Source organism: Proteus sp. fly-1008, from assembly GCF_040140305.1.
In the GTDB taxonomy this organism is placed as follows: Bacteria; Pseudomonadota; Gammaproteobacteria; order Enterobacterales; family Enterobacteriaceae; genus Proteus; species Proteus vulgaris_B.
Genome location: NZ_JBEEWH010000005.1, coordinates 57,672 through 115,342, shown reverse-complemented (window position 1 = coordinate 115,342; position 57,671 = coordinate 57,672). Strand labels below are relative to the sequence as shown.

Here is a 57,671-nt window from a genome sequence, read left to right as displayed (position 1 = left end):
CCAAAACTAACCTTGATATTTTAGACGGTGATATTAAAGCGTTAGTGATTTCACCTCGAGTAGGTTATGAGTTTATCTTTGAACCGTTAATTTCTGGTCAAGGCAATACCAAACTGCAAGTGTGGACAGGTGCAATGTACCAAGATATTACTCAACGTTTTAGAGGTGATGTTAGCAAGTTAAATTTACCACCCAACTTTGAACAAATGGTCGGAATATTTGGTGGGGATATTAAATTCGATGTTGAACAGCATCTTGCTCATAAATGGAACCAAACAGTAGGTGCACGTTTAGAAGTCACACGTAACTTTAATGTCATTACAGAACTCGGTTTTAATAACCGTAATAGCTTTTTTGTCTCTGGTGAGTTCCGTTTTTAATGGTTAAATACCCTTTTATTTTTGGGCTGGCATTTGCCAGCCTCTTTACTTCACACACAGCACAAGCACAACTCTTTCCTGATAGACAACAAATAGACCAATGGTTAGTAGGATTAGGCGGAGAAAATAGCTTCGATCGCAGTAAAACTATCGACTGGGGTATTTTACCCGGGCCTTTCTATACGCCTGAATTAGAATTAGGTGTCGGTATCGCCCTTGTGGGGCTTTATCAAGCAGACAGCCGCCCTGATAGCAAAATATCGTCACTCTCATTAAGTGGCTTTGGCTCCTCGACAGGGGCTTTTGGTATGACCTTTAGTAACTACACTTATTTGGCTAATGATACATGGCGCTTTTATCTCACTGGAACATTAAATAATGTACCAACTAATTATTGGGGTGAAGGTTATCACGAAGGGCGTGTAAAAGATCATTTCGGCGAATTTCGCTCTCAAGAATTGCGTCTAACGCCCACGTTACTGCGTCAAATCACTAAAAACACCTATATTGGTTTAGGCTGGGATTATTCAAATCTACAAGCCGCCGCGCCCGATAATCCGTTTAAAACGTATATGAATCAACGCGATTTACCTTTGCGCTCAACCAGCTCTGGATTAAGTGTCCGTTTTACTTATGATAGTCGTGATTTTTTGCCTAATGCGAGCCAAGGTCAGGCATTTGATATCAGCTATACCCATTATTCACCGGATACTGGCAGTAATAACCGCTTTAATGCGACACAGATACAATATAATTACTATTATCCTTTGAGTGATACCGCAGTATTGGCATTTGATAACTATGCACGTTTTACATCAGGTGATGTGCCTTGGAGCCAATTATCTAAACTGAGTAATGGGCACCAAATGCGAGGCTATTATGAGGGGCGATATCAAGATAATCATGTTTTTTCAACCCAAGTTGAGTACCGTAAAAAACTCGATTGGCGACATGGCATTGCACTTTGGGTTGGCGGTGGTACGTTAAGTGATCAAGCGCGTGACTTAGGTCAAGGCCATTGGTTACCGAGTGTTGGCATCGGTTATCGATTTGAGTTCAAACCTCGCATGAATGTACGCCTTGATTTTGGTATCGGTAAAGAAAGCACAGGATTCTATTTTCAAGTAGGTGAAGCATTTTGATGTTTAAGCGGTTTCTTTTTATCAACACCATTGTCTTCTTCTTATTTATTGCAGGTTGTACTCAAGTCACACCTGTTAAATCTCTGCATGCCAATCTTGATAGTGTTACCAATGAAAAGGCAATACAGATTTGGCAAATACCCGCACCACTAACAGCACCTAATGGCTTGAGACCTTGTTGTGCTTTTGGTTATAACTTAAAAGTCAAAGCGTTTGAAATACCCGTGCCTTTTTATCGTATTGATAATGTAGTTGAAGCTTCGACATTAGGTAATCATCGTTATAACGATAGCTTTTGGCTTGGTACAGCAGCCGTATTAGGTTTTGGGAGTGAGAAATCAGGTTTAATTTACTCTCATAAAGGGGGATTCCTCGATATCGCCCATATTCGTGATACGGCAGATTATACTTACTACCTCTTTAGCCATATCTATCCAAAGTTAGGCCAAGAGTGGACGCTAACACTAAGCAATGAACTAGCACAACGTAAAATACACTTTAATGCTTTTACCCCACCTAAAGATGAAACAGAACGCTATACCTTAAGTGCTTATCTTGCCGCGCGATTAGGTTATCGTCTTGCGGTATGGCATGAAATTGCACAATGGTATGGTTTTCGTTCTGTGCCAGGATTCTCCGAGGGTATCTCTGCATTTTCACCTGAAGATCTCTACTCAAACTTAATTGGTGCACGACTTTCACTCACTTTGATCCTTAATGGTCACGCCACCAGCCTTGAGCACTATAATCAATCAATGCAGGGCATCATTCCTTCCGCGCTCTATCAATTAGAAGCTCAACCTCGTCAATTAACACAACAATGGTTTGATGTGATTGATGGACAATGGTGGGATAGTCAACAACGTGTTCCTGACAAATTTTTAGTTTTAATGCGTGATTATCATATCTCAGATATGCGGTATCCGGTGTTACCTTTTGAGGAAACCGCATCTCCACACTACCTCACATTACCTAGTACTTATTCTGGTTATGTTTTAGAACAATTAGCAGAATTTCAGCTTTGGCCAACAACGCAAATGGCAAATTTACCATATCCAAAAACCTATTGGCATGAGGCGGATTTTACTGATTTAGCAGAAAAAGCGCGTGAAATTGATAATAAAACTAGACCAAAAACAACAAAAATTGACTAAATAACAAACAAAACTGACACATTAAAAACCCTTATTTTTACTAAATTTGGGTTAAGTCACCGCTTTTTACATAAGACAAATTTAAGTTTTTATCAAAAAAGCATTTTTTGTTAAAGGAAAAAAGCGATTATAAAACGTGGCCTTCCAGTAAACCTTATACATTTATTTAACAAATCACTCGTAGTTATCCTAATGTGAGGTGATATTTTGTAGCTATAAAAAAAGTAATTTGCTAGTATTCGTTCGATTTTTATCCAGTTAAACGAGGAGAAGCAATGCCCTCTCAATTGATGAGGACAAGTGCCGTCTTCGCTTTCTTGATTTCACTACTATTTACTGGTGTAAGTTTTGCTTCAACCAGTACCAGCAGTTCCCAGATACTGCAGGCGTATTCTTTCAAAAGCACGTCAACACCGTTGCCAGATTTGAAAAGATACCCTTCGGGAACACAGCGTAAGAAAGCGTTTTTAAATGTCATAGTTCCTATTATTGACAATGTTAATAATAAGATAATGAGAGATCGTGAGTGGTTAACTGCTCAACGTAAAGCCCAGCACTGGGGCAGCGCAGATTTAAAAAAACTGCGTGAAATCTGTCAATACTATGGCGTCACATGTACCAGCCCTAAAAAAGTAAATTGGGATTCGTTACTGACTCGCGTTGATATTATTCCGACACACTTTGTCGCAACGCAAGCCGCTACAGAATCTGGCTGGGGAACATCAAAGTTGGCACAACAAAATAACAATCTGTTCGGTATGCGATGTGGGAGTCAGTCTTGCAATAACGTTCCAGGGAAAACCAAAGGCTATGCAGCCTACCCTGATATTGAAGGCTCAGTGATTGCTTATATGCGTAATCTCAATACGCACCGCGCCTATAATTCATTGCGCTCCTCAAGAGCACAGCAAAGAATGACGCAGCAACAACTCGACTCTCGCCAGTTAATCACTGACTTGAAAGGTTACTCAGAATTGGGTTCAAGTTATAACGATTATCTGACCGAAATGTTCGACTCAAATAAAAAACTGATCACTCAAGTTCAGTTGCAGTCGAAACAAGATAGTTAAGCCTTAACAGGCTTTCATCTGGCAAAAAGCCACTTTTCTTTCTAGAGAAAAGTGGCTTTTATTTATCACAAGATAATCTTTTGATTGAAAGCCAGCTTAGAATTCATAATATATGGGGTAATACATTTGGTATGACTTTTAAATCACACCCTTAGAGCCATTTATGAATTTTTTTTCATTCGAGTTTCTCGGAGCCTTTGTTAGCTTTTTTATTCTATATTGGCTCTTCCAAAAGCACGTTAAGATCCAAAATATCCTACTGATTACAGTCAGTTATGCTTTTCTTTTTTATGCGGATTATCGTCCTGCGATAATCTTATTAAGCTATACACTGTTTATTTATTTACTGGCGAATATATTAACTAAGTACACATCTTCTAAAGTCATTTATTGGCTATTAGGGTTATTGGTGGGTGTCTACTTTACAGCCTTTAAATACTACTCCTTCTTCCAAGAAACACTCACCCAAGCATTCCAGCAATGGGGACTCAGCATTGAGTTACCGCTGATTGAGTTACTTGCGCCATTAGGGCTTTCATTCTATATATTCCATTCGGTCAGTTATGTGGTTTCCGTTTGTCGAAAAGAGATCCCCAAAGCCCCGTTTTTGGATGTTGTGCTTTATCTGTGCTTTTTCCCAAGCATCGTAGCTGGCCCGATTAATCGTGCTAAAGAATTTCTTCCGCAAATTCAGGCGCCAACCCGTAAAATCATTGATTACAAAGGAGCAATAATGCTGATTGTTTTAGCAATCGCAAAACTCTTTTGGTTAAGTGGTTGGTTTTCAACAAACTATGTTGATCCGGTATTTAATGCGCCTGATTTAGCGCAAAGCGGACAAGTGCTGACGGCAGTTTATGCCTACGCATGGCATATCTATTTTAATTTCTCGGGTTACACCAATCTTGTCACTGGTATCGCGTTATTACTAGGCTTTGTCGTGCCTCGTAACTTTAATGCCCCTTATTTAGCGATAAACTTAGCCGATTTCTGGCGTCGCTGGCACATCAGTTTATCTACCTTTATTCGTGATTACGTCTATATTCCTTTAGGGGGTAATCGTAAAGGCGTGATTAGACAAAACTTTAATGCCTTTGCCGCTATGGTGATTTCTGGATTATGGCACGGCGCTGCCATGACCTTTATTATTTGGGGTGCTATTCATGGGATTGGTGTGGTGCTATTAAATATTAAACACCGTCTCTTTCCTTTGAAGAAAAATGCCCCACCGAGTGCGTTATCGTCATTAAATATGTTGTTGTCATGGATAATCACTTTCCACTTTGTTTGCTTTGCGTGGATATTTTTCCGCAGTCAAACTGTAGGTGATGCGTTTGTCTTAATACGGCAACTCTTTAGTACGGGCGCTTGGGCATCATTACAAGCTGAGGGTTTAACGCTCTTTATGTTCTGGGGACTGTTCTTGCTTTATCCTTGCTTTGTGACCTTAAAGGAGATAGTGGCTCGTCTTGAGAAAAAAGTGCCGTGGTATGTTTACCCTCTACCACTTGCGTTGATCCTCACTATTATTTTTATGTTGTCTCCAGATGGGGTGCCAGGATTTATTTATGCCAGCTTTTGATTTCTGCTCAAACCTAAAAAAGACAGCAAAAGTTGCCTTAATGGTGCTGTTGAGTACCCTTTTACTGATTTGGCTAAACCAAACATCACTAGAGCGCTTTTGGCAACAACAATATCATCGCCCTGCTCCTTGGTCGGGGCTTTCTCATTATTATACTTGGAAAGTGGGGGGACAACTGCGTGATGGCGTATTTGTTGCAATAGAAAGCTACGGCGATTATCTACAGGTTCACCATCCTGATAATCAAGCAAAACCTATTGTACAAACCTCCACACCAGAACAACTTCCTGAAGGTTTTGCTGTGGGCTTGCACTTCTTTAATGGGTATACGCGACCTGCATCTCAACTAACGCAACGCTTTCCGCAATTATTGGAGCGTAAGCAAATAATGGGAGGATTACCTTACCATTCTGTTACTGACGTCTCTGATGCGGCATTAGAAGCCTTAAAACCTATCGTTCAAAAAACAGAAATTATCTTATCACCAAAAGATAAAGTCCTATTTGCGGGTGACTCAATGATGCAAGGCGTCGCGCCACTACTTAAACGCCAACTGCAAACGGATTACAACATCAGCAGTATTGATTTAAGTAAACAAAGTACAGGACTTGCTTATCCGCGCTTTTTTAATTGGCCACAAACTATTGCAACACGTTTAGCCAGTGACGATACCATTAAATTACTGGTGGTCTTTTTAGGCCCTAACGATCCTTGGGATATGCCACCTGATGGTGGTGGGCGTTATTTAAAATTTGCTAGTGAAGCATGGGAATCAACTTATCGAGCACGCATTGCAGGCATTATAGAAAATGCCAGACAGAATAATGTTACGGTTATTTGGGTTGGGCCACCCAATATGCGTAAACAAAAGTTATCTGAAGGCATGGCATATCTTGATAAACTTTACCGTGAAGAAGCTGAGAAAATGGGTGAAATTTACCTTTCCGTCAATGATATGTTTAAATATGAGAAAGATATTTATTCTGATTATATGGGTGATGGTAGTAGCCGTGTTAAGTTAAGAGCCGGTGATGGTATTCATTTTAGCTTAAAAGGTCAGCAAATTATTGCTCAACAGGTATTCTCACGTATTCATCTTCAAGAAGAAACAAAAGAAGATAATGCAGTCGATGATGTAAAAGATAAAAACACGGTTATTGTAAATGAAACAATTAACGCACATCCTTGAGTGTAAGACTTTAGTCAGTAGCTCAATCATACTGGCTTTAGTTTCTCTCTTAGTTGCTTGTAATCAAGACACTGAAAAAACAGTGAAGTTACCCACCCCCACAGTATTACCTGCTGATGGTTCAAGACAACTCTACAACTATCACGACCCTCACTTTTCAAGCTTTGTTAAAAGGTTACAACAAGGCCATCAAACAGTGCACATTGTTCAGTTAGGGGATTCTCATACTGCGGCTGATTTTTTCAGTGGTAAGTTGCGTGAACGTTTTCAAGCCGATTACGGTAATGGTGGTATTGGTTTTATTCCTCCGACTAATATCGCAGGACAACGTATTGCAAACGTACAATACCAAAGCGATAAAAAAGCATGGACACTGCTTTCAAGCAGAAAAGATAGCGATCCTGATTTCCCATTGGGCGGGTTTATTAGTGAACCACAAGCTAAATGGGCTAAATTACAGTTATCTGAAAACCCAATAACTCAGCAACGTTATCAATTACAAGCGCTCTATAAAACGCCAACTACAGCACAAGTAAATGTACAGTCATCGACAAGCAAAGTCCTTTCATTATCGCAAACGCAAGGTAAATGGCAGTTTTCAAATCCAATTACTATGACTTTTCCAGTCAGTATTACAGTTAGCAAAAGCCAGCCAGTTAAATTAGGGGGTTGGTTGATCACCAATCAACAACCTGGCGTCATGCTCTCCTCGTTAGGCATTAATGGTGCCACAATCAATATGATGGATAGATGGGGCGCACAATGGACAGAAACATTAGGCCAGCTAAATCCTGATATGGTAATTTTAGCTTATGGTACCAATGAAGCCTTTAATGATACTTTTGATTTAAATGCCTATCGCCAACAACTGACGGATAAAATTCGTCAAATTCGCCAACAAGCGCCTAATAGCGCTATCTTATTAATTGGACCGTCTGATTCAGTTAAAAATAAAGAAGCACCAGATTGTCGTTCACAACAACCTCAATGGCTAAGTGATATCGTCAGAACTCAAAAAGAAGTGGCTCAGCAAGAGAAGACGCTCTTTTGGGATTGGCGTGATTATATGGGTGGCGAATGTTCGATAAAAGCATGGGCGCTGTACGATTTAGCCAGACCTGACGGTGTTCATCTTTCTCGGGAAGGCTATGAAAGCAGTGCCAATACACTTTATAGCCAATTAAATACCTTAATAAACAAGAGCTAATTCACGCAGTTCAACACACAAAAAGGAGCTTATCGCTCCTTTTTGTTTTTCTTGTTTTATTCATCAAGTTAGTAATTATCTGAGTTTAATAAAACATCAACATATTTGATAACATCAACGCTGGCTTGTTCCATTTGCTCTATATAGTGTGCAACCATTTCTTGATTATCTTCTATATTGGCCTTTAATGCTAAACGTCCACATTCATGCACTAACTTATGCGGCTGTTCTAAACGCCGAAAAGCCTCTGTACCTGCAAATTTCCGCCCATCACCTTGATAATACCATTTGCCTAAACGGCACTCTGTATGCTGATTAACACAGTGTTCATCATCATTATTCAATAAATGGATATAAATCGCTTCTTTCCATAAAACATGATCAAGTTTAACCGTATTAAAAAACTGTTGCATCGAAAGAAAGGTAAAAATATGTTTAAGCTCGCTAGCTTGTTCTGACAGTGACGTTAAATTTTGATGCCCTTCTTCAACCAGTGTTTTAACTTGTTGAACCTGCTGTTGGTTTTTTTCTGTGGTTGCTTTAACAGGAATAAAACGAGCACCTAAATTATTATTAATGCTGGCAATAGAAGAAGCTTGTTTCTGGATTTCTAATGATAATTTTTTCATCTCTTGGGCTAAGACTGAGAATCCCGCCCCTTCACGCCCGATGTGTCCAGCTTCAATTGCTGAATTAATTGATAAAATATTCGCCTGACTGGAAAGCCTATCAATATTGCTAGCACTATCTTTAATTTTCTTCAGCCAACTTGAAAAATCGTCTATCTCTTTTCGGCTATATGTAAAATGCGCATCCACTTCATTTAGAAATTGAGTCAATGATTGTGAGTTATCTAACATTTGGCTAAAGAGATGTTCCATTTCATCAAGCAAACTGAGCTTATTTTGTAGCTTATTACTTGATGCTAAAATTGAATCTCGAATAAGTGTGATTGTGTGAATATTGCAATCAGTGTGTTTAATAAAAAGCGAATTATAGTCAACCATAATATGACAACCCTAGTGTGCCCACCGAAATAAAGAAACCTATAGGTTAATGAGAAATTTGGTATTTTCTGTCACATTTAATAGTTATTTATTGTAATGAAAAAAAGCGCGTCAAAAGACGCGCTAACAATGTGAAAATAAAGATTAGATATTAGAGAAAAGCGAAGAAGATCATGCCTATAACTGCACCTGTTGTACCCAGAATAGTCTCCATTAAAGACCATGTTTTTAAGGTTTGTGCTTCTGTCGCACCAGTAAATTTACCAAACAACCAGAAACCTGAGTCATTAACATGGCTAAGAATAATAGAGCCACCCGCGATACACACTGATAATGCCGCCATTTGTGCGCCACTGTAGCCCAACTCATTGATAACTGGTAAAACTAAACCTACTGCAGTTAAACACGCTACCGTTGCAGAGCCTTGAATAACACGCACAGCACCAGCAAGAATAAAACACGCCACCGCAATTGGCATACCTGCACCAATTAAAGCATTCCCTAATGCCGGACCAACACCTGAATCCACCAGCACTTGTTTAAAAACACCACCGGCACCCGTTACCAACAAAATAATCCCCGCAGGTTGGATTGCAGCAGAACAGATTTCCATTACTTTTTCTTTGCTCATACCACGACGAATAGCAAGACCGTAAATAGCCACTAAACAAGCCACAAGAATTGCGATAAATGGATGACCAACAAATTCAAGAATATTATATAACTGAGAACCTTCCTCAACGAAACGTGCGCCAATGGTTTTGCATCCCACTAACACTAAAGGCAATAACACAAGAGCAAGGCTAAAACCAAAAGAAGGCATTTTGTTTTGGCCCAGACTTGGTTCAGTTAAATCTTTTGGTAATTCTAAGGTAACGTAACGGCTAATAAAGTTACCGAAGATAGGGCCAGCTAGTAACATGCCCGGAATAGCCGCACATAAACCAATTAAAATCATCCAACCAAAATCAGCGTTCATTTGGTCAGCTAATAGCATCGGTGTTGGTCCCGGTAATAAGAAGGCGGCAGCACCTGCAACACCCGCAAACAGAGGGATAGCCATTTTCACCACATTGCCACCAGTACGACGAGCAACCGCAAATACAACACCAATTAATAAGACAACGGCAACATCAAAAAACAGAGGTAATGCACAAATTAAGCCTGCAATACCCAATGCGTAGTTAGCTCGTTTTTCACCAAAATATTTTAATAATCGGACTGCGATTTGGTCTAATGCCCCAGTTTCATGTAGCACTTTACCGAACATTGCACCCAGTGCGACCACGATAGAGAGGAAACCTAATGTTCCACCCATTCCGTTTTGCATAGTTTGTGTGATTTTTTCAAGTGGCATTCCAGAGAAAATACCTGCACCGATAGCAACAATCATCAATGCAATAAATGCATGCAAACGCGCATACATAACGAAAAAGAGTAATAATAGAACCGAGCCAACCGCAGTTAGCACAAGCGTTAATGTACTCATACTGTTTCCCCTTCAAAAGCCCCTTGTGTCACTGAATTTATTTTATTAATTGCACTTTCAATTACATCATCAAGTGGCATTGAAATATCAATTTCATACACATCATTTTCAGCGTTGGTTGGCTCTTCTAAGGTTTCAAATTGAGTCACTAACATTTGAGGTTTAAAGAAGTGCCCTTTACGTGCTTTTAAGCGGCTTTCAATCAGCTCATAGTCACCTTTTAAATATAAAAAGTGCAGGCATTGATTGCCGTCTCTTAACATATCACGATATTTTTTTTTCAATGCAGAACAGACAATTAGCGATACGCTATTCGTTCTTTGCATCGCAAAAGCAGCATCATTTAGTGCTTGTAACCAAGGTTTACGATCTTCATCATTTAAAGCGTGGCCTGATGCCATTTTAGTAATATTTGAGCGAGGGTGTAGAAAATCACCGTCTAAAAATGCAGCACCTGTACGTTGTGCCACACCACTTGCGACCGCAGATTTACCACTGCCTGATACCCCCATTAAGATGAAAACATGGTGTAGGGATTGGGTATCGTTCATAGAATGCTCCTTTAAGGCAGATATTAAGTCTTTTTTGTAATGTTACCCGTAACTGTTACGGGTAACATATCCGAAGTGGTAAGGTAAATACAACAACGAAGATCAACTAAGAAGTGAAAATGTGAGGCGACTCTCAAATGAAAGTAAGATGATCTACAAACTGACAACAAAATATTGGAGGAGTGACTCGATATTTATTTAAGGCTCAATAAAAAACCCTAATGTTCATTATTTCATAACACTAGGGTTATTAAATGATAAATCTAAACATTATCAATATATTAAATTCTTATATGCTTTCACCTGTAATAATGCGAAAACCAACATCAATAACTTGTCCTCGAGCAATTTTGCCTTTCATGCGTTTAAGCAATAAATCTGCTGCTTGTTGCCCCATTTCATCACGCGGAGTAAAGATACTCGCCAGACGAGGAGTCATTACTTGCCCCACGTCATGTCCGTGAAAACCTGAGATAGCAATATCATCAGGCACTGAAATACCTAAACGCTGGCACTCAAAAACAGCACCAATGGCGATATCATCATTGGTACAATAAAGCCCATCTAAATCGGGGTATTGCTTACGTGCAGCATGTAATAATTCAGCGCCTAACGAATACGACGAACTTTTTGGTGTCATTACACTACCTGTAGGTAAGCCTGCATTTTGCATCGCTTTCTCGTACCCGTTTAAACGCATTAGAGTACGTTCATCCTGCCTTGCACCAAGATAAATAACACGTTTACAGCCACGCTTGATCATTTCACTGACCATCTGTTGTGATGCATCAATATTGTCTAATCCCACAGCAGAGTCAAAACAAGGTGAAACGCTATCCATAATTTCCACCACTGGAATACCTGCTGTTTCTAGCATTTTTATTGTTTTTGGTGTGTGTGTTCTTTCTGCAAGAATAAGCCCATCAATATTATAAGAGAGCAATGAAAGTAGGCGTTCTTCTTCTTTTTCAGCACGATATCCATAGTGCGCTAACATAGTTTGATAGCCGTATTTATCTGTTACTGATTCAATACCACGAATAACTTCAGCAAAAACTTGGTTAGTTAAAGAAGGTAGCAATACCCCAATCGCATGGCTGGTAGAATTAGATAAGATATCAGGAGCACGGTTAGGAATATAATTAAGACTATCTAACTCGCGCGCAATTTTTTCTCGTAAAGCTTCGGAGACCTGTTCTGGGTTACGCAAAAAACGACTAACCGTCATTTTGGTGACACCAACACGTGAAGCTACATCCTGTAATGAGGGGCGTTTTTTCTTCATTTTATATCGCAACTATCCAAAAACATTCGTATTAATACGCGCTTTATTTTTCCAAGAACGCTGATTATAGCCTTACGTTATACACTATTTCGAATAAAGTTTTTCAGATGTGTGCACAGATTTGATTTTGACTGACTATCCCTTGACTTAAGCCAAAGGAAATATAGTATTCTTCGCTATATAATAAATGAAACAACGATACCGATATAAAACAATAAATAGTGTGAACTTATGGCGATCCACAGACGACAATTTCTAACTTACCTCACAACAATTGCGACATTATCTGCACTTCCACATTCGGTAAGAGCTGCGATAACCTCGCGTATTGCGGCACAATTCGGTCATATTCCGGCATCAACGGCAATCCATCGCGTGATCAGTGCTGGGCCTCCGACCGATCAATTATTGCTCGCATTAGCCCCTGAAAAACTATTAGGCTTCTCATCCCTTAATTTAGAGAAAAGCCCTTTATTTGCAGAGGACTTACGTAAATTACCCCGTTTAGGGCGTTTGTCAGGACGAGGAAGCACCTTATCTTTAGAAGCTTTACTAACGCTAGAACCCGATATCATTATTGATAGTGGAAATGTAGATGAAACCTATCGCTCATTAGCAAAACGAGTTTCTGATCAAACTGGTATACCTTATGTGTTAATTGATGGCACATTAAAAGATAGTCCTGCCCAATTGCGTCAAACGGGGGCTTTATTAGGGGTTACAGAAAGAGCAGAAACATTAGCGCAAATTGCAGAACGATACCTTAGTGATGCAGCCCTATTTGTTTCTGAACAAAAAGTGCGCCCGCGTTTTTATCTTGCTCGTGGCGCAAAAGGATTACAAACGGGTGCAAGACACTCAATTCATACAGAAGCCATTGAGGCATTAGGTTTTGAAAACGTGGTAGATGTGCCCGATTTCACCGGGTTGACGGATGTATCACCTGAACAGCTGTTAATGTGGGATCCTGAAATTATCATCACACAAGATGAAAATGCCTATCAGCAAATAATGCAAGACTCTGTATGGAAAAGCCTCCAAGCCGTTAAAAACAAAAAAGTATTACTGTTTAAAGGCTTACCATTTGGTTGGTTAGATGGCCCTCCGGGTATTAATCGTTTAATGGGAATGCGTCGCCTACAAAGCCATTTCGATCCTCGAATCGAAAAACAAGTAGCTTACGATCTGCAAAACTATTTTGCTCATTTTTACCATACACAATTAAGTACTGAACAATGTCAGCAATTGCTGGGGTATACATGAGTCAATCGGCACGCATCACGCTTCTTTTTGCGTTATTTTCCATTGTCACGTTAATTGCGATCACTAGTGGTAAGTATTCACTTACTACCAATGAGCTGTGGACTCTAGTGAGTAATAAATTAACTGGTAATGTGGAATACAGCCGAACTGAAACGGTCTTTTGGCAAATACGATTTCCTCGCGTTCTGGCTGCAATCTTAATTGGTGGAGGATTGGCGATTGCAGGTGCGGCTTATCAAGGCATGTTTCGTAACCCTTTAGTATCACCTGATATTCTTGGTGTTTCGTCTGGCGCTGGTGTCGGTGCAGTTTTAGGTATTTTTCTTGGACAATCCATGTTGTCGATTCAACTTTTCGCTTTTGCGGGCGGTTTAGCAACAGTTGCTCTAGTCTACTTTATTTCAAGACTTGCGAAACAACATGATCCCGTACTTTCGCTTGTATTAGTCGGTATTGCTATCAGTGCACTATGTGGCTCCGCAATCTCATTGATGAAAATTCTCGCCGATCCTTATACACAATTGCCTTCAATTACCTTTTGGCTCTTAGGTGGTCTTTCGACTATTACCGCTTCTGATTTACTTTCTGTCGCACCTTTAATGTTAGTGGGCTTTATTCCGTTAATTTTACTGCGTTGGCGTATGAATATACTCAGTCTCTCCGATGAAGAAGCCAGAACATTGGGTTTAAATGTCGAAGTTACACGACTTGTCTTTATTTTGTCTGCGACATTAATAACCGCAAGTGCGGTTTCTATTGCGGGCATTATTGGCTGGTTAGGTTTAATTGTGCCTCACATTGCCAGATTGTTAGTGGGTGCTAACTTTACCCAGCAACTCCCTGTTTCCTTGCTTGTTGGTGCTATTATGTTATTAATTACTGACACATTAGCCCGCACGATTGCCAATATTGAACTCCCATTAGGTATTTTAACCTCCGCCATTGGTGCGCCATTCTTCTTAATGTTATTGCTCAGAACGAGGAAAGGCACATGATCATTGCTAACGCCAATAGACTCTCCATTGGTTACAAAGGTAAACCCTTAATTAAAGATCTCTCCTTTCATATCAAACAAGGGCAAATAATTTGCTTATTAGGCGCCAATGGTTGCGGCAAAACGACATTGATGCGCACGTTATTAGGCCTAATACCTTGTATTGATGGTGAGATTAATATTGTGGGTAAAACACTAAGTGAGTGGTCACCAACAGAACTTGCCAAAATTGTGGCGTATGTTCCTCAAGCAACACATATTCCCTTTTCTTTCAATGTTATTGATATGGTTGTCATGGGTCGAGGCGCGCATCTCTCCTTTTTTTCGATGCCAAGCTCACAAGATAAAACAATGGCAATGGAAACCTTAGAAATGCTTTCGCTTTCTCATCTTACTTACCGAACTTTTGATACCTTAAGTGGCGGTGAAAAACAGATGGTACTCATTGCACGCGCTTTGGTACAACAACCCAAATTGTTGATTATGGATGAACCCGCAGCAAGCCTTGATTTTGGTAATCAAATCAAACTGCTTACCCAAGTTAACGCATTAAAAGCATTAGGGATCAGTGTTTTTATGTCTACACATCACCCCCAACATGCTGCTTCTTTGGCTGATGATGTCATTTTGCTGACACCTCATGTACCCGTTTTGCAAGATAGACCTGATATTTTGCTGACACCCGACAATTTAGCGCACCTTTATGGTGTACAACCAACAGATATTCAGGCGCATTTTCACGCATACTCTGATAATAAAAATGACCATAGGCAAGAATATGAACACAATTGAAACCACAGATTTTGCTGAACTTTATAAAAACCATATGGTACAGGCAGAAAGAACCAAAAAAGAGCCGGAACATTGGGATAAACGTGCTGAAAAAATGGCAGAAACCTGTGCCAACCCTAACGATCCCTATTTAATAAAATTTCGTGAAATGATGGATTTTACCGATGCTGAAACCCTATTAGATGTAGGTTGTGGCCCTGGCTCTATCAGTATTCATGTTGCAGATAAATTCAAAAAAACGATTGGTATTGATTACAGTACAGGGATGTTAGCGGTCGCTAAACGCAGAGCTGAACAAGCGGGCATCAACCACGCAGAATTTATAACGTGTTCATGGGAAGATAGCTGGGATACGCTTCCTCGTTGTGATATTGCCGTTGCTTCACGTTCAACATTAGTCATGGATTTAAAAACAGCGCTGTTAAAACTAAATCGCCAAGCTAAATTACGTGTTTATACCACTCACACAGTTTCGCCAACCTTTGTTGATCAACGCATTATTCGCTTACTGGGTCGAAATGTTCCTACTCTTCCAACGTACATTTATGCTGTGAATATGCTAAACCAAATGGGCATTCACCCTAAAGTGGATTACATCCGTAGCCGTAATTGCCAAAGCAATTTCAATAGTCTTGAACAATTTATTGAAGGTATTAACTTCTCCGTAGGGCCTTTAAGCGAAGACGAAATTACACGCCTAACAACTTACTATCATGAAAGTATTGAAAAAGGTATTTCCCTAATTTCACCAACTCGTGATTGGGCAATGGTTTCTTGGGATGTTGTTCCTGAAAGTGAGCTAACCCTATGATTTATTATCCTGATACCTTTCTTGATAATTTGTTGATGGAAGATATTCAATATGGTGATCTCACCAGCCGAGCACTGAATATTAGTAATCAACTGGGCACAATGACGTTTACACGCCGTGAAGCAGGTTGCGTCAGTGGGATCACTCTAGGTTGTCGCTTATTGGAAAAATTAGGATTAGTAGTAACCGCACATCAACAAGATGGTGATTTTGCTAATGCCGATGATTGTTTAATCACAGCTGAAGGTCGTGCTGATGCACTACATCAAGGCTGGAAAGTGGTACAAAATGTCCTTGAGTGGAGCTGTGGCGTGAGTGATTATATGGCAAGAATGCTAGATATTTATCACCGCTATCAACCTAAAGGGCAAATTGCGTGTACACGTAAAAATATCCCTAATACTAAATTACTGGCGACCCAAGCCGTACTAGCGGGCGGTGGTGTCATTCATCGTCAAGGTTGCTCTGAAACTATTTTGCTCTTTACTAACCATCGTCGATTTTTATCAGAGCCAAATAATTGGGCGCAACATGTTAAGCAGTTACGCCAAGCTGCACCTGAAAAATGCATTGTTGTAGAAGTTGATAATATTGAACAAGCAAGAGAGGCGTTAAAAGCACAGCCTGATATTTTACAGCTCGATAAGTTCTCTATTGAAGATATCGCACTGCTACAACAAGAAGTGCCACATATTGCACCACATTGTCATCTTTCTGTTGCTGGCGGTATTAACCTCAATACTATCGAAAAATATGCACAAACGGGCATTACCTTGATGGTAACGTCTTCACCTTATTATGCTCCACCTACGGATATTAAAGTTCGTCTTTACAAAAAAGATTAAATAAAAATAATAACTTATAAGTAAGTGAATATTTACATATTTAATTAATAATAAATAAACACAACATCAATTCAATGTAACAGAAGTGATAACAAGGAAATAGTTGTAGTGGCATAGAAGAACATCTTTGCTGAACTTCTTTTATATGAGTTTGTTGCTTTATTTTATAAAAAAACCGAGTGCTAACAAATGTAGCACTCTTTTTATTCATTTATTTTTACGCATATCGTTATATAAAAAATTACATATAGATTATAAACTGAGATTGAAATGATGAAATTAAAACCTCTATGCTACTGTTTATCTCTTGCTCTCTTACCCAGTATTGCACTTGCTGACACCACTTATGGACAACCCACTCCCGACTTATTAACCGTATGGAGTAGCCCAATTGCAGCAAATCCAGATATATTGACGCAAGAACAAATGCTTGAACAAAATAAGGTCAATGCGGCGCAAGCAATTTCAACATTACCCGGTGTTGTAATGCAAAAATCGGGTAACCGTAATGAATACACCTTTAAAGTGCGTGGGTTTGATAGCCGCCAAGTGCCTGTATTCTTTGATGGTATTCCAACTTATGTTCCTTACGATGGCAACTTAGACTTGGCACGTTTTACCACAAACGATCTGGCAAGCATTGAAGTCAACAAAGGCTATACCTCATTATTGCAAGGCCCTAACTTAATGGGAGGGGCAATTAATATCACCACTGCGACGCCGAAAAAACCCTTAGAAGGAAGCATTGCTTATTCTCAAGGTTTTGCTCGTGGTGCTGATTATGCACACAATATGAGTGCACGCTTAGGTGTACGTAATGATTTAGGATTTATTCAAATCAGTGGTAGCCAATTAAAACAACGTTTTACTCCAATTCCCGGTGCTGATGAAAATAATGCGGCGGCAGGCACTCATGGACGTCGTGATAATTCAGCAACAAATGATAAACGTGGCATGATCAAAGTGGGTTGGACACCACGCGCTTCTGACGAATATACCCTAACTTATGTAAAACAAGACGGTGAAAAAAATAGCCCGCCATCCACATTAGGCAAAGGTAAATTTAAATATTGGGCATGGCCAGATTACAACAAAGAAAGCTATTACTATAGCGGCACTACTCAAATTACTGATGGTATGAAATTACAAAGTCGTGCTTATCACGATAAATTTGAAAATACCCTTTATATGTACCCTAAAAAAGGCGATACACCTGATTACAGTCACTATGACGACTACAGTACCGGTGCCGCATTACAATTAGCTATCGATACTCGTGATAATGATCTACTCTCTTTCGCTGCTCACTGGAAAGATGACGTTCACCGTTCTCAGAAAGAGAAAAATGGTGATTGGATGCGTTATAAAGATAGAACGTGGTCTTTAGCAACAGAATATCAATGGGCTGCCACGAATGATCTCGATTTAGTGGGTGCAATTAGCTATGACTGGCGCGATAGCGTTGAGACTGATAAAGGCGCTGATGATAACAAGCAAACGGCCTTTAACTGGGAAATGATGGCGAAATACTCGTTAGCCAATAATGACAATGTTCGTTTCTCTGTGTCTGATCGCAGCCGTTTCCCTACACAAAAAGAGCGTTATACCACTGAAAAACCTAAAGATGGCTCTAAAGGGATCATCAATCCAGATTTAGATCCTGAACGTGCATTATCTTTCGACTTAACCTATGAAGGGCACATTACAGATAAATGGGGTTACCAAACCAGTATTTACTATAACCGAGTCAGTGATGCGATTATGGCACATACTGTTTACCGTGGTGGCAACGCATTCTTTCAAAACCAAAATAGTGGACGTGTTGACTATATTGGGCTTGATTTAGGTACTAAAGGTAATGTGACAGATTGGTTAGAGCTAGGCTTAAATTACAGCTATATCCATAGCGATCCTAAACAAATAGCACACGTTGAAGGTTTACCAAAACATAAAGCCTATATGTGGATAACATTTATTCCTGCTGAACAGGTTCGCTTTACCATTATGGAAGAAGCACAAAGCTGGACCTATAACCGCATTGATGAAAATGACAAACTGACAGGTTATGCCAAAACTGACCTTCGTTTAGATTATGATTTTGGATATGGTGTTTCTGCTAATGCTTCTGTAAATAATCTTTTTGATAAGTCTTATGAATATACTCAAGGTTATATGGAAGATGGCCGTAATTATTGGTTAGGTATGGAATATAAATTCTAATTTGCATTATTCTTTGTAAAGTGAAAAGCGGATAGTTATTTTCTATCCGCTCTTTTTATCCCTAAAAAATCGCATTATCCATAATTTTACTCTATCTATATTTAAAAACGTAAAAAACCTTTAGCCATTTCTAATAATGTATTCATTGTGCTACTCACTATTTTAACAAAATTATCATAATTACTATTTGCTGAACTATATTTTTTAGATAACTCATCAAGATTAGTATTAATATTTTTCTCGAAAGCATCTAATGTCTTTTTCAAAAGATCAAATTCAGTTTGTAAAATATCATGAGGAAATGAATCCATTTTCATTAAATAATCAATTAATTTATCCAGAGATGAAACATCAATACTGGCACTAAAACCAAATGAGATATCTGGCGGTATAGAGTTATCTTTTTTTTCTGATTTAACACCTTTTATTTCATTTAATAATTTGTCTAAGGCATTAACCGCACTATCAACGTTATAATTATTTTCATAATATATTTCTTCATCTTTAACATCTCGATGAAAATGCCCTTGTGCATCTTTTGTAAAAGACATGGATAAATTAAAGAAATTCCTTGCGGCTTTATCTCTGAGATCCAGTAAATTATTCAATAAATCATTAATATCGATATTAATATAACCGTCTTTACTCCCAGCTTTAACTGCATCACTCAGTAAAGCAAGAATTTCTCTTAGTTCTTTCACAAACTCCATATACTTTGCAAATATATCTTTTAAAACATCAAGATAATCATTTTTACCTGCAACTATAGATTGTTTTACATCATTAAAAAGATCAAACAATGAATCGGTCGAGTACTCTTTTTTAAGAGCATTATCGTGTAAGCTCCGAGATAATGTATTCAAATCATTCAATGCTTTTTTTTCTATCATTTTTGATTGAACATACATATTATCATTGATATATGATCTCTGTTTCTCTGTAAACTTATTTTCTTCATAATAAGAATTGTTAATATTTTTACTTTCTTTTTTTATATCCTCTAAAGAATAATAAATATTATTTAAAAAATTTTCCACTTCTTCATCATGCGGAATCGGATTAGAATATAAATTTAAGGATGTTTTATGATCAACATGATAATTGTTGACATCAATAGCGGTAGCCATAACCTAACCTCTTATATTATTAATAATAAAAGAAGCAACTTAGAATTAATATATTCCAAAGTTGCATGTTAAGTAGCAGCATTATTAAGTCTTTTTATAAAGTCAAAAATGAGTCTTAATTATTATTTTTATCAATCTAAAGTTAATATCGTAAAAATCCTTTTGCCATTTCAAGTAGAGTATTCATGGTACTACTGATTATTTTGATAAAATTATCATAATTACTATTTGCTGAACTAAACTTTTTAGAGAGCTCATCCATATTCACATTAATTCTTTTCTCTACAGAATCTAATGACTTTTTAAATAAATCAAATTCAGTTTGCAATTTATCATGATATATATTGCTATTTTTTATTTTATTATCATTTTCCTCAATAATTTTTCCCATCTCTTCATCAATATCAATCAACGGTATTATAAATCCTTTATAATCTTTAGATTTTATTATTTCTGCTCTTCGATTTACTTCAAGTGCTCGATCTTTTACCAATGACTCTCTTTTCTCTTTTAATTTTGTCTCTGATAAAACCCCCAGTGAAGCAAGATAAGGTTCAAAAAGATCCATCAATTTATCAATATCAGAAAAATCAATTGAACACAGACACTCTATGTCAATATCACAATTATCAGGCAGTAATAGCGCCCTTTGATTCATCTCTTTATTTAATGGATATTCTTTTTTGTCTTTTTCCAACTCTTCAGTTTTAATAGGAGGAGACGTCTCCCTTTCAACTAATGTATTTTTATCTAATTTCACAGGAAAATGTGATAGTGTAATATTAATACCTTTTATTCCTTTTAAAATCTTCTCCACTGATTTAATTGAAGTTTCTACTTGATTTTTATTTTTGTAAAAAATTTCATTATTATTAAATTGACGGTGATATTTTCCATCACCTAAATAAGAAAATAGCATTCTATTATAGAAAAAAGAATCTTTCTCCCTCATGCTTTTATATTTTTTTACAACAGAATTTAATCCCTCATAGAATTTCACATAATTAATCGCAATGTATCCATCTTTTTTTCCTGCTTTTGTATATTGACTTAATGAAGAAATGGCTTCTCGTAACTCTTTAACATAGTCCATATAATTAGAGAAAATAGATTTCAATATATCTAAATAGCCATGTTTACCCACTACGATAGATTGTTTAACTTCATTAAAGAGATCGTGCAGTGAATCTGTCGTTGATTTGCCCGATGGAGGGGCTTTTTCTATTATCGACGATATCTTATTAATCTCTTGAATTATTTTTTTATTATTAAAACAATTTTTATCATATTTCCTCTTTAAAATAAGAGATGATTCTTGAGAGTTAATACTTATATTTTCTTTACTATTTAACCCTTTATCAATATAGATATCTTTATATTCTTGCTGTATCTTTTCTAATAATTCACAAACTTCTTTTTCAGAATAGTGACGCTTAGATCCACTGATATCATTGATTTCTAAAGTAGAATAACTATCAAAATGTGTATTAGCACCCCCTTGATAAATAACTTTATGCATTATTTATCCTCTTACATTGGAGCCAATAGAAGAAGCGGCATCTTGATTTGCGTGAATAATAGCTTCAATCGCTTGTAATAATGCTTTGATAATTTCAGCGACTTCACGCTGGAGCTCATTATTATTATTAATAACATGATTGGTTGTACTACTGCGAGCCTCTAATATTTTTTGTTCGCCATCAATTTTGATCGCATTAATTTGTAATGATTGATCCGCAATACGCGCTAAAGGATCGGCAGTCGCCGTTATTAATGTCCCTTTCACCATCATCGGATTAGAGTGACCAATGAGCTCTTTCCCCATACCTTTAATGGAAGTAAAGGCGCCTAAACCATGGATCGTCATTGACACAGCTGCACTGCTAATTGCCGCAGTTAGCATAATACTGGCTTTTTTATTAAGGTTATCCTTCATCTGATCTGCCATATTGAGTTCAACCGTCATCAAAGTTGCCCCTAATTCTCTTGATGCTTCAAATTTCTTTATCATTGCCTCTAAATATTTAACAATGAGGTTAATTAAATTCATCATTTCATCTGAAATAAAATTAAATTGTCCCGTATTTTTTATAATTTTATTTTTATCTATAGGAAGATTAACATCCAACTCATCTAATAATATTTTTATATTAGGTTTCTTAATTTCAGGTTCAGATAAAACAGGAATAGTTTGATTAATATCTTTTTTGGCATTTTCAATTAAAACTTTCAATTTATTAGTGAGGCTACTTTCCGATCTATTATATTCTATTTTCACCTCATCAATATTTAAATTAACATCTTCATTTTGATAGTTAGTATTAATTCTATTTTCATTTGATGGACTAATGCTTGGCGTTGCCATATAAACCTCTTGTTTATTCTAATTTAGAAAGACATATTTCTTATCATATCTGATTTTGCTTTATTACTTATTGAAGATTGCTGACTCATATTTTTTAATATCTCAGTAATGGCATCAATATTTTCATGATAACTTTCCATGATCTTATCCATTAATTTTTGAATAAGATCTAATATTGCCTCTATTTTTTTACTATCTGCGATTGATTGTAATATCTTTGTCGAGATGGTTGTGCTGTAAATATTAACGGCATTTATTGCTGTTGAATTCACTAATTTAGAAACAACGACGGTTCTATTTAGCATAGTCAATGCTTTATCAGATATTTCTTTAGCTAGTAGCTTATTAATTTTCTCCATCACTTTTTCAAAAGTTTCGATAATAATTTCTTTGATCATCTTACCTAACATTGCTTCTAGAGAATCATGCAATACTTTTTTTAGCGTATCTCGCATCTGTTGGTTCACTATTTTCTTTGCAACTCCAGATATTGCATTAGCAGCAGAACCAACAATAAAACTTAATCCAATTGCGGCAACAAATAACGCGGTAGTGATTAAAATCTTTAATGCGATTTTTATTTTATCTTGTATCGCGGCTTTTAATTCATTGACTATTTTTTCTAAGCCAATATTTTTTAATACGTCTAATGTAGAGTTAAGCGCATCAGCGAGAAAATCAACAATGCTATCTATTGCGCTCATTACGGCTTCTGAAATGGGCCCCATTATTTCATCCATAAAGGATTTGTTGTTTACCGCCTGATAAACCTCATCAGCAACCGTTAAAGCCACATCAGCAACAAATAGTGCAACTGCAATTCCCATTAGCGCCATCGAAGCGCCTGCTGTAAAAACAGAAGCAATCCCAGCAACTAAAGTCAGTAATCCACCTAATATTTTTAAACCAATACCTGCCCAAAATTGAATTTCTTCTTGTTTTTTTATTTGTGCTTTTTGATCTTCTATTTTATCTTTTAATGATTTTTCGGTCACGTCCTGCATTTCATCAAATAGCTTTTGCTCGCCTTCAGAGCGTTGTAGCATGACTTTCAATGTTAGCTCTCTTGTTTTTGCTAATAGAAAAGTCAGTAGCGCCATACCTGACAATGTGTCAGACATAATCTCAAGCTCTAATGCACTTTGAGATACGGTTAATTCACGATAAACCTCTTTTGCTTGCTCAAGCTTTGTTTTTATTGATTCATTTTCTTTTTTATTAATTAATGCTTTTAATTCATCAGTATGAGACGTTATTTTATTTATTTTATCTTCACTGAGTGAAACATCAGGCATGTATTTAAAAGCATCTTCAAAAAAATGAAATAACTGATTGTATAATTTATCTAGATCATCCAATGAAATATTAGAAATATCATTAGGTAGATTTAAGAATGGAAAAGTTTTTTTAAGTAAACTTTCCATATCTGATTTTGATTTAATATTATCTGATAATAATTCGTTAATAAGTGATTTAGGGATATTTTTATTCTTTAAAAAATTATAAACATCTTCTTCTGTTTTGAAATTATTGTTTTTTATTTGATTAAAAATTTCCATCCAATAATCAACAAGAGCATCTTTATTGTTTTTAATTTCATTTAATATTTTTCGAAAATCATCCCTTAATCCATTAATACCTTTGGATAATCTATCTAGCTTATCCATATAATATTCAAGTTTATCGGGATCTTTAATCCTATCTAATACATTTTGATGAATAATATTTTGATATGAGAGTTGTAAAAATAAAAAATCATAATCTTTATTTGATTTTTTACTTTCTGAAGGTGCAGAAATAAAAGAAGGAGAGTGTGAAACATTTTTTTCAGCGAATTGAGTCTCCTTATTTTCATCATAGTCATTCTTTTTATTGACTTGAATATTATCTTTTTTTTCTTCTACATGTGAAAAAACCTGTCTATTTTGATCAATTTCACCTTTATTATTGTTATGTTCGTCAATACCTGTTTTTGTTTTTTGAGTAGAAAATGATTTTGTTTTAAATTGAGATTCATTTTCGAAATCAATTCGTTGAGTTATTCTTTTACTCTCAACAGGTAGTCTAAGAATCGGTGCTAACGTTTGATCATCTTTACCTTTAAGTTGTAAAGAGACAATATGCTCACTCGACGCGTTAATTCGTTGTGCTTGTTGGGTTGATCCTTTAGTCACCTTTTCCACTTCCATTGAAGGAAGTGGAATAGAATTAATCATATTATCAGATCTATTAGTTTTATATATTTCACTCATGTTGTTCTTCCTTATTTTCATCAAGAATGATAAGAGGAACATCTTTTAATGATTCTAAATAGATTAATGCTCTTTCTTTTATTGATTCATCATTAATGTTTTTTGAAACCTGATCAAAACAATATTTTGCTTTTTCTTTATCACCTAAAGATAAATTACATTGTCCAGCATAAAAAACAGGTCGATAATCTTTTTTAGCATTTAAATAAGCAAGTGCATAAAAATCAATAGCAGGTTGATATTGTCTTTTTAGTTGTTTAACTGCGGCTAATCCCATAATGTAATCGACATTATAGAAATCATAGAGGCATAAAAATTTGAAAATAGCCTCAGCTTCATCCAGTTTTCCTTTCTGGTAGAAGTCATAAGCAAATGAATAAATTCCTTCCATAAATCCTTCTGGAATAGCACCTTCATCCTTGATTGATGTTCCATTTTGAACAATGGAAACAATATAGTTTGCTAATTGATCAAGTTCTTTTTTTGACATTTTTTCATGTAATGACATTATTTTAATCCTTTCATCGATGATGAATAATTAATAGTAAAATTCTAGGATGATTATTAATTAATTACTTTAATAAAACACACGCCTATATTTATAAATACAAATGCATTATTTTTATAATTAAAACATCGAATGCATCACGTAAAGCAATCAATAATTTGTATAATCCATCTCTTCTCTTAATAATCCTTCATTTTCTATTCTCTTAAGCCAAATAAGAATATCCATAACATCTAATAAATCTTGATCTATCATTACATCAAATAAATGATATTTATGATAAATTTTTCTCGCCAGCTCAGGATAACGAACAATAGGCGTTCCCACTTTTTTAGCATAAGCTTTCACTGCCAATGCTTTATCATTAATACAACTCAATGAAACTAAAGGCATAATGCCATTATCAGGATCAAAATAGATACCAACCGCCACATGGGTTGGATTGACAATAACGGCAGATGAATCCCGGATCACTTTTTTCATGGGTTCATCAAGTAATTCCTGATGGAACTGTCGTCGAGTTGATTTTATTTCAGGATCACCTTCCATATTCTTATATTCTTGTTTAACTTCATGTTTTTCCATCATCATATCTTTCATAAAGATAAAGAAATCAGCAATAATATTTAAAATAAGAATAGGTATTGAAAGAATAAAAAATACAAATACAAAATTAACGACTAGTGAACACCATTTATCAACAATAATATTTAAACTCGAGCGGTATAATATAAATATTTCCGTACTATGTAAAATAATAAAAACATAACAAGTAATTAAAAATATAACTATAAATAATAATGTTTTTAAAAGATCTTTTATTGTTCTTATGCTAAATATTTTTTTAAATCCAGATATTGGATTAATATGATTAATATCAATTTTAATGGCTTCAGTCGCAAGCTTAAATCGTGAACTAAATAAAGAAGGGATCGCACCAGATAAAAAAGTTACCAGTAAGATGGGTAAAACAATATCAAAAAAGAGTCGATAGATAACACCTGTATAGCTCTTTAATGTAATATTCATTGGATTGAGTAACAATGATTGATAAAAGCGACTAAATTCATCTAAATTTACTTGATGAAATAAATATATAACACCAATAAGATAGACAAGCCCTGATGTCAGCTCTTTACTCTTAAAAATTTGCCCTTTTTTTGCAGAGTCATCGAGTTTTTTCTGGGTGGGCTTTTCTGTTTTTTCAGCCATGATAAATACTCATAAAAATCGTATAAAAGTATCTATTATTAAAAAATTCATAAAGCTCTGTGGTCATCGCCGAAGTAAAGAAAATCAGTAATGATATAAAGGCAATAATTCCTTTTATACATAATGATAGTGAAAATGCATTTAGCTGAGGACAAAATAAAGAATAAACCCCCAATGCCACTTCGCTCAAAAACATAATAATCAGTACAGGTGAAACCAAAACAAGCGCAGTACAAACCATATTATTTAGCCAGTTACCAATGAAAGAATAACCAATTTCTTTGTTAAAATAGCCAATAGGAAATACATCATAGCTATCTTTTATCGTACTCATTAATAAGGTTAGCCCGCCTGTCGATAAAAAATAGGCAGCACAAAATAAACCCGTTAATGAAGCGAATTCAGAAGACTCAATTCCCGTAGTTGGATTGATAGTATCCCCAATACTAGCGCCCCGTTGGTTATCAATAAACTCGCCAAATGCAGACGCAATCCAAAATGGAGTGGCAAAAAGAATCCCAATTAAAACGCCAAGAAGTAATTCACTTAATAATATTATCTCCCATATATTTCTTACTTCATCTGTAATAATAATGTTGGGTCTAATTCCCATAGCGATATAAAAAATAATGATATATTTTAATAATTGGCTATTAAGAATACGACTATTTAAAAAAGGAATAAAAAGAAAGATAGGAAATAATCTTGCGACAAGTAAAAAAAGATCAACTAAATAAGTCTGTATATACCCTAGCAGTATTAACATATTATTTATCCTGCAAATCCTAGCGCCATCATCTCTTTTGCATACACTAATATTTTATCACCCATCCACCCCATAGTGACTAATAAGCAAACAAAAACGCCAACAAGTTTTACACCAAAAGGCAATGTCTGTTCTTGTATTTGTGTAATGGTCTGTAATAAACCAATCGCCAATCCAATGAATGTCGCAATGGCAATAGGTCCTGCTGAAAGTAATATCACTAAATAAACGGCTTTATTTGCCGCATAAACCATATCCATTACCTTACCGCCATGAGTTCAAGATATTGATTAATTAGTCCTTTAGCTAATAGAGTCCAACCATCCATAGCGATAAATAAAATTAATTTTAACGGCACTGATAATGTGATTGGGCTCATCATCATCATCCCCAACGCTAATAAAATACAAGAAACAACTAAATCAATAACAATAAAAGGTAGATAAAGATAAAAACCAATAATAAAGGCAGATTTTATTTCACTTAATGCATATGCGGGAAGTAGTGATAACAACGATTTTTCTATATTTTCTTTCTCGCCATAGCTATCAGGTCGATTGCCTTGTGCTTGTTCAAAAAAATCTAATAATTCAGGATCAGAATATTTGTACAAATATTGTTTATATTCCTCTAATGCATCATCAGAAAATCGCTCAAAAGAATCGGGAGAGGTTATATCAACCGGATTTTCAATAAGATATTGATAGGTATTTTTTGCTATTGGTGTCATAACAAACAAAGCCATCATTAATGCAATTGCATTGAGTACCATATTAGAAGGCACTTGCTGAACACCTAAAGCATTACGAGTCATAACAAGTACGATTGAAAATTTTAAGTAGCAGGTTCCAGCAGCAATAATAAAAGGAGCTAATGTTGCTAGTGCTAACGTTAAAATGAGCGTTGTTGAGCTTTCCATATATTTAGTCTTGCAATAAATGGGAACGTTGAATTTCCACAGCTAATCGTTCACCCACTTTAATTAATTCCCCTTGAGCAATAGCAACACCATTAACAACTAATGTAATATGTCGTGAGGCATTATCAGATAATATAATTTGTTGCCCTATAGCTAGTTTTTCAATTTCCTCAATAGGTAATACTTTACTTTCGAGTAAAAAAGACAGGGTGATAGGAATAGTACCAATTGATTTTAAATCCCTATTGTCTTGTGTCGCTATATTTGTATCAATATCGTCTATTAATGCTTCTTTCTCTACTTCATTATTCAGCAACTCTTCTTCTAAAACCACCATGTTTTCTCCTTCTTGCCATTGATAACTCATCCATTTTTTTTCACCAATAATCAGTGAAGAATCAATACTATCAATCAGCACAATATCGCCCAAAGAAAGGGTTTTTAATAACGAAACAGACATTTTGCTATTACCGAGATGGAATTGAGCAATAGCATTTATTTCATTTTTTGAGGACAACATCCATTCATAATGCCCCTCAAAAGAGCAAATAAATACATCTCCTATTGAGGTATTAACAAAGGGATAACTAACTTTTTTCTGCTCTCCTAAACAGATATTATCTACAGTTACTGACATCTCTTCTTTCGAAAAAGGAAACAATAATTGTGAACATTTCTGTGAGAATAGAACGCGAAGATAAGCTTCAGGAACCGTCTCCCAATCTATTTTTTTTTCAGCATACAAGTTATCCATGGCTTGGTTAACGGCAACAAGCCCTGTAAATAAACCTAATGTATTCTTCCCTTTTATTTTAAAATAATAAGCAGATGCGATAGGCAATTGCGCTTCGTATAAAGAAGATAGGATTCTCATTGAATTGCTATTTTGATCCTGACTAATACTCTCTTTAACATCTGATAAGATCATTTTTCATCTTCTTTATCATCGGAAGGATCAATTGCATTAATCTGCCAATGAGAATTATCATTTTCTAATGAAAGCGCTAATCGCCCTTGATATTGATGAAAGTTATCTAAAGAGAATTGATAAACGCGTCCAGTTGAAGCAGTCAATTCGATCTTTTTATTGATATCAAAATTAATTTTCATCTGATGAAGCGCACTTCCCCATTTTTTAAAAACATAAGTAATACTAGGAGGTTGAGTCATCTTTGATACTTCTTTATAAAGAAGACTTAAAGCAGGTATATCAAGTAGTTTTTTATCTATTAAGGGTTCTTGTATTTTCTGTTGATACTCTGGTTTTATATTATTGAACATAGATATATCATTAACTTCTTCCTTTACTTTTTTTTCATTCAATTTTTGTCTTGCTGTATCAAATGAAAGACCATTTTTCTCTATTTTTTTACTGCTTGAATGATTATTTTCAGGGCCTGAATAATGTGATTTTTCTATTATATTATTGTGAAGATCCGATGCATTCTCTTTTATTTTAAATGCAGTATTATTTTCAGAAAAAGAGCGTTTTTCTTCATAAGGATGCTGTTTATTTTCTACTTTTTTTTCTATTTTGTTATCTACTTCTACTACATTAGGATTAATGTCTTTCTTTTTTTCTACACTTTCTAGTTTCTGATTGACGGCATTACTTTCACCAAGAAAACCTAACTCATTAATATCTAGTTTACTTTCCTTTTTACCATCAGAAGGACTAATACTTATGCCTTTAGTTGATTTAAAATCACTTGCCATTGTTATATTAGAAGAAATCGGTACTTTTTTACTTTCATGATCTGATAGTGTTCTTTTTTCTATTTTCACTTTCTTTGCATGAGCGAAAATTTGTGAAAATATTTTTCTTTGGGTTAATAATAATCCTTCTAAATTTAAAAAATCGGTTTCTTCCTTTTCATCTTTAGATTTTATCTTATTGGATTTTGTTTTTAGATAATTTTTTAGTTCAATATCATCCTGATGATTTAGATGATAAAAATCATCTAATTTTTGTTTTATCTTACTGCGATTTTTAGAGGAAATACTTTCATCATTAGACATCGATAATTGCAAATCAGCAGAAGGAAATGATGGTTTTTTAGAAAAAACAGACTTATTCTCACTATTTTTTTCATTGGATAAATTTGTATTCAAGTTAACATTATCTGTCTTTATTAATATCATACAATACCATCTCCTGTATTTCGTTCTGTTCTAATCTTTCAATATATAACTCTTTCTCTAATGCTTTTCTTTCAAGATAAAGCTTTATTTTATTTTGTTTTTTGATCGTCACTTCCCTTTCTTTTTGTAACTTTAGGCTTCCTTTTTTTAATTTTTCTAATTGATACTCTATTTCCTTAATTTGAGTAATAGAAATATTCAATGACACTAAGACAATAGCTTGTTTACGTTTTTGTTGATTTAACGAAAGAGTAGAATAATGCCCTGCCTTTTCATACATAGGGACTTCATTTTCCAGCGCAGAAGCTAATAACATTTGTTCTTTTTTCTTGTCTTCAGCTTCTTTTATTAACTGTTGATACTTTTGTTGCTCTCTTTCTATTCTTTGCTGGCGCTTAGCAATAGCATTCATCAATACCTGTTGATTAAGAGGTAAGCGCATAAAGTTGATTCAAAGTTTGTTGAAAATCGGCTTTTTCTTTGAAAGATTGAACAAGAAAAGCCTCTATTGCTGATTGTTTATTTACAGCAAGATCGTTTAACTCATTTTCACCCGCACGATATTCACCCACCTCTTGTAATAATTTAATATCCTGTAAACGCATCAATATTTGTCTTATTTTCAAGGCTGCTTTTTGCTGCTCAACATGGGTTACTTGCTGAAAAATACGGCTTACACTGCCTAAAATATCAATCGCAGGATAATGACCCGAAGCGGCAATTTTTCGTGAAAGATAAATATGTCCATCTAAAATAGAACGAATTTCTTCTCCTATAGCATCAGGCTCATCATCACTTTCAAGCAAGACAGTGTAAAATGCCGTGATTGAACCTTTTTGAGTCACTCCTGGTCTTTCTAAGATCGCGGGCAATTTATCAAACACAGAAGCAGGATAACCTTTGCGAACAGGAAGTTCGCCTGCCGTAAGAGCAACATCCCTTAAAGCTCGGCAATAACGTGTCATTGAGTCAATAAATAATACGACATTCTTGCCTTGTTCTCGGAAGTATTCAGCAACTGTAGTGGCAACTAATGCTGCATTACAACGCTCTATTGCGGGTTGATCTGAGGTTGAGCAAATTAATACTGTTTTTTCGCATCGTTTATCTGCTTTTAATTCCTCGACAAACTCTGTGATTTCACGTCCTCTTTCACCAATTAACCCGATAACAAAAACATCAGCTTGAGAAAAACGGATAAACATATTCATAAGCATTGTTTTACCCGTTCCAGCACTGGCAAAAATTCCCATTCGTTGCCCTAACCCACAACTTAATAATCCATCAACTGCACGAACACCTGATTCAAAAATTGTGGTGATAGGACGCCTTTCACTAAATAAGGGAGGATGACCATCAATAGGTAAATATGAATAGAAGTTTTCTTCTTCTATTTTTTTATTACTAAAGCGTAATAAATAGTTACCTTTAATATCAATCATACTCCCTAAAACATTGGGGCTTAAAGCGACTGAAAAAGCATTTCCCGTCGGTACTACGATTATTTGCAAAGAATAACCTTGCGAACTTCCCATCATACTTAAAATCGTAATACCATTGCGGAAACCAATCACGATCGCTTCACCAATAATATGACCATTAATGATTGAATCTTTTAATAGACAAATTTCTCCAATAAATACATCTCGTAGCGTAACTTCAAGAATATTACCTTGTATTCGCATAGGATGAGCCGCGTGATGAAATATTGAAAATGCATTGTTCATTTTTTATCCAACAAACTGTTGATGAACGCTATTCATCATTTGGAAATATTCATCAATTGCCTTTGCCATTGATTCACCATTTTGTAAAGCAATGGGCATAAATGAGGCACGTAGTTCTAATTCCGATTCGACTTTCACTAAAGCAGGCTGCCCCGGATAAAAACTCTCCATTTGATTATTAATACTGATTAATAATAATGATGTGCTACATTGTGATAATAAGTTTTCATCATATTCACCAAGCACAGACCAGATCATAGGAACCTCATCAACAACCAATAAATTAATATCGGGCATATCACCTAAGCTAATTGTTATTGTTGAATGATTATCAACAGATTTTCCCTCTGAAAATAAATCATTGCGGCCAATTACATTCATAGCATCCATAATTAAACTTGCTAGATCAACAGACATAATCTCTCCTAAATAGATTGTAAAACGTTAATTTCAATGTCAGATGTAATTTCATCATAAGACAATACAGATAATTGTGGATATTGCGTTTCTATCAGTTTTTTAACAAATCGTCTTATATCTATTGCTGTTAAAAAGACATAATCTTGAATATATTTAATCTCATCAATAGCGGTAGATATTTTTTCTATTATCATATCAAGCTCCGCAGGTTCTAAATTTAAAAATGTCCCTGATGAACTCTGTCTTATTCCACCACGAATAATCTCTTCTACATCATGAGATAAAATAATCACATTAAACTTTCCATCTTTTGAAAAAAATTGGCTAATATAACGTGAAAGTAGTGATCGTATATGTTCCGTTAAAAGCACAGGATCTTTTTCTCTACTTCCCCATTGTACTAATCCTCCTATAATTGTTTTTATATTTCTAATAGGGATCTTTTCTTGCACTAGACGTTGTAAAACATCATTAATTCGTTGAATAGATACTTGTCTATAACACTCTTTTAATAGCTCTGGTGAGTTTTCCTCTATTTTATCAAGTATATTTTTTGTCTCTTGTATTCCAAGAAATTCAACAATATTTAATGTAATCAAGTTGGAGAATTTTCTATAGAAATAATTTTCTGGTAATTCTACTTTATAATCTAACGATGCTAATTTATCCGCCTCATTTTTATTAACCCAATAATGGCTAACATCATCATCCTTAATTTCTAACAATTTAAAATCTAAAGATAAAAGTTCATCATTAGAATTTTCAATATAAACAAAGGGAAAAGGGCAATCAAATTCATCAGCCTTAACTTCGTTTATTAAAATAATAATTTTATTTTCATCAATTATATCTGAGTAATGAATAACAATATCAGGAAGCAATACACCATATTGTAAAATAAACTCTTTTTTCAACCATTTTTCGAACACTAATTTTGAAAGATACGCTTTCTTCTTCGAGGATACGGTAATAATTAAAGGTAATGTTTCTGCTTGAGATAAAGTAATGTTCTCAGTTAACAAACTATTTTCATCATCTAATTCATTCTTATTTGAAAATAGGTTTGAAATAATACTTTTTTTACCTTCAGGATCTGAAGCATTATCTTCATTTTTTTCATCCTCATTTTCTGTAGAGGCTACTTTTTTCTTGCTTTTCCATTTTTTTTTAAAGAAATAGCCTCCTAATATTATCGATAAAATAAGGAAAACAGGCGTTGGAAAACCAGGTAAAAAACCAATAACAAAAGCAAGGATGGCCGTCACTAATAATGCAAAATCTTGAGCAAGCAATTCATTCATAATGCTAAATCCAAGATTATTATTTTCACCACCAACACGCGTGACAATAAAACCCGCACTAATAGAAATCAGCAATGCAGGAATTTGGGCAACAAGCCCATCACCAATGGTCAAAAGTGTATAAGTATGTAACGCCTGTGAAATTGATAAATCCATTTGCGCCATACCGACAGAAATACCCCCAATTAAGTTAACAAAAATAATGATAATGCCCGCAATAGCATCGCCTTTAATAAATTTCATTGCACCATCAAAAGATCCATATAATTGGCTTTCTTGACCTAATTCTTTTCTTCTTATTTTTACTTCTTCATTAGTAATAATGCCGGATTTTAAATCAGCATCAATACTCATTTGTTTTCCGGGCATACCATCCAAAGAAAAGCGTGCCGCAACTTCTGCAACACGCTCAGAGCCTTTAGTAATCACTAAAAATTGCACGACAGTGACAATAGAGAAAACTACAAAACCAACGACTAAATTTTCACCGATAACAAACTCACCAAATGACATAATAATTTCACCGGCATCAGCATCTAACAATATTAATCGACTTGTACTAATAGAAAGAGCAAGCCGAAAAAGTGTCGTAATCAATAATAATGCTGGAAAGGTCATAAAGTTCAATATTCGGGTAATATAAAATGAACTCATAAAAATAAGAAGAGAAATAGTAATATTCAATCCAATAAGGAAATCCACAATATACGTTGGCAAGGGTATAATTAACATCATAATAACCAAAATCATAACCGATAATACGATTAGCTCTGGTTTGTTTTTTATTGCCAATAGGAATCTATAAATCATAGAAATTATCCATAAATTATTTTTTATTTATTTTCTTTGTTGATATTGTTCTAATTGGAGGTAATTATCTATAAGTTTTTGTATAATTATTTGGCATTCATCTTTAAATTCATAAGATAAATATAATGATTCAGGATAATTATTGAATATCGTCTTTAGCCCTTGTAATAATTTCATTTTCATATTAACCAAATAATTTATCCATTCATTTTCTAAAAGAGAGACTAAATACTTTTCCATTTCTTCTGGAAATGTCATTCCATGAAAAATCAATTGATACAGTTCTTTATCTGTTATTTTATTTTTTAAATCTTGTTTTTCGAGTTTATCTATATTGATTTCTATAAAACTACTTAAAGCCCGTAATTTATTAACTCGGTCAAGCAAGTAACCAAACTCTGAACTTTGAGAACAACTTGGCATTGATGATTGCATATCACAAATTATGCTTTGTGTTAGAAAACTCAAGATAATTGTACATTGTTTAATATCATATTCTTCTATCCACATTTTAAAAAAATAAATAGGTTCAAAATCAAGATTAATAAAACTACGATAAAGATTTCTTAATGTCGAAGCATTGAGAGAAAGTAACTTTGCAAATGTTTTAGCCTGAAGCGCAATATTAATACCGGCTCTAATTTGCTTTCCATTTTCACCTTCAAGTAAACGATTTATCTCATTCTCAATACCTGCATCTAATTGCGAACCTAGTTTTCTTTTTCTAAGTAATTCTCGTAAAACCATAACGAGATCACTTTCATCAGGGAACATTTTACGTAAGTAATTGAGCAATTCTTGCAAACTTCGCCCTGATTTTCTAAATAACATCATGACTTTATCAAGTTTTTTATCCGAGCCCTCTTCTGTAATATATAATGTACTTTGTCCTCTATTTGCTTTTTTATCTAATGATTGACCAAAACGTTGAGAAAATAGTGTTGCAACCATAGACATATCATCAGATATCTCTATTAATTGATTTTGATAGTTTTGACTTTCATTTATTTTTGGTTGTTTATACTCTGTTTCTTGTTGGCTTTTTTTACCAATACTATTGTTTGCCAAATTTGTAGAATTAGAGGTATTAATTGGCCCGATCATAGTGCTACCTCATAAAGGCTTGAAGCTGTTTTAATGCTTGAGATGTTTTTTTATCTATTGGTTGAAATGGATTTTCGATTAAAGATCCAAAATCTTCAGCATCCGTGTTTTCTAATAATCGAGGTTGCAGCATAAAAATACGGATCATTTTTTTATTATTATTAGACTCATATTTAAAAGCTCGGCCAACTAAAGGGATAGCACTTAAAAAAGGAACTTTAGTTTCGGCTTTCACATTATCTTCTCGTGTATACCCACCAATTAATAAACTTCCACCTTCCGAAACACGAGCAACAGTACTAATATTTGTACGGTTAATTACAGGTAATTTTTCAACACTTTCATCATCACCATTATCGTCTTTTTTTTCTGCACCATCTTCAAGATTAATGATCATCTCAATATCTTTACTTGAATTACCGATACGTGGTAACACACTGATCATTGTGCCAAATGTTGTCGATTCTAATGAAGCAACGCGTTCACCTTTTATTTGAGTATAAAAAGTCGTGTTGTTATCAAAAATGGCGGGGGTATTTTCTTGTGTTAATAATATTGGGCGAGATACCATTTGCGCTTCACCATCTTCACTCAATGCTTTAATTTTACCTAAAAAGTTAAAACCAGATACAACACTTAAACTTGCCGTATTAAAAAAGAAGCTACCTTTACCCGAGCCATAACTTGCTTGCCAATTAACACCTAAACTATCTGCTTTATTTTTAGAAATATCGATTATCCATAACGACAATTCAACTTGTCTTTTGGGTTTATCTAATTGAGAAATGAGTGAATCGATTAATATTAATCCCTCTCGGCTTGTCTTTACTAAAAGACTATTTGAACCCGGTAATGGCACTAATTCGACGTTATATTGCCCTATTTTAGTTATAATAGGAGCATTCGTTTCTTCAATACTATTTACCGTTTCATCGTATTTCTGACTATCGTTATTTTCTAGCGTTTTATGAGGTTCTACCGCTGTTCTTTCTATTCCTTTAGAGTGCATAAATAACTGCTGTAAAACAGAAGTAATACCCGGTAGCACCACTGTTTCATCGCGTAAGGTATAAGTTCTATCTTGTACAAAGGTATTTTTTAATGGAAATATCTGTACAAACTCATCACCATAGCGAGAACTCCCCACGGGTACTTGGTTATTGGTATTTTCATTAATTTTTTCTTGTGCATCATTATCTAAAAACTCAGCTGCGGCTTTGACTAATTTAATATAAACAGGAGGCCCCGAAATATAAAAAGTACGTTGATCTTGACCTGCACGCAGTGGATAACGCGGATCATATAATCCTACATCTTGTAAATAGTCTTTTAGCTCGATTAGACCTATATTTTTTACCTGAAAGAGTTCTTGTAATATCTCACTGCTTTCATAAATATAGATTGATTTTCCATCATTAAAATAGAGCAATGATAAACGTTTCACCATCAATTCAAATGCTTCTTCTGGTGAGGAAATATCAAAATTTCCAGTTACTCTTTCCTTTTTTACTGCATTACTCAGAATAAAAGGTTTATCTAGTTTATCTGATAACACGAGAAAAAATTGCTCGACTCGTGTATCAACCGCAATAAAAACATCCGGTTTTTTCACCTGATGCGTGTAAATAACCTTTCCTTGAGCAGCTTGAGTTTGAAAAGATAAACTGCAACAAAGTGCTAGCCCAATAACACAATAAATTTTATTTTTTATTTTCATAAAGATATTGACCAATTCGACGAAATTCTGTTGGTGTAATACCAAATAACGTCTTAATTTCATTAGAGAAATGAGATGCGGAACTAAATCCATTATCGACTGCAATTTGTGTCAATGATTCATCGGTTGATAGCGTGGTTAAAATTGAAGATGCTGCACGCCATGAACGCAATTGGCTTTTTCCACAATTACCTAAATAACGTTTACACAGTCGTCTAAAATGCGTACCTGATACTCCATATCGCTCTCCAATTTGTGCAATATTACTTTTTTTCTCATCTAAGTAACTAATAAGATGCAAAATAAGCCAATAACTTTCACTGTGTCTTATTGTGACAAATAGAGACTCTAATTGGCTTTCTGGTTTTATTGCTTCATTTATTAATACGTATTCTAGAGATTTATTAGTATCTTCTATATAAAAAATCTGCTGATTAATATCAAATTCAGATCCTATCGCTGTCATTTTTGAAAAATCACGAGCATAATCAATAAATGCCAATAATCTTGCACAAATAAAAAATGATCGTTTTTCAATACGCCAAGACTGGTTTTCTGATTGGAAAATAACATCATCATTTTTAGCATTATAAATAAAAGCCTTTCCTTTTATAATTCTAGTCTTTTTTTCGTCATATATCTTTACCGGATAATCATTCTTTAAAGGAATGCAAAAGAACAATGAATTACCTAGCAATATATTTTTATCGCCACTTATTTTTATATCATTTATCAACATGGTGAATACCTCTCGTTATACTTATCATAAAATTAAAAAGTAAAGATAGTAAATCTTTAGTTAACTCATTTTTATTATTTTACTTTATATAATCTTACAATAATATCTCACACAATTAACTATAAAGATGAATATCAGATTTTTTTCGTTTATTATTTTAAAAACATGACAATAATATATTATTTTCAAATATCAAATAAAAAACATGTTCTTTTTTTTAAAAGATTTTTTTTTATATTTCACTAAGCTACATTTAATTTATGAATTAATAACAATTTATCATTAGGCTAATTCCATGCTATATTATATTTATGTCCTCAATGGTCCATTAAGAGGCTCGTTAATTCCATTAACACCCAATCACTATACCGTTGTCCTGTATAAAAGCAACTATCAAGAAAGTAAAAAAGACAGTTTAAAAACAATCATTTACATTCCTTGTGATAAAGAAAAAGAAGAAAAAACACTCTCCATTACATTGGATGAAAAAAGGGGAAAAAATAATCAATACACTATTGAGCAAAGTTTAAACAAGGATGAAAAAGATAAAACTTACGATATAGTATTAGATAAACCTATTTATCTTAATGATATTCCTATTTTTTTAATCAGTGATAAAAGCACACTATCATTCTCTTCTTTTCATTTCAAAAATAAGAAAAAATCATTAAATTCCATCCAGAAATTTGTTTTTTCATTTACGATAATAATATTATTATCAATCTTCCTTTTTTCATTTTTCGTGTTAAAAAACAAGGATACAGAAACTCCACCGTCTATCCAAGAAAGCTTTAACTTCAAAGGTTTTGAAGGTAACGAAAACTACTATTGTGTTTATGATAAAAGCTATCCTATATTTGAAAAAAATAGTTTATCAAAAGAAAAGATCATATATATCAACACAGATAAAATAAATAACTTGCTAATTGATAACAATAAAAAAATAGTGCATTTAATCTTAAAAGATCAACAAAAACCCATAATTAACTTTATTTATCATAATGAACATGAAAAAATAAAAGTGATAAATTTTATCAACAATCGATTTACACCGTATTGTCTACCTATAATTCACGCCATTTCACTTCCAAGTATTATTGATGAAATGAATAAATTACCTTTTGCAAAAACGACAGGTTACAAAATTGAAGAAAAAAATAATCGATTGATTTTTATTTTTGAAGATATTTTAGATAAAGAAAATAAAATCATCATTGATGATTATATAAAAAAACAAACTACTCTTTTTGGAAGAAAATTTATTTTTTACCGCGAAAATATGAGTAATCCTACATTAAAAAACAAAGCTATTTTACAAGAAGATAACGGATATATTTTTCTTGATAGCCAACACCGTTATTTTCCTAAAGGATAATAGCAATACTAATACACGATGAATTTTAAAAACCATAAAGGATGAATATTATGCCAGCTTATCCCGTTGCCGATGATGTCAGCTCCATAGCAAAAGTTGATGATTATTTTCAAGAGCCAGTTAAAAACCAAAGTGATGCATTGAAAAATGCATTAGACGCATTAAAAGCCGATACCTCAAATGCAGCCGCATTAGCCGATTATCAAGCAAGACTTGCTGAATATAATATTACGCGTAATGCAGAATCAACGTCGATTAAAGTTGTGAAAGACTTGGCAATGAGCATTATCGGGAATATGCGTTAGTTTTTATTTAATGGAGGAAATATATGGCTATTACACCCGTTGTTCCTATTAATCTCAATGCATTATCCAATGAAAATAATCATGGTGAGGACAACCTATCCACGATTATGGCGAAGACAGTGACTCATAGTTTTCAATATGAAAAACAAATTCAAGAGAAGTTAGCAACATTAGGCAAACTGACGGATGTACAAAGTTATACCAAGCTACAAACAACGCTTAATGACTATACCATCACCATGAATTTAGCGAGCACGTTAGCCAGAAAATCACTGAATATTGTTGAAACATTACTCAAGGCACAATAGTAATGAAAATGCGATATTTGTTTTTGGCATTATTATGTTGCCTGTTTCCATTATTAAGTGGCTGTAAAGATCAATCTCTACTCACCAATTTGGATCAAAGACAGGCAACTGAAATTCAAGCCGTTTTACAAAAACACCAAATAACCAGTACTCGTAAAGCATTAGGAAAAGGGTTATTTGATGTTTCGGTCAAAAAAGAAGATATGGGAATTGCAATTCAAATTTTAGAAGAATATCAATTACCCACACTATCTCGAATTGAAGTGACTCAGTTATTTCCATCAGATGCATTGGTATCATCACCTCAAGCCGAAAAAGCACGTTTAATTTCTGCCATTGAGCAACGATTAGAACAATCATTACTCACAATTGACCATATTATTGATGCTAGGGTACATGTAAGTTATCCAATATCCCCGACTGAACGCGTTATTCCAACGCCTCATGCTTCAGCTTTAGTTTTTTATGAAGAGGGTATGCTAGATAATGATCAATTAAGCGAAGATGTTCGTGCTTTTATTCATAATGCCTTTAACGATATGAATGAAAATAATATTACCGTTTTGTTGTATCCAAGAAATATTAATAAGTTCAACATAATAAATAATCAACTTTATCAAAATAGCTCTGATTCATTTCTTACTTCTTGGTTATTTCTAAGTTTATTATTGGTAGTTATCGCCGTTCTCATTACGATTTCATTGATAATATTTCGACATAAAAAAACACAAAAGGAAGAGAATAATGACAAATCTAACTCCTGAGCAATTCGAAATGATATCCAGTGTAATGTATGATCCACTTAGTTATCTTCATGCAGATTACGATGTATTAGCGTCAAATAAAGAAAGTATAATTTGGCATAAACTCGCTAATCGTCAATTAATTCAGCAATATCAACTTATTAATCAACTAGATTGTGACATCGATATTATTGTAGAGAAAATTTTTACGCATTGGGTATTACTTCCCCGTTGCTCTCTATTTTTAGGCTATTTGTACTCTAGAGAAACGCTTTTATTATCTGGTAATTACTATCAGTTAGAGCCACAATTAAAAGCGTTTTTATCTCTTTATTCTGTTTTAAATATAGATAAGAAGATAACGGCTCCTCTGGAAAGTATCGTACCCATAAATATCGGCTATCAATTACTCTTTGATTTTATTAATTCAATTTCAACCGCACTGGCTCAACGTTTCACATTGCTTTTTGCACCACAATCATCACTAGTTGAACTTCCTCAGTCACTCTTTTTATCCCGTTCACTTTTTCTTTTGGTGCTAGATTATGCTGCGCTCGCTGTCTGAAAATCTTTTAACATACACTCGTGAAGGTGTATTAATACGAGCTAAATATGTTCGACAACTTGATAATATTTATAAAATCGAATTAGCGACCAAACTCGCGACAAAAAAAATGCTCCGAGATTTTAATGAGAAACTAGATGCGCATAATAAGGAGATAGCAAACCAAGCTTATAGTAAAGGATTACAAGCATTATTAGGGGATATATTAAAATTCTCAATTCAATATCAAGAACAATTGGTACAGTATGAATTTCAAAAAAGGGAGCAAATAATCGCTACTCTTGCTCAATTTTTTGACTCACCAGAAATACAAGTTGAACTCACACGTCGTTTAATTTCAGCAATACCTTCAGAGAAAAAAATAACGCTAGATATTCCAGCAACGCTACGCCCATATCTTGAGAAAGAGCTTAATAATATCAATATTGAATTGATATCTCATGACAACAAGACCATTGCTATTCATGCTGGTGATCAAGTGACTTTTTTTGATCCTGCTCTGTTACTCAATGATTTAAAATCACAATTTCACCAGCCTTTTTCTGAATCTTATCAAGCAACATTTACTCAAGAAATTAAAGACACTCTACTGAAATTTATTAATACGTTTGATGCATCAGATGATATGCATCCTCAAATAGAAACATCCAGTGAGGGTAATAATGAAGATTGATGCTTTAAAAACACAGACCTTATATGAGCCACAACCTCATTTTTCTGCATCAAAGCGCATTGCAAATCAGGAATTAGATCCTTTAATGGCGACACTAAATCCTACCTTTTACCAATATTTAAAAACCACCAACGTGAATACAGTCAAAGATATCTTAGCGTTATTAAATAAATTTGATGTTAAAAATGAAGGCAATCAAACCTTAAAAGAAAAACGTCAAGTTGCGCTATTAATGTATGCTCACCAAGAAAGTGAATTAGAAAATAGTGATAATAAAGAGGTAATTAATCAGGCGTTAATTTCACTTCTCTCTTACCAAGGCTTTTATCACCAATTTACACTCGACTTATTAGGTATGAACGATAACCAAGATGATTATGAGGGCTTCTTTAAACCCGATAACGCTTCGTTTTCTTTTTAACATTCATTATAGGATCTGTGCTCCTGCACCTTTCTCACCTAAAATGTCGTCTGGATTACGTAATGGGCAATCACTTAACGATAAACAACCACAGCCAATACAGTGGTCAAGCCCGTTACGTAATCGTTTAAGACGACGAATACGTTCATCTAGTCGCACTTTCCAATCCGTTGATATTTCGTGCCATTGTTCTGCCGTTAATTTACTATTTGGTGGATACTTTCCTAATATTTCTTGGATTTCTTTTAATGGAATTCCCGTACTTTGAGCCGCTTTGATAATTGCCACATAACGTAATACAACAGGTGGGTAACGTCGCTGATTACCTGCACTTCGATAACTTTCAATTAAACCTTTTTCTTCATAAAAATGAAGCGTCGAAATAGCAACACCACTACGCTTTGCCACTTCACCGACTGTAAGTGCTCTATTGAAATCTATTTTCTCTTTTTCCATATTTTCCTCTTGACCTCAACTTAACTTGAGGTTTTATAGTCCTCTCCTCAAATTAAGTCAAGCCAGAGGGATGCTGGTTTTTGTTTTTTAAGATTGTTGAGGTCAGGTGAATGCCAAATTCAATTGCACGTATTCTCGAAAGCCATTCTTTATGGTTTATCGCTAGATTACTTATTCTTGTTTTATTTCTTTCTTCTGGCTTTGCCAAAGTCTTTGATTACGAGAATAGTTTGGTGGAAATGCGCGCTGCGGGATTGAAACCTGATTGGTTTTTTAATATTGCCACTGCGATCGTCTTATTTTGTGGCTCACTTTTGGTGCTTTTTGATCGCTATCTATGGCTAGGTGCTGGCGCTTTAGCTGTCTTTTTATTTTTAACTATTGTGATTGTTCATACCTTTTGGGATATGACGGGAGATAAAGCCATGCTGTCGATGTTTTTTGCAATAGAGCATCTAGCCGTTATTGGCGGATTAATGACCACAGCAATGGCAAGTCATTTCAGAGCGTTATGGAAAAAAACTAACGCATAAAACCATAAAAAATAGAAAAACAGTCACTATGAGACCAACAATAATATGAATAAAAAACTTACTCTTACTATATGTACCTCACTCTTTTTACTCAGTGCAGGTGCAGCAGTTTATGCAACAACATCATCTGATGAAGATGCATCACAGCAATTTGCTTACCCGCCCACTAAAGTGGCATTAGCAACCGTACAATCATCAAAATTACCAAATAATATGCAAGGTGTTGGGGAATTAGAAGCAGCACGCCAAGTCTATTTAGCGGCTGAAACCAATGGCCGTATTGCCGTGATTAATTTTGAGTCAGGGCAAACTGTTAAAGCCGGCCAAGTTTTAGCTAAATTAAATGATGAACCTGAACAAGCGGAATTATTGCGTTTACAAGCACAATTAACTAACGCAGATAAACTCTATTCCCGTACAAGACAGCTTTATAGTAAAAATGTCGCAGCCGCCGCGCAATTAGACAGTACATTATCTGAGCGCGATATGATTGCCGCATCCATTCGTGAGGTAAAAGCACGAATTGCACAAAAAGCAATAAAAGCACCTTTTGATGGCATTGTCGGGATCAAACTTGTTCATGAAGGACAGTACCTCAATGCAGGTGAACGTGTTGCATCTTTAGTCGATGCGAGTCATTTAAAACTCAATTTCTCACTTGATGAGCAAGCTGCTCCCAAAGTTTTCGCAAAACAGCCCATTAATATCGAGGTGGATGCTTACCCAGAGATGGTATTTACAGGCTCTATTAATGCCGTCGATCCTCTTATTGGCCCTTCTCGTACTGTACAAGTACAAGCAGTTTTACCTAATACTGATAACAAATTAAAAGCGGGCATGTTTGCTCGAGTACAAGTTACTTCTCCAGATAGTCCTATGGTATTAACCGTACCAGAAACGGCAGTTACTTATACTGCCTATGGAGATACCGTGTTTGTAGCGCAATCTGACAATCAAAAAAACCTTATCGCTAAGCGTGTCTCTGTGAAAGTTGGATTGCGCTACAACGGCATGATCGAGATAAAAGAAGGCTTAGCGCTTGGTGATCAAATTGTCTCATCTGGCCAAATTAAATTAAGTGATGGCATTTCAATTGAGCCTATTGAGCAAGACACCTTAGCGCTCGCTCAATCTGCGACAACAAAACCATAACGGGAGTTAATAATGAAGTTTACCGATATTTTTGTTCGGCGACCTGTTTTGGCATTAGTTGTTAGCACACTAATCCTTTTACTGGGCGCATTTGCGTTCAGTAAACTACCCGTTCGCCAATACCCAATGTTACAGAACTCAACGATTACGATTGCAACAGATTATCCTGGCGCTTCGTCTGAGCTTATGCAGGGATTTGTTACCCAACCAATTACACAATCGGTTTCTTCTGTTGAGGGTGTTGATTATATTTCTTCATCTTCAGTACAAGGTAAAAGTTTAGTCACTGTTCGAATGGAGTTAAATCGTGATCCGACTCAAGCCTTAACGCAAGTTATGGCGAAGGTTAATCAAGTTCGTTATAAGTTGCCAGAACAAGCTTATGATCCGGTGATTGAGCTTTCATCAGGAGAATCTACAGCCGTAGCTTATGTGGGTTTCTCAAGTGAACAGCTTTCTATTCCCGAACTTACAGACTACCTTTCTCGCGTTGTTGAGCCGATGTTCTCATCCATTAATGGTGTTGCTAAAGTACAAGTATTTGGTGGTCAACAATTGGCCATGCGCTTATGGTTAGATGCAGATAAATTAGCAGGCCGTAACTTAACAGCTAGCGATGTCGCAAATGCAGTTCGCCGTAACAACTATCAAGCGGCGCCAGGAAAAGTAGAAGGCGAATTTGTTATTGCTAACGTTTATGTCAATACTGATTTAACTAATGTCGAAGAATTTAAAGATATGGTTATCTCTAATGATGGTAACAATCTTGTCCGTTTACGTGATATTGGTACTGTCGAGCTAGGTGCCGCGGCCACTGAAACTAGCGGTATTATGAATGGTAAAAAAGCCGTATTTTTAGGTTTATTCCCGACACCAACAGGTAATCCACTTGTGATTGTTGATGGCATTAGAGATCATCTAATTGATATTGAAAAAACCTTACCGCCTAGTGTCGATGTAGAACTGGCATTTGAAACTTCACGTTTTATCAAAGCCTCTATTAATCAAGTAGTACAAACGTTAATTGAAGCAATTTTAATCGTTATCGCGGTCATTTATCTCTGTTTAGGATCATTTCGTTCAGTTCTTATTCCTGTACTTGCCATTCCTTTATCGATGCTAGGTGCTGCCGGATTAATGCTTGCTTTTGGCTTTAGTATTAACTTACTCACCTTGCTAGCAATGGTTTTAGCCATTGGACTCGTTGTAGATGATGCCATTGTTGTTGTTGAAAACGTCCATCGACACATTGAAGAAGGGCTATCACCTGTTCAGGCAGCATTAGTCGGAGCAAGAGAAGTTGCCGGCCCTGTTATTGCAATGACAATTACATTAGCTGCCGTTTATGCGCCAATTGGTTTAATGGCTGGATTAACAGGTGCATTATTTAAAGAATTTGCCATAACGCTGGCAGGTAGTGTGATTGTTTCTGGCATTGTGGCATTAACTTTATCCCCTGTGATGAGCTCATTAATGCTAAAACCAAAAGAAAATGAAGGAAAAATGGCTAAAATGGCTGAGCTTGTTTTCGATAAGATGGCTCACTACTATGGTTATGTCCTTAATTTTTCTTTAGCTAATCGCTGGTTAACCGTTGTTTTCGCCTTAGCTGTGTTTGTCAGCTTACCGTTTTTATATAGTCAGACAAAACAAGAGCTGGCACCTTCAGAAGATCAGGCGAGTGTATTAACTGCTGTGAAAGCGCCACAACACGCAAATCTTGCCTATGCTGAGCGCTTTAACCAGAAACTTGATGAAATTTATATGAGTTTGCCTGAAACAGACAGCACATGGATAATTAATGGTACTGATGGCCCGTCAGCGAGCTTTGGTGGTATTAACTTTGATGGCTGGGATTTACGTGATCGCAACGCAGATCAAATACAAGCTGATTTGCAAAATCGCGTCAATAATGTGGAAGGTACCAGTATTTTTGCTTTCCAATTAGCTTCTCTACCGGGCTCAGTGGGGGGATTGCCTGTACAAATGGTGCTACGCAGCCCATTAGGTTATCCCGTTTTGTTTGAAACAATGGAACAAATCAAGCAACAAGCCAGAGAAAGTGGCCTATTTGTCGTAGTAGACAGCGATTTAGATTACAACAACCCCGTTGTTCAAGTAACGATAGATAGAGCGAAAGCCAATAGTTTAGGCATTCGTATGCAGGATATTGGTGAATCACTCTCACTATTAGTAGGTGAACACTATATTAATCGTTTTGGCATGGATGGTCGCTCTTATGACGTTATTCCACAAAGTGTACGCCATCAACGTTTAACGCCTGCGGCTCTTGCTGAGCACTATATTCGTACTCAAGATAATGTGTTAATTCCATTATCAACCGTTGTAAATATTACGACACAAGTTGAGCCTAATAAGCTTACGCAATTTAATCAACAAAATGCAGCGATTTTCCAAGCAATCCCCGCCCCCGGCGTTACCATGGGGCAAGCGGTCGCTTTTTTAGATAATGTGGCAAATTCATTACCTGCGGGCTTTAGTCATGATTGGCAATCTGATTCTCGCCAATTTACCCAAGAAGGAAATACCTTAGTCTTTGCCTTTATTGCCGCGCTTATTATTATTTACTTAGTGTTAGCTGCGCAATATGAAAGCTTAGTCGATCCGTTGATTATCTTAATTACCGTACCATTATCTATTTGCGGTGCATTAGTGCCATTAGCTTTAGGTATGGTGACATTAAATATCTACACTCAAATTGGTTTAGTCACACTAATAGGACTTATCAGTAAGCACGGCATTTTAATGGTGGAATTTGCTAATGAATTGCAAGTTCATAAAAACCTAAACCGTCGTGATGCAATTATTGAAGCAGCAAAAATCCGCTTACGTCCTGTATTAATGACCACGGCGGCAATGGTTATTGGGCTTATCCCACTGTTATTTGCCAGTGGTGCAGGCGCGAATAGCCGCTATGGATTAGGGCTAATTATTGTGTCAGGTATGTTAGTCGGCACACTGTTTACTCTGTTTGTATTACCAACGATGTATAGTTTTTTAGCGCGAAACCATCAAGTCAGCGCTCAAACTGAGCGTCAAAAACAGTTACAGCAAATCCGAGAGCAGCAAAACTAAAAAAATAAAAAAATAAAAAACAGTAATGTCGTAAAACTAATCCCCATTGTGAATACAATGGGGATTGTTATACTGATTTTTTGAAAAAATATTATTTCATTTTAATATCATCATTGAGCAACGGGATATTATTTGCTATTGCAAACTTAATTAGCTCAGCAATTTGTTCAGGCTGATAAAGCGTATGGACACTGCGCTTTTCCCTTAGATCAGTGATAATACTTTCTAAGCTTTTTTCTTTTTTATTTCCTGCCTCTATCATTTTCATCATTTCCATTAAAGCAATAAATTCCCCTGTTCTTCCTAATCCAGCAAGGCAATGGACAGCGATATTTTCTTCTGTCGGTTTTATTTTTAAATGACCACCAACAGTATCAATTGTATTTTTTAATTTTTCCGCATCTATTCCTGTATGATCTTTCCAATCATAAATATGCACAAATTTTATTTCTTTCTTTTCATCACTATTTTTTTTATTCAATGATTTAATGTATGCTTTGCAATCTAAGCACTCTAACTTTGCTCTATCTTTATTTAATTCCAAACATCTAGTACCACTAGATTGTATATTACCTAAATCTAAATTCTCTCTAAAATATTTAAAATCACTCTTATTACATCCATCATAAAATGATGAGAGTTTATTTTTAATATCATAATTTGATGCTAAGATATAAACTGTTTTTATACCTTTATCAAATAACATATGATAATAGTTATTTAAACTCTCTTTGTTATTTAATGGGTATTGGGATGCAATAGTCATATGAGGAGAGTTAGAAACACTAACCTTATTTGCAGGTAATACAACATCACCTACTTTAATTAAAGTATCTTTACAATACGCTATGTTATTATATATAGCATCGTTAACAGTTTGATAATTATCATTCTTATACTTATAATGTTTTAAATTATCAAATAACCTTATCGCTTTTTCATTATGTTCATCTGTATTGAAACAATTTTTAACGACGTCTAAAAAAGCACTTTTCTTGCTATCTAATCTAACCTTTTCATTAGATTCTTGTAGGTTAAAACTCAGTAGGTTAACTCCAGCATTTGTTCTTCTTGCTAGTAATCCAGACCTATCTGAAGTATGACTAGACGTTTGATATATTGGTGAATTTATTGGTGGTTTGGGTGGTAATGGAGGGGAAAGGCTATTATTATTATTTGATTGATTAGATATTAATATATCCCCTGAGAATGTCGATAATTCAGAAGAATTAGCAGCTATCATTCTTTGTGCTAAATTAGGTGTTTTCGATTTTTGATCCGTATTATTAATATGACTAATACTAGTATGAGGAGTATTATTTTGTTTAACATAACTCGTTTCAGCACGTCTATCTACTTCCCTAACATTTGGACCACCCAAATTTTTTAATATTGAAAACATATTTATTCCTTTTATAATTTACATTTAAATAAAAACCTCCAAATATTATATTCACTCAAAATTTAAAATATAAAAAAAACATCTTTTTATAGTTAATGTTCATTTTAAAAAAACACAAAGAAATTATAAAAATGCCGATACTGTTTAATAACACATCGGCATTTTAGTTAAAAAGGTGAAATAAATATCTAATTTATAATGTTAGCTTACATCGTTGAGAATGTATTCATAATTATCCCACCAGAGATAATCAATGCCATAGAGAATATAGCCGGTAAATCGGGTTTTTGTTTATATAAAATCATCGCAACTAGTGTCACGCCCACAATACCAAATCCACACCAAAGTGAATACGCTACACCCACAGGAATATATCCCATAGCGCGGGTTAAAGCGAAATAACAAATACAGTAAGCAGCAATCACTAAAACAGAAGGGGCTAATTTACTAAAACCATCGGTCTTTTTAATCATTGACGTACCAGTGATTTCAGAACCGATAGACAGCGCCAGCCATAAGAATCCGGTAAACATAATTGTTATCCTTATTTATTTTAATAAATACTTATTTATCAAAAAATAGTTTTATTAAAAAATAGATTTATTGAAAATAGATTTATTTATTCACTGACGATGCAGCCTGTTTAATATTAGGCGTTTCGCTTGCTTCTTCTTCCTCTTCTTCTGATCCCATTTTCGAGAAGAGATTCATAATTACAATACCACTGGCAATAACGGCCATACCTATCATTGCCGCAGTATCAGGATGTTGACCATAAAACAACATACCTAAAGAAGAAACTACTAATATACCTGTACCAGACCATGTTGCATAAGCTAAACCAACTGGAATGTTTTTCACTGCACGTGATAATGAGTAATAACAAATAACATAAAGAACAACAATTAAGCCTAATAATAATGTTTTAGTTGTACCTTCACTATTATCAAACATTTTTAAGGTAGAGGTTGCTGAGGTTTCTGAAATAATAACCGCCAGCATCCAAAGCCATGATTTAGCTTTTGGTGACATAATAAGACTCCTGAGTTATCAGATATAATTTAATATTAATTTTTTAAACTTTTTAAATATTCAATAGCAGAATCTGTCAATTTATCTTGTGATAAACAGTATTCTCCAGGCTTATTCATTACTTCATTTAAAGTAATATAGCGATTGTTATTTTCTTTCTTTATTTCAGGATAACATTCAGTTTTTTTATTATGATTATTATCAATTAAGTGACTCTCTATTTCATTGATGGAATAAAAAGAAACGCCTAATAATTTTAATCGATTAATATTTTCCTGAATAAGCAGGTTGTACTCTTTATTTTTATTTAAACCTAAAATCTCATTTAATTCACTTTCTGGTTGGCAAAAATATGGGAGAGCCATAACGGGAATATTTTGAGTTAATGCTGAATGAATTAATTCTCCTTCTTCACTCATTGATAACCCGTTAATAATTTCACCCACCAGCTTTTTATCGAAATAGGGAACGAATAAAGCGTGATAAGAAGATAAATTATTAACATCAAACTCGTCCGCTTTATGTATATCACCTAGATGACGCCATTTCGACAAATCATGGCTCTCTTGTGCCGGTGTTGTGACAAATAGAGAAAATCGAATATGAGAAAAAGTATTGATACGTTGACAAATTTCATCTTGGTATCCCGGTGCAGGAGTAAGTGCTAACAACACCGATTTTTTCATTCTTTTTTCTATTTCAGCAACAATCCTTTCTATTAACTGAGCATCCATTACGTCACCTCATTGTCTTAGCTGACAATAAATACACTATCGTTATTGCGAAGCCCGGCAGCATTAGCCTCATCAGTATCTATATGAAATTCCAAAGCAAACTTCTCATTAACACGAACAATGACTTCATCAAAAATCAGACTACGCTCACCTTCTGTTTTAACGTGTACTTTTTGCCCATTGGTGACATTTAGCATTCTGGCGTCAATTTCACTCATATGAATATGACGTTGTGCGCAAATGACTTGTTCTTTTAACTCAACATGACCCACAGGCCCCATTAGAACAGCATTGCCAGAACCAACTAAATCACCCGATTCACGTACTGGTGCCTTTACACCTAATGCAAAACAGTCAGCTTTTGAAATTTCTAATTGGCTTTGTGGACGAACAGGCCCTAAAACACGAACTTTACTGATAGAGCCTTTTGGCCCCACAACCATCACACACTCTTTTGCTGCAAACTGACCCGGTTGTTTAAGATCTTTAAACGGAGTGAGTTGATAACCTTTGCCAAATAATGCTTCAACATCTTGTTGTGAAAGATGCACATGCCGATTAGAAATACCAACAGGGATTGCCATTCCTTGCGTCTCCCCCGACATCACGCCATGTGCAGGCAAACGAGAGAGGATTTTTCCCATGATTTGTTGATTAATCATTATTTTTTACCTTTACGGCCTTCTGGTTTGATCTCTTTCTTACTACTTTGTACTTTGTCTGTCGCAACTTTAGTTTCAGCGACAATATTTTGAGCCTGTAAATCTGCAACTGCTTTTGTCGTCTCTAGCTTCTCAACTTCGTTTTTAACAGGAACTTCAACGATTGTTTCAACAACTGTTTCAAGAGCAATTTCTGGCGTTTTTTCAGTAACAATTGGGGCTTTTTTCTTACTTTTTATGGTCAGTAATTTGGTGATAACACTTGGTTCTGGTCTTGCAATAACTAATGAACCAATAACCAGCTCTTTTTGGCTAACCACATCAACACCATGATCAACCGCAGTCCTTACTGCACTGATCTCACCTTGAAAGCAGACAGATACCAAGCCAGATCCTACTTTTCGGTATCCAATAATTTCCACATTTGCCGCTTTACAAGCCGCATCTGCCGCTTGAATGGCGGCGGTTAATCCTCGTGTTTCAATCACACCTAAACTGTTCATCTTTCTCTCCTACTTAGTGACGGACAAGACGGATATCGAAATCAAATTTCTTAAAGAAGGCTTCTAAACTGTCTAGCTCTTCTGGTGTATAACTAGGATCGTTTTTTATTGGGTAGATCATTTCCAATTTTTCGTATTTATTACGCCCAAACTGATGATAAGGAAGAATATCAATACGCTGAATATTGCCGCGTTTTGATAGCTCCATGGCGTAATTAATTGCTCCTGTAATTGCATCATAAGAGTCGTTATAACCACGGACTAATGGCATGCGAATAACCACATTGGCACCGAGATCCATTAAACGTTCTAAATTACGACGGACATTTTCATTACCGACACCAAACAACGCTTTATGCTGAGCTGTATCAATGTGTTTGATATCAATCAGAAATTGATCAACAACTTCCGCTAATTTTTCATAATTCGCCACATTAGTGGTCGCTTGCGTCTCCACAGCGGTATTGATCATCATCTTTTTACATTCTCGTAGAAGCGCAACCGCAAAATCAGTTTGTAAACTCATTTCACCGCCACCGATTGTGACGCCCCCCCCTGAAGAGATGTAAAAGTCATAATCTTGCATGATGATTTTCATTAGTTCAGAAACAGAAACATCTTTTCCCATAATATCAAGGGCATCTGAGATACAGACTTCTTCACATTTACGACAACCAATACAATCAACAGCGCGATCAACACGATGAACTTGTTTACCACTTTCATTGGTTGTCATGTAGTGCACCCCCGCCGGACAAACATCAACGCATTTACCGCAATCTACGCATTTGTCGTGAGAGTACATCACCTGAAACTCACTGCTGAGACCTTCTGGATTGGAACACCAAGGGCAGCGGATATTACAGCCTTTTAAGAAAACGAGAGTACGAATACCATCACCATCATAAATAGAGTATTTCTGGATATTAAATATCCGCCCTCTTATTTCTGCTGCCATTTCCATCTTTACGCCTCCAAATCTGCATCAAACATCCCTGTTCGATAAATTTAAATCTTGTCTTGTCGATTAAAGGGATAGCCTGCACTATCCCTATGGCTGTAATTAGAATTTCTCAATTACAGTACGACTGATAATTTCATCCTGAACTTCTTTACATAATTCAACGAAGTAAGCACTGTAGCCAGCAACACGGACAATTAAGTCACGGTATTTTTCAGGCTCTAATTGCGCTTTTTTCAGTACTTCATTATCGACATAGCTAAATTGCATCTGGCCGTTACCCAAAATGGAAGCCGTTCTTAATAAGGTAATTAAACCTTGGCGACCTTCATTGGTATCTAACAAACCTTTCAGGAATTTGAAGTTATGAACCATACCGATATTCATGGTTTCAACATTCATTTTACTGATTGATTTAATAATCGCTGTTGGGCCATGTTTATCCGCACCTTGTGTTGGGCTGATACCATCTGACAATGGTTTCCATGCAAAACGACCATTTGGAGTCGCTGCGGTTAACTCACCAATTGGCGTATTGTTAGAGATAGACAGCGTACCGTGGCTCAAAGTGGAGTAGAGCATTTTGTATTTACGACATTCACGCTCAGTCCATTCCGTAATATCCAGCGCATATTGGTCAACAACATCATCATCGTTACCAAACTTCGGTGCATTTAAGCAGTCACGTAATAACTCATCATGACCTTCAAAGTTAGCTAGTAGCGCATCACGGATTTGCTCTAAGGTGTATTTTTTATCTTCATAAACAAGTTTGCGAATAGCCGCCATTGAGTCCACATAAGTCGCTAAACCTGAGAAGATAAGACCTGGACCATGGTTAACCATTGCACCACCCGCAGTGACGTCTTTACCTTGTTCCATACAGCCTTCAACCAGCAGAGACATTAATGGTTTTGGTGCAACATCACGGTGAACACGTTGGCTGATCACCGTACCAATTGCGGATAAACGAACGATATGTGCAACTTGCTCTTTTACAGCGCGATCGAAATCTTCATAAGTACGCAGGTCGCGTAAATCACCGGTATCTAAACCTTGATAGCTATCAAACAGCACCATACGACCACGGTTTAATACAAACTCAATTGCAATAGGCCATTGGGTGTAACCCGTTGATGTCCATTGATAAATACGACCTGATTTTTGTGGCTCAACACAACCCATCAAGCAGTAGTCTCGCGCATCTTCGAAATCGAAGCCTTTACGCAACATCATCTTGATATGAGAATCATCGAAGTGGCATGCAGGGAAGCCCATACCCGCTTTAACTACATCCACAATTTTTTCCATATATTGCTGTGGAGATTGGTTATGAATACGACATGCTAGTGATGGTTGATACACTTTCACAAAGCGCACTGCATCCATAATCAGGTAAGTTAAGTCGTTACACGCGTCGCCACCAGAGCGTTTTTGTCCACCGATAGTTAAGTTGATAAATGGCTGATAACCTGCGAAATACTTCGCTCCTAGCTCACTCGACATCCACATTAACTCAGCACATTTGATGATAAAGGCTTGCATCATTTCCAGTGCTTGTTCACGTGTTAAACGACCTGATTTGATATCGTTTTCATACATTGGGAAGCAGTATTGGTCTAAGCGACCTAAAGAAAGACCCGTTTGGTTTTCTTCAACTTCAAACAGTGACTCTACAGTCCAAATACTTTGCAAGGCTTCTTGCAGTGTTTTTGGTGGATTAGCTGGTACATTTTCGTTAACTTGAGCAATCGTCAGTAACTCTTCACGACGTTGAGGATTGCTCTCTTTTGATGCTAATTCACGCGCATGTTCTGCAATACGATGTGCATAAGCAATCACACCTTCACAGCTTTCAATAGACGCTTTATAGAAATAGATACGGTCGATATCAGCAGGGTTTTCCATGCTTAATTCAGCCAGTTTTGCTTGCGCATCGGCTTTAATACCGTTCATACCTTTAGTGAAAAGCAATACGTCATAACCTGGGCAAGTATCGCCACCACCATTAATTTGGTGATAAGAAAGGTCACTGACAAAGGTTTCACCACTAAATTCCCACACACCTGCTTCGCGATATTGTGCTTCACAAATTTCATCTAAAGAACGACCTTCCCAGAAGGGAACAATTTCTTCGCGAATAACTTTTTTATCTTCTTCTGAAATTTGGAATGGATCTTGTGGACGCGTGCTCATAGTATCAAGTTCATCACGAACCCAACGCCATGCAATATCAGGAGAGAAAGCACCAGCACGCGGTTTTCCACAAGGATGTCCAACAATCAGCTCTTCATCTTGAATTAAGATAGGTGCCGTTTCACATGCACGACGGAATGCTTTTGCACGCAGTAAAATGGGTGGTAAACCTGGGTTATTACGGACAATTTCAGTAAATGCTAATGCTCTGTAGATGGAAACACTTGGACGTGCTTCTAAATAACGGTTACGTAAGCGTTGTAAGCGAGGCGTTAAACCTTCCATTACTTTGAATTCGCTCGCATCTGCTGTTGGTGCAACAACATTCGCTGAAGGTGCAGCATATTGTGGCTGTGAATTCATACGGCCATTGTATAAACGTACTTGCAGTGAACTGTGTAATGTTGATAGATTAGCGCGCGCTGATAGCAGCATTTCTGATAATTCGTTGATGCTGACTCGCGGATCGTTAATATCAACACCCTGTGTCATAGCATCAAACATTGGATAACCATCAACTTCTTTGGTCGCACGTACTTCGGAAAGCTCTGCTAATTTCAACCAAACACTTTCAACAATTTCATAAGCCTGTGCTTGTGTTAAACGACCTTGGTCGAGATCACGTTGATAGAATGGATATAACGCTTTATCAAATCCCATTGGATTAATGGCGTAGCTACCATTTTCCAGATGTAAGACTAATTGCAGTAAATAGAAAACTTGAACCGCTTCTTTAAAGGTTTCTGCTGGTTTTGCAGGGACTTTACGTAATACCGCAGCACTATCTAATAATTCTGCTTTACGATATGGATTACCTTCCATTGCAGCTAAATTCTCTGCTTTTGCAGACAGAATTTGTGCGAAATAAAGTGCTGCATCACACGCATAAATGGCGGATTTACAAAAATTGGCTTCGTCCATACTGCTACGATTTACGGCACTGCCAATGCTTCTAATTCTGTCTTCAAGCTGTGCTTTGATTGCTAAGAAACCTTGGTTTACCACTAGCATATAATCAGGTGATGCAACGCTATTGTTAATACTTAAGAAACGGTAGATAGAGTCGCTACGCACTTCTTCTTCCGTATGGAAAATCGCGCCGCGTGGTGTTGATGATTGACTGCCGATAATCAATTCATCTTGTGCAATGTAGCTTGGAAAATGACGAATAAATTCATAAAAACGTTGTGCAGGTTTAATCGCTTGAGGCACACCTGCAATATTGCTGTCCAATGAATCAAAAATGGTTGCACGCTCTGTGCTGATGGAGCTATTACGTGAAACTAAACGTTCTGCCAGCATTTTTACGCGTGGCGTCAAAGAATATTTGGCCATGTGAGGCTCTCCTGATGTTCTTTACTTGACCTAATCGGTATTAATTCGGTTGAGCATTAACTGTGTGATACACCGGCAAATGCCTGACGATACAATGTTTCTAATTGGTGTGTGTTTACGTCACGTGGATTTGTCGGCGTACAGCTATCTCGTAAAGCCTGTCCGACCATTTCCGTTAAACGGGCATAAAAGTCCGCTTCACTGACACCGGTATCGCGAATACTCTTCGGCATACCCATTTCATCTTTCAATACATTAATAGCGACGATTAAACTGGTGACCCCTTCTCTTACGGTGTTAGCCGGAAGTCCTAAGCTTTGAGCAAGATAGGCGTAACGTTTTGCTGCTTCACTATTACAATCACCATGAAAATTTGCATTAAAAGCAATAACATGTGTCATCAATAACGCATTTGCTCGACCGTGAGGAACGTGGAAGACACCACCTAATGCGTGAGCAAGACTGTGAGTAATACCCAACGAGGCGTTAGTAAATGCCATCCCCGCAATACAAGATGCGTTATGCATTTTTTCACGGGCAAGTAAGTTGTCACCTTGATGATGGCAATCAATAAGATGGCTAAACACTAACTTGACGGCTTTCTCTGCCATCGCATCAGAAAAGTCAGATGCGGCTTTAGAAACATAGGCTTCTAGTGCATGGCAAAGCACATCCATTCCCGTATCAGCAGTAATTGCTGGCGGTACAGACTTCACCAACTCAGGATCGAGAATGGCGACATCAGGCAACATAAACTCATCAACCAAAACCAGTTTTTCACTGCGTGATTTGATCACTGAAAAAGAAGTCACTTCCGAACCCGTACCGCTAGTGGTTGGGATCGCAATAAATTGTGGTTTTGTTCTGTTGCTCTCTTTACGGGTATGCCAGAGGGAGTACATAACGGCTTTCGCGGCATCAATCACTGATCCACCACCGAGTGCGATAACCAAATCTGGATAATGCGCATCCATCATCTTCATACCACTTACGATGGCTGAAATATCCGGATCTGAAGCAACATCATCGTAAACTTGGAACTCGATACCCCGTTGCATTAACTTGTCAGTGACTTTATTTGCAAAGCCAAACTTCACCATTGCTTTATCTGTCACCACAAATGCGCGGC

General features: G+C 35.7%; 55 protein-coding genes (2 of these 55 cut by a window edge). 23 read left to right on the top strand and 32 right to left on the bottom strand.

All coding sequences use genetic code 11. The features are described from left to right. From ABN256_RS10570 to ABN256_RS10540, 7 genes are all read left to right on the top strand, one after another. Positions 1–380, top strand: the 3' end of a protein-coding gene (locus ABN256_RS10570) for a hypothetical protein (protein ID WP_164526775.1). The gene continues 613 nt to the left of window position 1, outside the view; the window shows 380 of its 993 coding nt (coding positions 614–993); its start codon lies off the left edge, out of view; the stop codon is at positions 378–380. After that, positions 380–1,522, top strand: coding sequence for a BamA/TamA family outer membrane protein (locus tag ABN256_RS10565; protein WP_196554515.1), 1,143 nt, complete (start codon positions 380–382; stop codon positions 1,520–1,522). Before ABN256_RS10570 ends, ABN256_RS10565 begins: the two co-directional genes overlap by 1 nt. After that, a complete protein-coding gene (locus ABN256_RS10560) occupies positions 1,522–2,676 on the top strand; it encodes a DUF4056 domain-containing protein (protein ID WP_196554516.1) in 1,155 nt (384 codons plus the stop codon). Before ABN256_RS10565 ends, ABN256_RS10560 begins: the two co-directional genes overlap by 1 nt. Before the next feature lie 275 nt (positions 2,677–2,951). Then, the gene (locus tag ABN256_RS10555) at positions 2,952–3,746 is read left to right on the top strand and encodes a protein bax (protein ID WP_109408381.1); all 795 of its coding nucleotides are present in this window, start codon (positions 2,952–2,954) and stop codon (positions 3,744–3,746) included. A 163-nt stretch (positions 3,747–3,909) separates the two neighbouring features. Then, the gene (locus ABN256_RS10550; RefSeq protein WP_196554517.1) at positions 3,910–5,328 is read left to right on the top strand and encodes an MBOAT family O-acyltransferase; all 1,419 of its coding nucleotides are present in this window, start codon (positions 3,910–3,912) and stop codon (positions 5,326–5,328) included. Continuing rightward, on the top strand, positions 5,315–6,517 hold the full coding sequence (locus tag ABN256_RS10545; protein WP_196554518.1) for an SGNH/GDSL hydrolase family protein: 1,203 nt from the start codon (positions 5,315–5,317) through the stop codon (positions 6,515–6,517). Before ABN256_RS10550 ends, ABN256_RS10545 begins: the two co-directional genes overlap by 14 nt. Continuing rightward, entirely contained in the window at positions 6,492–7,724 is a 1,233-nt protein-coding gene (locus ABN256_RS10540; protein ID WP_340893959.1) for an SGNH/GDSL hydrolase family protein, read from the top strand. Before ABN256_RS10545 ends, ABN256_RS10540 begins: the two co-directional genes overlap by 26 nt. A gap of 68 nt (positions 7,725–7,792) precedes the next feature. Here the strand turns inward: ABN256_RS10540 and ABN256_RS10535 are convergent, their stop codons facing one another. The 4 genes from ABN256_RS10535 to gntR form a co-directional block, all read right to left on the bottom strand. Beyond that, complete coding sequence (locus ABN256_RS10535; RefSeq protein ID WP_196554520.1) at positions 7,793–8,731, bottom strand: methyl-accepting chemotaxis protein; 939 nt, start codon at positions 8,729–8,731, stop codon at positions 7,793–7,795. A gap of 151 nt (positions 8,732–8,882) precedes the next feature. Then, the gene (gene gntU, locus ABN256_RS10530) at positions 8,883–10,220 is read right to left on the bottom strand and encodes a gluconate transporter (protein ID WP_072069100.1); all 1,338 of its coding nucleotides are present in this window, start codon (positions 10,218–10,220) and stop codon (positions 8,883–8,885) included. Further along, entirely contained in the window at positions 10,217–10,771 is a 555-nt protein-coding gene (gene gntK, locus ABN256_RS10525) for a gluconokinase (protein ID WP_196554521.1), read from the bottom strand. Before gntK ends, gntU begins: the two co-directional genes overlap by 4 nt. 289 nt (positions 10,772–11,060) lie before the next feature. Beyond that, the gene (gene gntR / locus ABN256_RS10520; protein WP_115350275.1) at positions 11,061–12,056 is read right to left on the bottom strand and encodes a gluconate operon transcriptional repressor GntR; all 996 of its coding nucleotides are present in this window, start codon (positions 12,054–12,056) and stop codon (positions 11,061–11,063) included. Positions 12,057–12,287: 231 nt separating this feature from the next. On the opposite strand from gntR, the gene ABN256_RS10515 reads away from it, so the two are divergent. The 6 genes from ABN256_RS10515 (at position 12,288) to ABN256_RS10490 (ending at position 18,981) form a co-directional block, all read left to right on the top strand. Next, entirely contained in the window at positions 12,288–13,319 is a 1,032-nt protein-coding gene (locus ABN256_RS10515) for an iron ABC transporter substrate-binding protein (RefSeq protein ID WP_340893961.1), read from the top strand. Continuing rightward, positions 13,316–14,314: a FecCD family ABC transporter permease gene (locus ABN256_RS10510; RefSeq protein ID WP_197269842.1), complete on the top strand. Its 999-nt coding sequence runs from the start codon at positions 13,316–13,318 to the stop codon at positions 14,312–14,314. The genes ABN256_RS10515 and ABN256_RS10510 overlap by 4 nt, the downstream gene beginning before the upstream one ends. Next, a complete protein-coding gene (locus tag ABN256_RS10505; RefSeq protein WP_196554524.1) occupies positions 14,311–15,105 on the top strand; it encodes an ABC transporter ATP-binding protein in 795 nt (264 codons plus the stop codon). The genes ABN256_RS10510 and ABN256_RS10505 overlap by 4 nt, the downstream gene beginning before the upstream one ends. Then, entirely contained in the window at positions 15,092–15,916 is an 825-nt protein-coding gene (locus ABN256_RS10500) for a class I SAM-dependent methyltransferase (RefSeq protein WP_072069106.1), read from the top strand. The genes ABN256_RS10505 and ABN256_RS10500 overlap by 14 nt, the downstream gene beginning before the upstream one ends. Further along, positions 15,913–16,761 carry a ModD protein gene (modD, locus tag ABN256_RS10495; protein ID WP_196554525.1) on the top strand — a complete coding sequence of 283 codons (849 nt, stop codon included), beginning with the start codon at positions 15,913–15,915 and terminating at the stop codon, positions 16,759–16,761. The genes ABN256_RS10500 and modD overlap by 4 nt, the downstream gene beginning before the upstream one ends. A 273-nt stretch (positions 16,762–17,034) precedes the next feature. Next, complete coding sequence (locus ABN256_RS10490) at positions 17,035–18,981, top strand: TonB-dependent receptor plug domain-containing protein (protein WP_196554584.1); 1,947 nt, start codon at positions 17,035–17,037, stop codon at positions 18,979–18,981. Between the two features lie 101 nt (positions 18,982–19,082). Here ABN256_RS10490 and ABN256_RS10485 read toward each other — a convergent pair whose 3' ends face one another. The 18 genes from ABN256_RS10485 to ABN256_RS10400 form a co-directional block, all read right to left on the bottom strand. Continuing rightward, positions 19,083–20,108 carry an IpaD/SipD/SspD family type III secretion system needle tip protein gene (locus ABN256_RS10485; RefSeq protein ID WP_340893968.1) on the bottom strand — a complete coding sequence of 342 codons (1,026 nt, stop codon included), beginning with the start codon at positions 20,106–20,108 and terminating at the stop codon, positions 19,083–19,085. Positions 20,109–20,250: 142 nt separating this feature from the next. Then, a complete protein-coding gene (locus ABN256_RS10480) occupies positions 20,251–21,627 on the bottom strand; it encodes an IpaD/SipD/SspD family type III secretion system needle tip protein (RefSeq protein ID WP_231619354.1) in 1,377 nt (458 codons plus the stop codon). 3 nt (positions 21,628–21,630) lie between these two features. After that, positions 21,631–22,473 carry a type III secretion protein gene (locus ABN256_RS10475; protein ID WP_196554527.1) on the bottom strand — a complete coding sequence of 281 codons (843 nt, stop codon included), beginning with the start codon at positions 22,471–22,473 and terminating at the stop codon, positions 21,631–21,633. A gap of 23 nt (positions 22,474–22,496) precedes the next feature. Next, positions 22,497–24,725 carry a type III secretion system translocon subunit SseC family protein gene (sctE, locus tag ABN256_RS10470; RefSeq protein WP_349439460.1) on the bottom strand — a complete coding sequence of 743 codons (2,229 nt, stop codon included), beginning with the start codon at positions 24,723–24,725 and terminating at the stop codon, positions 22,497–22,499. After that, on the bottom strand, positions 24,718–25,233 hold the full coding sequence (gene sicA / locus ABN256_RS10465) for a type III secretion system translocator chaperone SicA (protein ID WP_072069113.1): 516 nt from the start codon (positions 25,231–25,233) through the stop codon (positions 24,718–24,720). The genes sctE and sicA overlap by 8 nt, the downstream gene beginning before the upstream one ends. Before the next feature lie 150 nt (positions 25,234–25,383). Beyond that, positions 25,384–26,445: an EscU/YscU/HrcU family type III secretion system export apparatus switch protein gene (locus ABN256_RS10460; RefSeq protein ID WP_197269838.1), complete on the bottom strand. Its 1,062-nt coding sequence runs from the start codon at positions 26,443–26,445 to the stop codon at positions 25,384–25,386. Beyond that, positions 26,438–27,211, bottom strand: coding sequence for a type III secretion system export apparatus subunit SctT (gene sctT, locus ABN256_RS10455; protein ID WP_196554530.1), 774 nt, complete (start codon positions 27,209–27,211; stop codon positions 26,438–26,440). Before sctT ends, ABN256_RS10460 begins: the two co-directional genes overlap by 8 nt. Before the next feature lie 5 nt (positions 27,212–27,216). Then, positions 27,217–27,471 carry a type III secretion system export apparatus subunit SctS gene (sctS, locus tag ABN256_RS10450; protein WP_196554531.1) on the bottom strand — a complete coding sequence of 85 codons (255 nt, stop codon included), beginning with the start codon at positions 27,469–27,471 and terminating at the stop codon, positions 27,217–27,219. Further along, complete coding sequence (locus ABN256_RS10445) at positions 27,471–28,130, bottom strand: EscR/YscR/HrcR family type III secretion system export apparatus protein (RefSeq protein WP_196554532.1); 660 nt, start codon at positions 28,128–28,130, stop codon at positions 27,471–27,473. Before ABN256_RS10445 ends, sctS begins: the two co-directional genes overlap by 1 nt. Before the next feature lie 4 nt (positions 28,131–28,134). Further along, positions 28,135–29,058, bottom strand: a complete 924-nt coding sequence (locus ABN256_RS10440) for a FliM/FliN family flagellar motor switch protein (protein ID WP_349439459.1) — start codon at positions 29,056–29,058, stop codon at positions 28,135–28,137. After that, a complete protein-coding gene (locus ABN256_RS10435) occupies positions 29,055–30,272 on the bottom strand; it encodes a hypothetical protein (RefSeq protein ID WP_196554534.1) in 1,218 nt (405 codons plus the stop codon). Before ABN256_RS10435 ends, ABN256_RS10440 begins: the two co-directional genes overlap by 4 nt. Then, positions 30,250–30,714 carry a type III secretion protein gene (locus ABN256_RS10430; RefSeq protein WP_349439458.1) on the bottom strand — a complete coding sequence of 155 codons (465 nt, stop codon included), beginning with the start codon at positions 30,712–30,714 and terminating at the stop codon, positions 30,250–30,252. Before ABN256_RS10430 ends, ABN256_RS10435 begins: the two co-directional genes overlap by 23 nt. Continuing rightward, positions 30,698–31,999 carry a type III secretion system ATPase SctN gene (sctN, locus tag ABN256_RS10425; protein ID WP_072069123.1) on the bottom strand — a complete coding sequence of 434 codons (1,302 nt, stop codon included), beginning with the start codon at positions 31,997–31,999 and terminating at the stop codon, positions 30,698–30,700. The genes ABN256_RS10430 and sctN overlap by 17 nt, the downstream gene beginning before the upstream one ends. A gap of 3 nt (positions 32,000–32,002) precedes the next feature. After that, positions 32,003–32,416, bottom strand: a complete 414-nt coding sequence (locus ABN256_RS10420) for an InvB/SpaK family type III secretion system chaperone (protein ID WP_072069124.1) — start codon at positions 32,414–32,416, stop codon at positions 32,003–32,005. An 8-nt stretch (positions 32,417–32,424) separates the two neighbouring features. Then, positions 32,425–34,530, bottom strand: coding sequence for an EscV/YscV/HrcV family type III secretion system export apparatus protein (locus tag ABN256_RS10415; RefSeq protein ID WP_196554536.1), 2,106 nt, complete (start codon positions 34,528–34,530; stop codon positions 32,425–32,427). Positions 34,531–34,557: 27 nt separating this feature from the next. Continuing rightward, positions 34,558–35,634 (bottom strand): type III secretion system gatekeeper subunit SctW, encoded by a 1,077-nt coding sequence (gene sctW, locus ABN256_RS10410; RefSeq protein WP_197269836.1) that lies wholly within the window; start codon positions 35,632–35,634, stop codon positions 34,558–34,560. Positions 35,635–35,638: 4 nt separating this feature from the next. After that, on the bottom strand, positions 35,639–37,351 hold the full coding sequence (gene sctC, locus ABN256_RS10405; protein ID WP_197269835.1) for a type III secretion system outer membrane ring subunit SctC: 1,713 nt from the start codon (positions 37,349–37,351) through the stop codon (positions 35,639–35,641). Beyond that, positions 37,335–38,090: a helix-turn-helix domain-containing protein gene (locus ABN256_RS10400; protein ID WP_072069126.1), complete on the bottom strand. Its 756-nt coding sequence runs from the start codon at positions 38,088–38,090 to the stop codon at positions 37,335–37,337. Before ABN256_RS10400 ends, sctC begins: the two co-directional genes overlap by 17 nt. 295 nt (positions 38,091–38,385) lie before the next feature. Here ABN256_RS10400 and ABN256_RS10395 point away from each other — a divergent pair, with 295 nt between their 5' ends. The 7 genes from ABN256_RS10395 to ABN256_RS10365 are packed head-to-tail and all read left to right on the top strand — an operon-like array spanning position 38,386 to position 42,480. Next, positions 38,386–39,465, top strand: coding sequence for a hypothetical protein (locus tag ABN256_RS10395; protein WP_349439457.1), 1,080 nt, complete (start codon positions 38,386–38,388; stop codon positions 39,463–39,465). Positions 39,466–39,515: 50 nt separating this feature from the next. Continuing rightward, the gene (gene sctF, locus ABN256_RS10390; protein ID WP_072069128.1) at positions 39,516–39,770 is read left to right on the top strand and encodes a type III secretion system needle filament subunit SctF; all 255 of its coding nucleotides are present in this window, start codon (positions 39,516–39,518) and stop codon (positions 39,768–39,770) included. Positions 39,771–39,793: 23 nt separating this feature from the next. Then, entirely contained in the window at positions 39,794–40,078 is a 285-nt protein-coding gene (gene sctI / locus ABN256_RS10385) for a type III secretion system inner rod subunit SctI (protein ID WP_197269833.1), read from the top strand. Between the two features lie 2 nt (positions 40,079–40,080). After that, positions 40,081–40,842 carry a type III secretion system inner membrane ring lipoprotein SctJ gene (sctJ, locus tag ABN256_RS10380; RefSeq protein WP_196554541.1) on the top strand — a complete coding sequence of 254 codons (762 nt, stop codon included), beginning with the start codon at positions 40,081–40,083 and terminating at the stop codon, positions 40,840–40,842. After that, complete coding sequence (locus tag ABN256_RS10375) at positions 40,823–41,386, top strand: OrgA/MxiK family T3SS sorting platform protein (RefSeq protein WP_196554542.1); 564 nt, start codon at positions 40,823–40,825, stop codon at positions 41,384–41,386. The genes sctJ and ABN256_RS10375 overlap by 20 nt, the downstream gene beginning before the upstream one ends. Beyond that, the gene (locus ABN256_RS10370) at positions 41,367–42,059 is read left to right on the top strand and encodes a ubiquitin family protein (RefSeq protein ID WP_196554543.1); all 693 of its coding nucleotides are present in this window, start codon (positions 41,367–41,369) and stop codon (positions 42,057–42,059) included. The genes ABN256_RS10375 and ABN256_RS10370 overlap by 20 nt, the downstream gene beginning before the upstream one ends. Further along, positions 42,049–42,480 carry a hypothetical protein gene (locus tag ABN256_RS10365; RefSeq protein WP_072069133.1) on the top strand — a complete coding sequence of 144 codons (432 nt, stop codon included), beginning with the start codon at positions 42,049–42,051 and terminating at the stop codon, positions 42,478–42,480. The genes ABN256_RS10370 and ABN256_RS10365 overlap by 11 nt, the downstream gene beginning before the upstream one ends. 6 nt (positions 42,481–42,486) lie before the next feature. On the opposite strand, the gene soxR is transcribed toward ABN256_RS10365, so the two are convergent. Further along, complete coding sequence (gene soxR, locus ABN256_RS10360) at positions 42,487–42,936, bottom strand: redox-sensitive transcriptional activator SoxR (RefSeq protein WP_072069134.1); 450 nt, start codon at positions 42,934–42,936, stop codon at positions 42,487–42,489. Positions 42,937–43,046: 110 nt separating this feature from the next. Between soxR and ABN256_RS10355 the strand changes: the two genes are divergently transcribed. The 3 genes from ABN256_RS10355 to ABN256_RS10345 are packed head-to-tail and all read left to right on the top strand — an operon-like array spanning position 43,047 to position 47,717. Beyond that, positions 43,047–43,469 (top strand): DoxX family protein, encoded by a 423-nt coding sequence (locus tag ABN256_RS10355; protein ID WP_115350297.1) that lies wholly within the window; start codon positions 43,047–43,049, stop codon positions 43,467–43,469. Between the two features lie 45 nt (positions 43,470–43,514). After that, positions 43,515–44,621, top strand: a complete 1,107-nt coding sequence (locus ABN256_RS10350; RefSeq protein WP_340893987.1) for an efflux RND transporter periplasmic adaptor subunit — start codon at positions 43,515–43,517, stop codon at positions 44,619–44,621. Positions 44,622–44,633: 12 nt separating this feature from the next. Beyond that, positions 44,634–47,717, top strand: a complete 3,084-nt coding sequence (locus ABN256_RS10345; RefSeq protein WP_197269829.1) for a MexW/MexI family multidrug efflux RND transporter permease subunit — start codon at positions 44,634–44,636, stop codon at positions 47,715–47,717. Between the two features lie 91 nt (positions 47,718–47,808). Here ABN256_RS10345 and ABN256_RS10340 read toward each other — a convergent pair whose 3' ends face one another. From ABN256_RS10340 to ABN256_RS10300, 9 genes are all read right to left on the bottom strand, one after another. Further along, complete coding sequence (locus tag ABN256_RS10340; RefSeq protein WP_349439456.1) at positions 47,809–49,119, bottom strand: protein-tyrosine phosphatase family protein; 1,311 nt, start codon at positions 49,117–49,119, stop codon at positions 47,809–47,811. A 206-nt stretch (positions 49,120–49,325) separates the two neighbouring features. After that, positions 49,326–49,652 carry a DMT family transporter gene (locus ABN256_RS10335; protein WP_349439455.1) on the bottom strand — a complete coding sequence of 109 codons (327 nt, stop codon included), beginning with the start codon at positions 49,650–49,652 and terminating at the stop codon, positions 49,326–49,328. Positions 49,653–49,734: 82 nt separating this feature from the next. Continuing rightward, complete coding sequence (locus ABN256_RS10330; RefSeq protein ID WP_196554547.1) at positions 49,735–50,151, bottom strand: DMT family transporter; 417 nt, start codon at positions 50,149–50,151, stop codon at positions 49,735–49,737. Between the two features lie 35 nt (positions 50,152–50,186). Further along, positions 50,187–50,885, bottom strand: coding sequence for a hypothetical protein (locus ABN256_RS10325; RefSeq protein ID WP_196554548.1), 699 nt, complete (start codon positions 50,883–50,885; stop codon positions 50,187–50,189). 17 nt (positions 50,886–50,902) lie between these two features. After that, positions 50,903–51,490: a phosphate propanoyltransferase gene (locus ABN256_RS10320; RefSeq protein ID WP_425355545.1), complete on the bottom strand. Its 588-nt coding sequence runs from the start codon at positions 51,488–51,490 to the stop codon at positions 50,903–50,905. Between the two features lie 56 nt (positions 51,491–51,546). Continuing rightward, a complete protein-coding gene (locus ABN256_RS10315; protein WP_196554550.1) occupies positions 51,547–52,050 on the bottom strand; it encodes a BMC domain-containing protein in 504 nt (167 codons plus the stop codon). Between the two features lie 13 nt (positions 52,051–52,063). After that, positions 52,064–53,014 (bottom strand): choline TMA-lyase-activating enzyme, encoded by a 951-nt coding sequence (gene cutD / locus ABN256_RS10310; protein WP_164526794.1) that lies wholly within the window; start codon positions 53,012–53,014, stop codon positions 52,064–52,066. Positions 53,015–53,113: 99 nt separating this feature from the next. Next, positions 53,114–56,542, bottom strand: a complete 3,429-nt coding sequence (cutC, locus tag ABN256_RS10305; protein WP_349439454.1) for a choline trimethylamine-lyase — start codon at positions 56,540–56,542, stop codon at positions 53,114–53,116. Between the two features lie 56 nt (positions 56,543–56,598). Beyond that, positions 56,599–57,671, bottom strand: partial view of a 1-propanol dehydrogenase PduQ gene (locus ABN256_RS10300; protein ID WP_349439453.1) — the 3' portion only. The gene runs 76 nt beyond the window's last position; 1,073 of the gene's 1,149 nt are visible here — the last part of the coding sequence; the start codon falls outside the window, past its right edge; the stop codon is at positions 56,599–56,601.

What these genes read in the sequence shown, in the direction of transcription:
- cutC (WP_349439454.1), bottom strand. Translation starts at nt 56,542, where the DNA reads ATGGCCAAATATTCTTTGACGCCACGCGTAAAAATGCTGGCAGAACGT.
- ABN256_RS10335 (WP_349439455.1), bottom strand. Translation starts at nt 49,652, where the DNA reads ATGTTTACCGGATTCTTATGGCTGGCGCTGTCTATCGGTTCTGAAATC.
- ABN256_RS10420 (WP_072069124.1), bottom strand. Translation starts at nt 32,416, where the DNA reads ATGTCTGTTGATCTAGCAAGTTTAATTATGGATGCTATGAATGTAATT.
- ABN256_RS10365 (WP_072069133.1), top strand. Translation starts at nt 42,049, where the DNA reads ATGAAGATTGATGCTTTAAAAACACAGACCTTATATGAGCCACAACCT.
- ABN256_RS10315 (WP_196554550.1), bottom strand. Translation starts at nt 52,050, where the DNA reads ATGAACAGTTTAGGTGTGATTGAAACACGAGGATTAACCGCCGCCATT.
- sicA (WP_072069113.1), bottom strand. Translation starts at nt 25,233, where the DNA reads ATGTCATTACATGAAAAAATGTCAAAAAAAGAACTTGATCAATTAGCA.
- ABN256_RS10320 (WP_425355545.1), bottom strand. Translation starts at nt 51,490, where the DNA reads ATGTCGGGGGAGACGCAAGGAATGGCAATCCCTGTTGGTATTTCTAAT.
- sctN (WP_072069123.1), bottom strand. Translation starts at nt 31,999, where the DNA reads ATGAACAATGCATTTTCAATATTTCATCACGCGGCTCATCCTATGCGA.
- ABN256_RS10490 (WP_196554584.1), top strand. Translation starts at nt 17,035, where the DNA reads ATGAAATTAAAACCTCTATGCTACTGTTTATCTCTTGCTCTCTTACCC.
- ABN256_RS10505 (WP_196554524.1), top strand. Translation starts at nt 14,311, where the DNA reads ATGATCATTGCTAACGCCAATAGACTCTCCATTGGTTACAAAGGTAAA.
- ABN256_RS10445 (WP_196554532.1), bottom strand. Translation starts at nt 28,130, where the DNA reads ATGGAAAGCTCAACAACGCTCATTTTAACGTTAGCACTAGCAACATTA.
- ABN256_RS10345 (WP_197269829.1), top strand. Translation starts at nt 44,634, where the DNA reads ATGAAGTTTACCGATATTTTTGTTCGGCGACCTGTTTTGGCATTAGTT.
- ABN256_RS10560 (WP_196554516.1), top strand. Translation starts at nt 1,522, where the DNA reads ATGTTTAAGCGGTTTCTTTTTATCAACACCATTGTCTTCTTCTTATTT.
- ABN256_RS10510 (WP_197269842.1), top strand. Translation starts at nt 13,316, where the DNA reads ATGAGTCAATCGGCACGCATCACGCTTCTTTTTGCGTTATTTTCCATT.
- ABN256_RS10500 (WP_072069106.1), top strand. Translation starts at nt 15,092, where the DNA reads ATGAACACAATTGAAACCACAGATTTTGCTGAACTTTATAAAAACCAT.
- ABN256_RS10480 (WP_231619354.1), bottom strand. Translation starts at nt 21,627, where the DNA reads ATGCATAAAGTTATTTATCAAGGGGGTGCTAATACACATTTTGATAGT.
- ABN256_RS10485 (WP_340893968.1), bottom strand. Translation starts at nt 20,108, where the DNA reads ATGGCTACCGCTATTGATGTCAACAATTATCATGTTGATCATAAAACA.
- ABN256_RS10350 (WP_340893987.1), top strand. Translation starts at nt 43,515, where the DNA reads ATGAATAAAAAACTTACTCTTACTATATGTACCTCACTCTTTTTACTC.
- modD (WP_196554525.1), top strand. Translation starts at nt 15,913, where the DNA reads ATGATTTATTATCCTGATACCTTTCTTGATAATTTGTTGATGGAAGAT.
- ABN256_RS10370 (WP_196554543.1), top strand. Translation starts at nt 41,367, where the DNA reads ATGCTGCGCTCGCTGTCTGAAAATCTTTTAACATACACTCGTGAAGGT.
- ABN256_RS10415 (WP_196554536.1), bottom strand. Translation starts at nt 34,530, where the DNA reads ATGATTTATAGATTCCTATTGGCAATAAAAAACAAACCAGAGCTAATC.
- ABN256_RS10430 (WP_349439458.1), bottom strand. Translation starts at nt 30,714, where the DNA reads ATGCGCTTACCTCTTAATCAACAGGTATTGATGAATGCTATTGCTAAG.
- sctJ (WP_196554541.1), top strand. Translation starts at nt 40,081, where the DNA reads ATGAAAATGCGATATTTGTTTTTGGCATTATTATGTTGCCTGTTTCCA.
- ABN256_RS10515 (WP_340893961.1), top strand. Translation starts at nt 12,288, where the DNA reads ATGGCGATCCACAGACGACAATTTCTAACTTACCTCACAACAATTGCG.
- ABN256_RS10565 (WP_196554515.1), top strand. Translation starts at nt 380, where the DNA reads ATGGTTAAATACCCTTTTATTTTTGGGCTGGCATTTGCCAGCCTCTTT.
- ABN256_RS10330 (WP_196554547.1), bottom strand. Translation starts at nt 50,151, where the DNA reads ATGTCACCAAAAGCTAAATCATGGCTTTGGATGCTGGCGGTTATTATT.
- sctI (WP_197269833.1), top strand. Translation starts at nt 39,794, where the DNA reads ATGGCTATTACACCCGTTGTTCCTATTAATCTCAATGCATTATCCAAT.
- ABN256_RS10440 (WP_349439459.1), bottom strand. Translation starts at nt 29,058, where the DNA reads ATGATCTTATCAGATGTTAAAGAGAGTATTAGTCAGGATCAAAATAGC.
- sctE (WP_349439460.1), bottom strand. Translation starts at nt 24,725, where the DNA reads ATGAGTGAAATATATAAAACTAATAGATCTGATAATATGATTAATTCT.
- ABN256_RS10540 (WP_340893959.1), top strand. Translation starts at nt 6,492, where the DNA reads ATGAAACAATTAACGCACATCCTTGAGTGTAAGACTTTAGTCAGTAGC.
- gntK (WP_196554521.1), bottom strand. Translation starts at nt 10,771, where the DNA reads ATGAACGATACCCAATCCCTACACCATGTTTTCATCTTAATGGGGGTA.
- ABN256_RS10340 (WP_349439456.1), bottom strand. Translation starts at nt 49,119, where the DNA reads ATGTTTTCAATATTAAAAAATTTGGGTGGTCCAAATGTTAGGGAAGTA.
- sctW (WP_197269836.1), bottom strand. Translation starts at nt 35,634, where the DNA reads ATGATCGGGCCAATTAATACCTCTAATTCTACAAATTTGGCAAACAAT.
- gntR (WP_115350275.1), bottom strand. Translation starts at nt 12,056, where the DNA reads ATGAAGAAAAAACGCCCCTCATTACAGGATGTAGCTTCACGTGTTGGT.
- ABN256_RS10475 (WP_196554527.1), bottom strand. Translation starts at nt 22,473, where the DNA reads ATGGCAACGCCAAGCATTAGTCCATCAAATGAAAATAGAATTAATACT.
- sctF (WP_072069128.1), top strand. Translation starts at nt 39,516, where the DNA reads ATGCCAGCTTATCCCGTTGCCGATGATGTCAGCTCCATAGCAAAAGTT.
- sctS (WP_196554531.1), bottom strand. Translation starts at nt 27,471, where the DNA reads ATGGATATGGTTTATGCGGCAAATAAAGCCGTTTATTTAGTGATATTA.
- gntU (WP_072069100.1), bottom strand. Translation starts at nt 10,220, where the DNA reads ATGAGTACATTAACGCTTGTGCTAACTGCGGTTGGCTCGGTTCTATTA.
- ABN256_RS10395 (WP_349439457.1), top strand. Translation starts at nt 38,386, where the DNA reads ATGCTATATTATATTTATGTCCTCAATGGTCCATTAAGAGGCTCGTTA.
- cutD (WP_164526794.1), bottom strand. Translation starts at nt 53,014, where the DNA reads ATGGAAATGGCAGCAGAAATAAGAGGGCGGATATTTAATATCCAGAAA.
- ABN256_RS10545 (WP_196554518.1), top strand. Translation starts at nt 5,315, where the DNA reads ATGCCAGCTTTTGATTTCTGCTCAAACCTAAAAAAGACAGCAAAAGTT.
- ABN256_RS10435 (WP_196554534.1), bottom strand. Translation starts at nt 30,272, where the DNA reads ATGATATTAATAAAGACAGATAATGTTAACTTGAATACAAATTTATCC.
- sctC (WP_197269835.1), bottom strand. Translation starts at nt 37,351, where the DNA reads ATGAAAATAAAAAATAAAATTTATTGTGTTATTGGGCTAGCACTTTGT.
- sctT (WP_196554530.1), bottom strand. Translation starts at nt 27,211, where the DNA reads ATGTTAATACTGCTAGGGTATATACAGACTTATTTAGTTGATCTTTTT.
- ABN256_RS10460 (WP_197269838.1), bottom strand. Translation starts at nt 26,445, where the DNA reads ATGGCTGAAAAAACAGAAAAGCCCACCCAGAAAAAACTCGATGACTCT.
- ABN256_RS10400 (WP_072069126.1), bottom strand. Translation starts at nt 38,090, where the DNA reads ATGTTGATAAATGATATAAAAATAAGTGGCGATAAAAATATATTGCTA.
- ABN256_RS10355 (WP_115350297.1), top strand. Translation starts at nt 43,047, where the DNA reads ATGCCAAATTCAATTGCACGTATTCTCGAAAGCCATTCTTTATGGTTT.
- ABN256_RS10325 (WP_196554548.1), bottom strand. Translation starts at nt 50,885, where the DNA reads ATGGATGCTCAGTTAATAGAAAGGATTGTTGCTGAAATAGAAAAAAGA.
- ABN256_RS10555 (WP_109408381.1), top strand. Translation starts at nt 2,952, where the DNA reads ATGCCCTCTCAATTGATGAGGACAAGTGCCGTCTTCGCTTTCTTGATT.
- soxR (WP_072069134.1), bottom strand. Translation starts at nt 42,936, where the DNA reads ATGGAAAAAGAGAAAATAGATTTCAATAGAGCACTTACAGTCGGTGAA.
- ABN256_RS10550 (WP_196554517.1), top strand. Translation starts at nt 3,910, where the DNA reads ATGAATTTTTTTTCATTCGAGTTTCTCGGAGCCTTTGTTAGCTTTTTT.
- ABN256_RS10535 (WP_196554520.1), bottom strand. Translation starts at nt 8,731, where the DNA reads ATGGTTGACTATAATTCGCTTTTTATTAAACACACTGATTGCAATATT.
- ABN256_RS10375 (WP_196554542.1), top strand. Translation starts at nt 40,823, where the DNA reads ATGACAAATCTAACTCCTGAGCAATTCGAAATGATATCCAGTGTAATG.